This window comes from Nostoc sp. (assembly GCF_036917935.1).
In the GTDB taxonomy this organism is placed as follows: domain Bacteria; phylum Cyanobacteriota; class Cyanobacteriia; order Cyanobacteriales; family Nostocaceae; genus Nostoc.
Genome location: NZ_JBALEL010000002.1, coordinates 1 through 57671 on the forward strand (window position 1 = coordinate 1; position 57671 = coordinate 57671).

60 protein-coding genes and 1 pseudogene (1 of these 61 running past the window's edge) are annotated in these 57671 nt (G+C 41.6%); 32 read left to right on the top strand and 29 right to left on the bottom strand.

Annotated elements, in window-relative coordinates:
• Positions 1–120, top strand: a pseudogene (locus V7K62_RS00225) (photosystem II q(b) protein); the annotation flags it as partial.
• Positions 121–423: 303 nt separating this feature from the next.
• A complete protein-coding gene (aroC, locus tag V7K62_RS00230) occupies positions 424–1512 on the top strand; it encodes a chorismate synthase (RefSeq protein WP_334860556.1) in 1089 nt (362 codons plus the stop codon).
• Positions 1513–1541: 29 nt separating this feature from the next.
• On the opposite strand, the gene V7K62_RS00235 is transcribed toward aroC, so the two are convergent.
• Positions 1542–1736: a hypothetical protein gene (locus tag V7K62_RS00235; RefSeq protein WP_334860558.1), complete on the bottom strand. Its 195-nt coding sequence runs from the start codon at positions 1734–1736 to the stop codon at positions 1542–1544.
• A 446-nt stretch (positions 1737–2182) separates the two neighbouring features.
• Between V7K62_RS00235 and V7K62_RS00240 the strand changes: the two genes are divergently transcribed.
• Complete coding sequence (locus V7K62_RS00240) at positions 2183–2563, top strand: calcium-binding protein (RefSeq protein ID WP_334860560.1); 381 nt, start codon at positions 2183–2185, stop codon at positions 2561–2563.
• A 3-nt stretch (positions 2564–2566) separates the two neighbouring features.
• Here the strand turns inward: V7K62_RS00240 and V7K62_RS00245 are convergent, their stop codons facing one another.
• The 3 genes from V7K62_RS00245 to folB all read right to left on the bottom strand — a co-directional run bounded on the left by V7K62_RS00245 (position 2567) and on the right by folB (position 6179).
• Positions 2567–3127 (bottom strand): sugar O-acetyltransferase, encoded by a 561-nt coding sequence (locus V7K62_RS00245; protein ID WP_334860562.1) that lies wholly within the window; start codon positions 3125–3127, stop codon positions 2567–2569.
• Positions 3128–3419: 292 nt separating this feature from the next.
• Complete coding sequence (locus tag V7K62_RS00250) at positions 3420–4703, bottom strand: GGDEF domain-containing response regulator (protein WP_334860564.1); 1284 nt, start codon at positions 4701–4703, stop codon at positions 3420–3422.
• A gap of 1107 nt (positions 4704–5810) precedes the next feature.
• Positions 5811–6179: a dihydroneopterin aldolase gene (gene folB, locus V7K62_RS00255; RefSeq protein ID WP_334860566.1), complete on the bottom strand. Its 369-nt coding sequence runs from the start codon at positions 6177–6179 to the stop codon at positions 5811–5813.
• Between the two features lie 198 nt (positions 6180–6377).
• Here folB and menD point away from each other — a divergent pair, with 198 nt between their 5' ends.
• Positions 6378–8132: a 2-succinyl-5-enolpyruvyl-6-hydroxy-3-cyclohexene-1-carboxylic-acid synthase gene (menD, locus tag V7K62_RS00260; RefSeq protein ID WP_334860568.1), complete on the top strand. Its 1755-nt coding sequence runs from the start codon at positions 6378–6380 to the stop codon at positions 8130–8132.
• 82 nt (positions 8133–8214) lie between these two features.
• Here the strand turns inward: menD and V7K62_RS00265 are convergent, their stop codons facing one another.
• From V7K62_RS00265 to V7K62_RS00275, 3 genes are all read right to left on the bottom strand, one after another.
• Positions 8215–9435 carry a hypothetical protein gene (locus tag V7K62_RS00265; protein WP_334860570.1) on the bottom strand — a complete coding sequence of 407 codons (1221 nt, stop codon included), beginning with the start codon at positions 9433–9435 and terminating at the stop codon, positions 8215–8217.
• A complete protein-coding gene (locus tag V7K62_RS00270) occupies positions 9432–9935 on the bottom strand; it encodes a DUF4365 domain-containing protein (RefSeq protein WP_334860572.1) in 504 nt (167 codons plus the stop codon). Before V7K62_RS00270 ends, V7K62_RS00265 begins: the two co-directional genes overlap by 4 nt.
• A 492-nt stretch (positions 9936–10427) precedes the next feature.
• Positions 10428–11252: a DUF2887 domain-containing protein gene (locus V7K62_RS00275; RefSeq protein ID WP_334860574.1), complete on the bottom strand. Its 825-nt coding sequence runs from the start codon at positions 11250–11252 to the stop codon at positions 10428–10430.
• Between the two features lie 141 nt (positions 11253–11393).
• On the opposite strand from V7K62_RS00275, the gene menB reads away from it, so the two are divergent.
• Entirely contained in the window at positions 11394–12227 is an 834-nt protein-coding gene (menB, locus tag V7K62_RS00280; protein WP_334860576.1) for a 1,4-dihydroxy-2-naphthoyl-CoA synthase, read from the top strand.
• A gap of 127 nt (positions 12228–12354) precedes the next feature.
• Here menB and V7K62_RS00285 read toward each other — a convergent pair whose 3' ends face one another.
• Both V7K62_RS00285 and V7K62_RS00290 read right to left on the bottom strand, forming a co-directional pair.
• The gene (locus V7K62_RS00285; protein ID WP_292863731.1) at positions 12355–12669 is read right to left on the bottom strand and encodes a hypothetical protein; all 315 of its coding nucleotides are present in this window, start codon (positions 12667–12669) and stop codon (positions 12355–12357) included.
• Between the two features lie 413 nt (positions 12670–13082).
• The gene (locus tag V7K62_RS00290; RefSeq protein WP_334860578.1) at positions 13083–13637 is read right to left on the bottom strand and encodes a DUF721 domain-containing protein; all 555 of its coding nucleotides are present in this window, start codon (positions 13635–13637) and stop codon (positions 13083–13085) included.
• A 165-nt stretch (positions 13638–13802) separates the two neighbouring features.
• Between V7K62_RS00290 and V7K62_RS00295 the strand changes: the two genes are divergently transcribed.
• The 7 genes from V7K62_RS00295 to V7K62_RS00325 all read left to right on the top strand — a co-directional run bounded on the left by V7K62_RS00295 (position 13803) and on the right by V7K62_RS00325 (position 21479).
• On the top strand, positions 13803–15146 hold the full coding sequence (locus V7K62_RS00295) for a hypothetical protein (protein ID WP_334860582.1): 1344 nt from the start codon (positions 13803–13805) through the stop codon (positions 15144–15146).
• A 328-nt stretch (positions 15147–15474) separates the two neighbouring features.
• Positions 15475–16227, top strand: a complete 753-nt coding sequence (locus V7K62_RS00300) for a PspA/IM30 family protein (RefSeq protein WP_334860584.1) — start codon at positions 15475–15477, stop codon at positions 16225–16227.
• Between the two features lie 162 nt (positions 16228–16389).
• Positions 16390–17172, top strand: a complete 783-nt coding sequence (locus V7K62_RS00305) for a PspA/IM30 family protein (RefSeq protein ID WP_334860586.1) — start codon at positions 16390–16392, stop codon at positions 17170–17172.
• 174 nt (positions 17173–17346) lie between these two features.
• The gene (locus tag V7K62_RS00310) at positions 17347–17676 is read left to right on the top strand and encodes a thioredoxin family protein (RefSeq protein ID WP_334861440.1); all 330 of its coding nucleotides are present in this window, start codon (positions 17347–17349) and stop codon (positions 17674–17676) included.
• Positions 17677–17728: 52 nt separating this feature from the next.
• On the top strand, positions 17729–18982 hold the full coding sequence (locus V7K62_RS00315) for an LL-diaminopimelate aminotransferase (protein WP_334860588.1): 1254 nt from the start codon (positions 17729–17731) through the stop codon (positions 18980–18982).
• Positions 18983–19397: 415 nt separating this feature from the next.
• The gene (locus tag V7K62_RS00320) at positions 19398–20519 is read left to right on the top strand and encodes an NF038130 family PEP-CTERM protein (protein WP_334860590.1); all 1122 of its coding nucleotides are present in this window, start codon (positions 19398–19400) and stop codon (positions 20517–20519) included.
• 537 nt (positions 20520–21056) lie between these two features.
• Positions 21057–21479 carry a response regulator gene (locus V7K62_RS00325; RefSeq protein ID WP_334860592.1) on the top strand — a complete coding sequence of 141 codons (423 nt, stop codon included), beginning with the start codon at positions 21057–21059 and terminating at the stop codon, positions 21477–21479.
• A 21-nt stretch (positions 21480–21500) separates the two neighbouring features.
• Here the strand turns inward: V7K62_RS00325 and V7K62_RS00330 are convergent, their stop codons facing one another.
• Positions 21501–21680 carry a hypothetical protein gene (locus V7K62_RS00330; RefSeq protein WP_334860594.1) on the bottom strand — a complete coding sequence of 60 codons (180 nt, stop codon included), beginning with the start codon at positions 21678–21680 and terminating at the stop codon, positions 21501–21503.
• 755 nt (positions 21681–22435) lie between these two features.
• Here V7K62_RS00330 and uvrC point away from each other — a divergent pair.
• Together uvrC and V7K62_RS00340 are read left to right on the top strand one after the other, a co-directional pair.
• Entirely contained in the window at positions 22436–24313 is a 1878-nt protein-coding gene (gene uvrC, locus V7K62_RS00335; RefSeq protein WP_334860596.1) for an excinuclease ABC subunit UvrC, read from the top strand.
• Between the two features lie 711 nt (positions 24314–25024).
• Positions 25025–25204, top strand: a complete 180-nt coding sequence (locus tag V7K62_RS00340; protein ID WP_334860598.1) for a replication restart DNA helicase PriA — start codon at positions 25025–25027, stop codon at positions 25202–25204.
• 77 nt (positions 25205–25281) lie between these two features.
• Here V7K62_RS00340 and V7K62_RS00345 read toward each other — a convergent pair whose 3' ends face one another.
• The 5 genes from V7K62_RS00345 to lgt form a co-directional block, all read right to left on the bottom strand.
• Positions 25282–25815, bottom strand: coding sequence for a hypothetical protein (locus V7K62_RS00345; RefSeq protein WP_334860600.1), 534 nt, complete (start codon positions 25813–25815; stop codon positions 25282–25284).
• A gap of 78 nt (positions 25816–25893) precedes the next feature.
• The gene (rlmN, locus tag V7K62_RS00350) at positions 25894–26985 is read right to left on the bottom strand and encodes a 23S rRNA (adenine(2503)-C(2))-methyltransferase RlmN (protein WP_334860602.1); all 1092 of its coding nucleotides are present in this window, start codon (positions 26983–26985) and stop codon (positions 25894–25896) included.
• Positions 26986–27064: 79 nt separating this feature from the next.
• A complete protein-coding gene (locus tag V7K62_RS00355) occupies positions 27065–27418 on the bottom strand; it encodes a phenylpyruvate tautomerase MIF-related protein (protein WP_334860604.1) in 354 nt (117 codons plus the stop codon).
• A gap of 136 nt (positions 27419–27554) precedes the next feature.
• On the bottom strand, positions 27555–28379 hold the full coding sequence (gene cobM / locus V7K62_RS00360) for a precorrin-4 C(11)-methyltransferase (protein WP_334860606.1): 825 nt from the start codon (positions 28377–28379) through the stop codon (positions 27555–27557).
• 217 nt (positions 28380–28596) lie between these two features.
• Positions 28597–29472, bottom strand: coding sequence for a prolipoprotein diacylglyceryl transferase (lgt, locus tag V7K62_RS00365; protein WP_334860608.1), 876 nt, complete (start codon positions 29470–29472; stop codon positions 28597–28599).
• Between the two features lie 275 nt (positions 29473–29747).
• On the opposite strand from lgt, the gene coaD reads away from it, so the two are divergent.
• The 3 genes from coaD to V7K62_RS00380 all read left to right on the top strand — a co-directional run bounded on the left by coaD (position 29748) and on the right by V7K62_RS00380 (position 31349).
• Positions 29748–30299: a pantetheine-phosphate adenylyltransferase gene (coaD, locus tag V7K62_RS00370; RefSeq protein WP_334860610.1), complete on the top strand. Its 552-nt coding sequence runs from the start codon at positions 29748–29750 to the stop codon at positions 30297–30299.
• Positions 30209–30877, top strand: a complete 669-nt coding sequence (locus tag V7K62_RS00375; RefSeq protein WP_334860612.1) for a DivIVA domain-containing protein — start codon at positions 30209–30211, stop codon at positions 30875–30877. The genes coaD and V7K62_RS00375 overlap by 91 nt, the downstream gene beginning before the upstream one ends.
• Positions 30878–31022: 145 nt before the next feature.
• Positions 31023–31349 carry a Ycf66 family protein gene (locus V7K62_RS00380; RefSeq protein ID WP_334860614.1) on the top strand — a complete coding sequence of 109 codons (327 nt, stop codon included), beginning with the start codon at positions 31023–31025 and terminating at the stop codon, positions 31347–31349.
• 127 nt (positions 31350–31476) lie between these two features.
• Here V7K62_RS00380 and V7K62_RS00385 read toward each other — a convergent pair whose 3' ends face one another.
• From V7K62_RS00385 to cysS, 5 genes are all read right to left on the bottom strand, one after another.
• Entirely contained in the window at positions 31477–31668 is a 192-nt protein-coding gene (locus V7K62_RS00385; protein WP_334860616.1) for a DUF6887 family protein, read from the bottom strand.
• Complete coding sequence (locus V7K62_RS31435; protein WP_442937199.1) at positions 31655–31837, bottom strand: DUF6888 family protein; 183 nt, start codon at positions 31835–31837, stop codon at positions 31655–31657. Before V7K62_RS31435 ends, V7K62_RS00385 begins: the two co-directional genes overlap by 14 nt.
• A gap of 59 nt (positions 31838–31896) precedes the next feature.
• A complete protein-coding gene (locus V7K62_RS00390) occupies positions 31897–33243 on the bottom strand; it encodes a TldD/PmbA family protein (RefSeq protein ID WP_334860618.1) in 1347 nt (448 codons plus the stop codon).
• 125 nt (positions 33244–33368) lie between these two features.
• Entirely contained in the window at positions 33369–34808 is a 1440-nt protein-coding gene (locus tag V7K62_RS00395) for a TldD/PmbA family protein (RefSeq protein ID WP_334860620.1), read from the bottom strand.
• A gap of 80 nt (positions 34809–34888) precedes the next feature.
• A complete protein-coding gene (gene cysS / locus V7K62_RS00400; protein WP_334860622.1) occupies positions 34889–36385 on the bottom strand; it encodes a cysteine--tRNA ligase in 1497 nt (498 codons plus the stop codon).
• Positions 36386–36523: 138 nt separating this feature from the next.
• Between cysS and V7K62_RS00405 the strand changes: the two genes are divergently transcribed.
• The 5 genes from V7K62_RS00405 (at position 36524) to V7K62_RS00425 (ending at position 41311) form a co-directional block, all read left to right on the top strand.
• Positions 36524–37633 (top strand): CobW family GTP-binding protein, encoded by a 1110-nt coding sequence (locus tag V7K62_RS00405; protein ID WP_334860624.1) that lies wholly within the window; start codon positions 36524–36526, stop codon positions 37631–37633.
• A gap of 177 nt (positions 37634–37810) precedes the next feature.
• Entirely contained in the window at positions 37811–38263 is a 453-nt protein-coding gene (gene dtd, locus V7K62_RS00410) for a D-aminoacyl-tRNA deacylase (RefSeq protein ID WP_334860626.1), read from the top strand.
• A 104-nt stretch (positions 38264–38367) separates the two neighbouring features.
• Positions 38368–38709, top strand: a complete 342-nt coding sequence (psb28, locus tag V7K62_RS00415; RefSeq protein WP_334860628.1) for a photosystem II reaction center protein Psb28 — start codon at positions 38368–38370, stop codon at positions 38707–38709.
• Positions 38710–38922: 213 nt separating this feature from the next.
• Positions 38923–39429: a MogA/MoaB family molybdenum cofactor biosynthesis protein gene (locus V7K62_RS00420; RefSeq protein WP_334860630.1), complete on the top strand. Its 507-nt coding sequence runs from the start codon at positions 38923–38925 to the stop codon at positions 39427–39429.
• A 130-nt stretch (positions 39430–39559) separates the two neighbouring features.
• Positions 39560–41311 carry a diguanylate cyclase domain-containing protein gene (locus tag V7K62_RS00425; protein WP_334860632.1) on the top strand — a complete coding sequence of 584 codons (1752 nt, stop codon included), beginning with the start codon at positions 39560–39562 and terminating at the stop codon, positions 41309–41311.
• 131 nt (positions 41312–41442) lie between these two features.
• Here the strand turns inward: V7K62_RS00425 and mraY are convergent, their stop codons facing one another.
• Together mraY and V7K62_RS00435 are read right to left on the bottom strand one after the other, a co-directional pair.
• Positions 41443–42546 carry a phospho-N-acetylmuramoyl-pentapeptide-transferase gene (gene mraY / locus V7K62_RS00430; RefSeq protein WP_334860634.1) on the bottom strand — a complete coding sequence of 368 codons (1104 nt, stop codon included), beginning with the start codon at positions 42544–42546 and terminating at the stop codon, positions 41443–41445.
• 79 nt (positions 42547–42625) lie between these two features.
• Entirely contained in the window at positions 42626–42862 is a 237-nt protein-coding gene (locus tag V7K62_RS00435) for a DUF3134 domain-containing protein (protein ID WP_334860636.1), read from the bottom strand.
• A 243-nt stretch (positions 42863–43105) separates the two neighbouring features.
• On the opposite strand from V7K62_RS00435, the gene V7K62_RS00440 reads away from it, so the two are divergent.
• From V7K62_RS00440 to V7K62_RS00455, 4 genes are all read left to right on the top strand, one after another.
• Entirely contained in the window at positions 43106–43690 is a 585-nt protein-coding gene (locus tag V7K62_RS00440) for a PAP/fibrillin family protein (RefSeq protein ID WP_334860638.1), read from the top strand.
• Positions 43691–44003: 313 nt separating this feature from the next.
• Positions 44004–44219 carry a photosystem I reaction center subunit IV gene (locus tag V7K62_RS00445; RefSeq protein ID WP_094349537.1) on the top strand — a complete coding sequence of 72 codons (216 nt, stop codon included), beginning with the start codon at positions 44004–44006 and terminating at the stop codon, positions 44217–44219.
• A gap of 250 nt (positions 44220–44469) precedes the next feature.
• Positions 44470–45360, top strand: coding sequence for a DNA-formamidopyrimidine glycosylase (locus V7K62_RS00450; protein WP_334860640.1), 891 nt, complete (start codon positions 44470–44472; stop codon positions 45358–45360).
• 126 nt (positions 45361–45486) lie between these two features.
• Complete coding sequence (locus tag V7K62_RS00455) at positions 45487–45702, top strand: NAD(P)H-quinone oxidoreductase subunit O (RefSeq protein WP_229550829.1); 216 nt, start codon at positions 45487–45489, stop codon at positions 45700–45702.
• Positions 45703–46114: 412 nt separating this feature from the next.
• Here V7K62_RS00455 and V7K62_RS00465 read toward each other — a convergent pair whose 3' ends face one another.
• Positions 46115–46447 carry a translation initiation factor gene (locus V7K62_RS00465; RefSeq protein ID WP_334860642.1) on the bottom strand — a complete coding sequence of 111 codons (333 nt, stop codon included), beginning with the start codon at positions 46445–46447 and terminating at the stop codon, positions 46115–46117.
• Positions 46448–46541: 94 nt separating this feature from the next.
• Positions 46542–47030: a hypothetical protein gene (locus tag V7K62_RS00470; RefSeq protein ID WP_334860644.1), complete on the bottom strand. Its 489-nt coding sequence runs from the start codon at positions 47028–47030 to the stop codon at positions 46542–46544.
• Between the two features lie 338 nt (positions 47031–47368).
• On the opposite strand from V7K62_RS00470, the gene V7K62_RS00475 reads away from it, so the two are divergent.
• Genes V7K62_RS00475 through V7K62_RS00485 form a run of 3 tightly spaced genes read left to right on the top strand, consistent with a single transcriptional unit; the run spans position 47369 to position 51584 of the window.
• Positions 47369–48013 (top strand): hypothetical protein, encoded by a 645-nt coding sequence (locus tag V7K62_RS00475; protein ID WP_334860646.1) that lies wholly within the window; start codon positions 47369–47371, stop codon positions 48011–48013.
• A 50-nt stretch (positions 48014–48063) separates the two neighbouring features.
• Entirely contained in the window at positions 48064–50022 is a 1959-nt protein-coding gene (locus V7K62_RS00480; protein ID WP_334860648.1) for a P-loop NTPase fold protein, read from the top strand.
• A 2-nt stretch (positions 50023–50024) separates the two neighbouring features.
• A complete protein-coding gene (locus V7K62_RS00485; RefSeq protein WP_334860650.1) occupies positions 50025–51584 on the top strand; it encodes a DUF1802 family protein in 1560 nt (519 codons plus the stop codon).
• Between the two features lie 201 nt (positions 51585–51785).
• Here V7K62_RS00485 and V7K62_RS00490 read toward each other — a convergent pair whose 3' ends face one another.
• Positions 51786–52088 carry a type II toxin-antitoxin system RelE/ParE family toxin gene (locus V7K62_RS00490; RefSeq protein ID WP_334860652.1) on the bottom strand — a complete coding sequence of 101 codons (303 nt, stop codon included), beginning with the start codon at positions 52086–52088 and terminating at the stop codon, positions 51786–51788.
• Positions 52085–52351: a ribbon-helix-helix domain-containing protein gene (locus V7K62_RS00495; RefSeq protein ID WP_334860654.1), complete on the bottom strand. Its 267-nt coding sequence runs from the start codon at positions 52349–52351 to the stop codon at positions 52085–52087. Before V7K62_RS00495 ends, V7K62_RS00490 begins: the two co-directional genes overlap by 4 nt.
• Positions 52352–52886: 535 nt before the next feature.
• Here V7K62_RS00495 and V7K62_RS00500 point away from each other — a divergent pair.
• Complete coding sequence (locus V7K62_RS00500) at positions 52887–53546, top strand: Nif11-like leader peptide family natural product precursor (protein ID WP_334860656.1); 660 nt, start codon at positions 52887–52889, stop codon at positions 53544–53546.
• Positions 53547–53847: 301 nt separating this feature from the next.
• Here V7K62_RS00500 and V7K62_RS00505 read toward each other — a convergent pair whose 3' ends face one another.
• From V7K62_RS00505 to V7K62_RS00515, 3 genes are all read right to left on the bottom strand, one after another.
• The gene (locus tag V7K62_RS00505) at positions 53848–55434 is read right to left on the bottom strand and encodes a glucose-6-phosphate isomerase (RefSeq protein ID WP_334860658.1); all 1587 of its coding nucleotides are present in this window, start codon (positions 55432–55434) and stop codon (positions 53848–53850) included.
• Positions 55435–55546: 112 nt separating this feature from the next.
• Positions 55547–55804, bottom strand: coding sequence for a cytotoxic translational repressor of toxin-antitoxin stability system (locus tag V7K62_RS00510; RefSeq protein WP_334802240.1), 258 nt, complete (start codon positions 55802–55804; stop codon positions 55547–55549).
• A gap of 51 nt (positions 55805–55855) precedes the next feature.
• Positions 55856–56053, bottom strand: a complete 198-nt coding sequence (locus V7K62_RS00515; RefSeq protein ID WP_229473409.1) for a hypothetical protein — start codon at positions 56051–56053, stop codon at positions 55856–55858.
• 463 nt (positions 56054–56516) lie between these two features.
• Here V7K62_RS00515 and V7K62_RS00520 point away from each other — a divergent pair, with 463 nt between their 5' ends.
• Together V7K62_RS00520 and V7K62_RS00525 are read left to right on the top strand one after the other, a co-directional pair.
• A complete protein-coding gene (locus V7K62_RS00520; RefSeq protein ID WP_334860662.1) occupies positions 56517–57650 on the top strand; it encodes a branched-chain amino acid ABC transporter permease in 1134 nt (377 codons plus the stop codon).
• Positions 57640–57671, top strand: partial view of an ABC transporter ATP-binding protein gene (locus V7K62_RS00525; protein ID WP_334860664.1) — the start only. 751 nt of this gene lie beyond the right edge of the window; only the first 32 of its 783 coding nucleotides appear in the window; the start codon lies at positions 57640–57642; its stop codon lies off the right edge, out of view. The genes V7K62_RS00520 and V7K62_RS00525 overlap by 11 nt, the downstream gene beginning before the upstream one ends.

A 57671-nucleotide genomic window follows, 5' to 3' on the forward strand; every position in this document is an offset into this window, starting at 1 on the left:
AACCGCGCTAACCTGGGTATGGAAGTAATGCACGAGCGTAACGCTCACAACTTCCCCCTAGATTTGGCTGCTGGTGATTTTGCTCCTGTAGCTCTAACCGCTCCTGCTATCAACGGTTAAATAGTCAAGTTTAGCTAAATAAGAGAGCGCCCTCTGGTAACGGAGGGCGCTTTCTCATTTGTATAGGGAAAAGATCGACTATACGTCAAACATTAGACCTCTTGCATAAATCAAAAATAAAGAACCCCACCCCGCATTTGAGTAAAGCAAACGCTCCCCTCCCGAAGAGCGGGGAGGGGTTGGGGGTGGGGTGTTATGGACTTTTGCAAGAGGTCTATTCATTCCGAGTGCCAAAGCATAAAAATTAACTTTTGCACCAACTCTAGGTAAAATACATAAGCCTCATCCTTTTTCCTTAAAATCATGGGCAACACTTTTGGTCATCTATTTCGTATAACTACTTTTGGTGAATCTCACGGCGGCGGTGTGGGGGTTGTGATTGATGGTTGTCCTCCACAACTAGAAATTTCGGCAGAAGAAATTCAAGTAGAATTAGATAGAAGGCGTCCGGGACAAAGTAAAATTACCACACCTCGCAAAGAAGCCGATACTTGCGAGATTTTATCCGGTGTATTTGAAGGCAAAACACTAGGAACGCCTATAGCGATTTTGGTACGGAACAAAGATACTCGTTCGCAAGATTACGACGAGATGGCAGAGAAGTATCGCCCTTCTCATGCGGATGCAACTTATGATGCAAAATATGGCATTCGCAATTGGCAAGGCGGGGGTAGGTCGTCAGCACGTGAGACAATTGGAAGAGTAGCAGCAGGTGCGATCGCTAAAAAAATTCTCCGTCAAATTGCCAATGTTGAAATCATCGGTTATGTCAAGCGTATCAAGGACTTGGAAGGTGTAGTAGATCCAAATACTGTCACCTTAGAACAAGTGGAAAGCAATATCGTTCGCTGTCCTGATGCTGAATGTTGCGATCGCATGATTGAATTAATTGAGCAAGTTGGTAGACTTGGTGATTCTATCGGCGGTGTCGTAGAATGTGTGGCGCGTAATGTGCCCAAAGGTTTGGGCGAACCAGTATTTGATAAATTGGAAGCTGATATCGCTAAAGGTGTGATGTCTCTTCCCGCTAGTAAAGGCTTTGAAATTGGTTCCGGTTTTGGAGGGACGCTGTTAACGGGAATTGAGCATAACGATGAATATTATATTGATGAAAATGGTGAAATTCGCACAGTAACTAACCGTTCTGGTGGGATTCAGGGGGGAATTTCCAACGGGGAAAATATCATTTTACGAGTTGCATTTAAGCCGACGGCGACAATTAGAAAAGAGCAAAAAACAGTAACTCGTGAAGGTGAAGAAACGCTATTAGCAGCAAAAGGACGGCACGATCCTTGTGTGTTACCGCGTGCAGTTCCAATGGTTGAGGCGATGGTGGCGCTAGTATTGTGTGACCATTTGTTACGGCATCATGGGCAGTGTAAGGTATTGTAGGGATTATAGTTATAACTTTCAGAAAATATTTATGCTTCGGGGGTGGGTGTCTGACTCACCCTTTTTATTGGTATTGCTATAGTAGCGGATAACACATTTAACAAAGTGCGATCGCTAGATAGTTTTTGAGCTAATTGAAGACTGTTGTATGTGCGTGGTTCCTTTTTCAGGCATTCTTCCAAATAAACTATGTCTGATATCATGTCCGGCTGATTAGTTGTCATTGCGAACGAAGTGAAGCAATCTCCGAACCCTTGTGATTGCTTCACTTCGTTCGCAACGACTATCGTAAGTTATTAAGCGGACATGATATGACTCCTTGCACTTCGGTTTCCCCCACGAAGAAAGTTTTTCCCAAAGCCCTTGTATACCAAGCTTTTCCCATTTATGCAAAACTTATCTCACTGTTTGTGGAGTCTAGTTAAAATGGCTAGCTATTTTTTCAACGTACCAGCCGTGTGCATTTAACCTGATTATCTCTGCTCGGTCTTTGACTTTCTGTGCTACATTCGCAGTTCTTAGGTTTAATAGAGTTTTATCTTGATCGCAAGTCAAAAACACCCTAAAACGAGCGCCCATACCTCAATCACCTCGGTAGATGCATTCTCCGTATTTACTTATCTTTACATAATTTGGTTTTTTCACGCCGACTTACTTAAAGCGTTATCTTATGCCTAGTGTTGAACCTGAAGAAAAACGAGAGCATCGCATTAAAACAGAGATCATTGTAGATGCTGAAGACAAAGAAGACCGGGCTATGGGCTGGTACTATTACCTCGAAGAGACTCTGAATTTTCCCTTTCTGGCTAAATGGACTAAGAAGGGATGCAAATCAGCTTCTATCGAGGAGAAACAAGTCGAAGTGGTGGGAATGGCACCCGATGAGGAGTGCTTAAAAGATATGTTTGTAGAAGTGGCTTATATTAATGGTAAAGATGAAGATGTATATTCTGCAAAATTATCTGAAATAGCAGCCATTGATGCTGACAGTGAAACTCAAGAAGCGATCGCAGACTGGCTCTATTGGATTGCTAGAGGTTATAAGTTTTAAATTCTAGGATAAATACCGAATGACGCGGCAGGGATTGCCAGCAGCGACAACATTCTCAGGTATATCTTTGACAACTACACTACCAGCACCAATGGTTGTGTTATCACCAATAGTTACACCAGGACAAATAATTGCATTGCCACCAATCCAGACATTATTACCAATGTTAATTGGGGCAGCTAATTCTCTACCAGAAAGACGAATTTCCGGCTCTATAGGGTGATAAGCAGTATAAATTTGCACATAAGGAGCGCAGAAGACATTTTCACCAATGTGAACTGTATTACAGTCTAAAATTACACAGCCATAGTTCATATACAATCTGTCGCCAGCGAAAATATTACTGCCATAGTCACAGTGAAAGGGTGGCACAATTGCTACTTTTTGGCCGATTTTTCCAAATAATTCTTGCAAAATTTGTTGTCGTTGCTCTTGCTGTTCTTCGGTTATAGAATTGTACCTTCGCAACAGACGACTAGCTCGCTTATTCTCGGCAGCCAATTCTGGATCTTCGGCCAGATATAATTCTCCTGCGAGCATTTTCTGTTTTTCGGTTTTTTCCATGACTGACTTATGGAGCTTCTTGGTTGTGTAGAATAACCTTAGAGGATGTCTGAGAAGTATCAAATATTTCTTGATCCCCCCTAACCCACGCCAGTCGCTCCACTTGGGGAGACCCCATCGCGCAGCGTCTCGTAGAGAAGACCGCGCTGGCTCCCCTTAAAAAAGGGGGGAATAAAAGTCTTAAAGTCCCCCAATTTATCGGGGGATTTAGGGGGATCTCCAAGGGTTAGATGTATACAAAAAAACTTTTAAAACAACCTCTTAGTAGCGGCTAGAGTAACATATTTCATCTTTAACTAAATATGGCATAAGTAGCTTTTCCCTGCCGTTTAGCTCGGTACATAGCAATATCAGCATCTCGCAGCAAAGTTGCAGGCTCTTCATAATTACTAATATTCCAAGTAATACCAATGCTCGCTGTAGTAGATAATTCATATCCATTGAGGTTAACTGGCAATCGTAAGGAGTCTTGAATACGTTCGGCTACATTGGTAGCGTCAGTAACGTCTTTAATATCCTCCAAAAGAACAGTAAACTCATCACCACCAAATCGTGCTACACTATCGCCACCACGTAAGCACGACTCTAAACGTCTAGCGATCGCTACTAAAAAATCATCCCCGATTCCATGCCCAAAGCGATCGTTAATCTCTTTGAAGCCATCTAAATCCAAAAATAAAACTGCAAAATAATAATCGCTTCGGCGTTTGCTACGTTCAATAGTTTGTCTGAGCCGATCTAAGAATAAAACACGATTCGGTAATTCTGTCAGCCCATCATAAAAAGCATTGCGAATCAGTTGCGCCTCTGTCTGCTTACGTTTGGTGATGTCTTGAAAAACTATAACCGCCCCAGTAATATTACCATTTTGATCGCGGATAGGTGCAATATTATCCCCAATCGCTATTTCTTTGCCATCTTTGGTAATCAGTGTACAGTTTTCTGGTAAATTGAAAACTTCACCCGCTTCAATTACATAAGTGGCTAAATTTTCAATTGTTTCTCCTACATTTTTATTAACTAAGTTAACGACTTCTACTAAATCTTTACCAAAGGCTTCACTTTCCTTCCAACCAGTGATTAGTTCTGCTATGGGATTCATCATTTGAATACAACCATTTCCATATGTCGCAATCACTGCACAACCCATACTGTTAATAATTGCCGTCAACCTCTGTTTTTCTTCGTATAATATCTTTTTGCTTTGATGTTTGTACAAAGCCATTTCAATCACAAAATGTAAATCTCTTTCAAGAAATGGTTTAACTATGTAAGTAAAAGGCTCATTTAGCTGATTTTTATATAATGTTTTATATTCTGACCACTCTGTTAGATATACTACAGGCACATGGAAGTGATTCTGGATAATATCCGCTACGTGTAGACCGTCAATTTCCCCAGCTAGGCAGATATCAATTAATACTAAATCTGGATGAGTTTCTGCTACCTTTTTTATTGCTTCTTTACCAGACTTAGTTATTTCTGAAACGGAATAGCCTAATTTTTGTAAGCTTTTTCTAATATTTGAGGCGAGAATTTTTTCATCCTCAATAACTAGGATTTTGCGGGCGAACATGTTACAATAACCTGTTTGCTAGTATTCAGATTTTTGTTGTCAGTGTCAACTCAATCGAAAATTTATTATCCTATCATAAACAATCTCTAACTACCCTCTTTTCTTGCTTGATATCAATACTGAACTAATCATCAAATAGCATCATGTTATTAACCTCCGATAATTTATCTGGTTGTCAAAGCTAATTTTGATTATTCCATACAGCTAATATCATGTTATTAACATTAAATTTAAATTGCCATGTAATTATCAGCACTCAAAAACTGATTTTAAAACATCCAGTAGAATTTAGGAGTTAGAATTCAGAAGGAAAACACGCTTTATACCTGGCTTTGAGATTTAGCTTGTGTACTTCACTTTCTTTTAAATCTGTGATATACAATAATTTTTTTGGAGAAGCATAAATGCTAAGTATAGTATTTATGTAAAAATTAATCAAGAATAAAAGTTTATAAAATCACTGTATACTACTTTCATATAAGTTAAAAAATATAGCGGTTACTGTATGTAGTATCATGTTATACATAGATTAAAATAATACTAAAAATTAATTATTATCTGCGATTAAAGAGTTTAAGAAGAAAGAATAAAGGCGTCAGTTGCCAGAGTTAAGAATTAAATTTTGTGCGACGGCTAGACTGAGCTTCACCGAACCTCTGGTAGATGAATAAATAGGAATAAACAGTGAAACACTCGCGCGTAATTTTCTTGTTTTGTGGTCAACAAGACAGTGGCGGATCTGAATCCCCCAGTGATTGATTCTGATTTCTGCATTCTTTTTCAATACTGCTTTATCTACAAATAGTTTTTGTCTCAGTCAGCGTCTAAATTACCGTCTGAAACTGTCTTAAATTTTGAATGGTGAGTAAAATCGTGTTACTGAGATTTATTGCTTCTAGTTAATACTTAATTACAAATCCTGCGATCTGAAAATATGCAAGTTAAATGCTCATCAGCAAATCACAGCATTTTTTAGTTTTTTGAGAATGAGCGGGTGCTGGGGGCAATGGCAGGAAAGATTCTCTTTGTGAAATACTTCCACGCTCCACGTAAACCCCCTTTTTTTGCTAGCTTATAGATATTGAAAAAAACACGTTTTCTGCTTTTTTAGAGATTGGACTTACTTTTAGTCAGTTCAATGCTAATTTTGCCACCAAAGTCTGGAATAGGTGCGGCAGGTTTGCTGAGAGTGACTTGGACTTTTGTTACACGATCGCATTCTTGGAGGATAGAATCTGCGATCGTTGCTACCAATTTCTCCACCAAAGCAAATTTAGACGTTTTGACGAGATGTTGTATCAAGCTAATGACGCTGCGATAATCTAAAGTGTCTTCGATCGCGTCAGTCTTGGCCGCTGTGGAGATATCCAACCATAACCTCACATCCACCTCAAACCATTGTCCTAGCACCTGTTCTTCTCGTAGATACCCAGTGTAGCCATAGCAGCGAATTCCCGTTAAATGAATGCAGTCCATAAGAGTTTGAGAGCAAATTGTGCATTTTGTAGAAAGTTGAGCAAGTTTGCTTGGAGATTTTTTTCCCCGAAACTCACCTAGCGGTGTTGGGTTCCATCACCGCATTTGTCAGGGTTGGCTTGCAACCCAACTTTCCCAGATGGATTTTAAATTGAATTTCCCTAGACAAAATCTAAAATTTAAGATTGTTTTATAGCTATGTTTGATTTAATGCCGATCGCTTATAGAAATGTTAATCAACTTTGGGCTTATATTTTAACAGAGACACTAAAGCAGTTGGGATTGACTTGTGCCATCATTTGCCCCGGTTCGCGCTCTACACCCTTAGCAGTAGCCTTTGCTCAACAAGTACCTGAGATTGAAGCAATTTCCATTCTCGATGAACGTTCCGCCGCCTTTTTTGCTTTGGGACAAGCGAAAGCAAGCGGACGCCCTGTGGTAGTTGTTTGCACCTCTGGTACAGCAGGGGCAAACTTTTATTCAGCAGTAATAGAAGCCTCATATAGTCGCGTACCACTGTTGATATTAACCACCGATAGACCCCCAGAATTGCGAGATTGTCACTCTGGGCAAACTGTAGATCAATTGAGATTATATGGAAACTACCCAAATTGGCAAACAGAGTTAGCCTTACCCTCCGCCGATCTGGGAATGCTAGCTTACCTGCGACAAACGGTAATTCATAGCTGGGAAAGAGCGCAAACTCCTACAAAGGGGCCAGTACATTTGAATATTCCCTTTCGCGATCCCTTAGCACCTGTACCTGATGGAACTGACTTAAGCTATTTGCAATCCCAGTTTCAACCAGAAGACTTCTTCGCAGAAATAGCAAACCCATTCCCCATTCCCCATTCCCCATTTCCCATTCCCCAAGAATGGAAAGAATGCGATCGCGGCATTATTATCGCAGGTGTTGCCGAACCACTGCAACCACAGGAATATTGTAGAGCGATCGCGCAACTTTCCCAAACTCTCCAATGGCCGGTGCTAGCTGAGGGACTTTCCCCAGTCAGAAATTATGCCGAACTCAACCCTTATTTGATTTCCACTTATGACCTGATTTTGCGAAATCAGCAACTAGCAAAGCAGTTAGCGCCCAAAATGGTGATTCAGGTGGGTGAAATGCCTACGAGTAAAGAACTGCGTACCTGGATAGATGCAACGCAACCCCGACGTTGGGTAATTGACAATAGTGATCAAAACTTCGACCCTTTGCATGGGAGAACAACGCATTTACGGATATCTGTAGAAGATATAAAAGCAGAGGAGAGAAATTTATCTTTCTCCTCAGACTATGGAAAGCAATGGTGTGATGCGGAAACTAAGGTGAGGTTAGTTGTTGACCAGACGATGGGGAAAATAGATGAAATCATTGAGAGTAAAGCAGCTTGGTTAATTTCTCAGATTTTACCGCCAGGAACGCCTCTGTTTATTGCCAATAGTATGCCTGTGCGGGATGTGGAATATTTCTGGAAACCGAATAATTTAGGAGTGCGATCGCGCTTTAACCGGGGTGCAAATGGCATTGATGGCACATTATCCACCGCTTTAGGAATTGCCCATCGCCAGCAAAGTAGTGTGATGTTAACGGGAGATTTAGCTCTGTTACATGACACAAATGGTTTTTTAATCCGCAATAAATTTGTCGGACATCTGACAATTGTATTAATCAACAACAATGGCGGTGGTATTTTTGAAATGTTACCCATCGCCAAATTTGACCCACCATTTGAAGAGTTTTTTGGGACTCCCCAAGATATTGATTTTGCTCAGTTATGTGCTACTTATAATGTGCAGCATGAATTGGTTACTTCTTGGCAGCAGTTGCAGCAAAGGTTAAACACGCTCCCAACTAAAGGGATACGGGTTTTAGAGTTGCAGACAAATCGTAAACATGATGCTCAGTGGCGACAGGATAATTTGAGGAGGTTTGCCGCAGATATTGGAATTTAACTATCTTATTAGTTAAAAGTCCTTGCCACAATTTTTATAAGCGCTGACGAAGTAGTTGACAAACTCTTGATGCTTAGTGAATTTAAACATTCTCTCGATATAGAGAAAAATTCTGTACTTCTCTCAAAATTAATAATTCATTCTCTTCAATTAAGTGACCATCGCATATTATTGGTATCTGCTCTAAATTAGCTTGAAATGCAATTAGATATGCGTCACGATTAACTTCAATAATAACTTCTTTCTCTTCATTTTCTATATTTATAGTTATAACAGTAACTTTTGCTTTTTCATTTCCACCAAACCATTCAAGCTTAATTACTAAACCTTTAATTTTCGAGTACAATAGTTCTGGACTAGAAGATGAAGGAAATGCTAGAGTATTTATCAATCCTAATTCTTTAGTATCTATTTGTATAATACTTTTTTGGTTTCTACCCGAAGTATTTTTGCGAGATTTTAGTTTATTCTTAACTTCTGTAATAACAGACAGAACTTGTTTGTTTAACTTTATTTCTAAAGGAATATTAGATGGATGATCTAGTGTTTTTGAACAAGTTAAATTAAAACTCAAGTTTGGATCATTATCATTATTTATCATGTGTGATAGCGCATCACATAGATTAGCACTTACTCCTTCTTTTATAGCTTCATCTAAAACACTTTCTCTTTCAGAAAGTTTTTGCTCGTGAGCTAAACTAATAATATTTAAAGCTTGAAATAGAGTTCTAGTCACCTTTCTTTCAAAGCAATCGTAAGATTGATAATTATCAACTTTTAATGGAGAAATAATAGTTAAAACATAGCTACCTTCTTTGGTATGTCCTAAACGTAAATTTTGCATATAGTCAGTTACTTCACTAAATGAACCCCCTTTAAAGTAAGGTTTAGGTTGTACAGCAGATGAAGCAGCAGACCACATTAGCTTTTTAGCTGATTCAAATAATTGAACTCCTTGAGATATAGGAATGCTCCCATTTATAATTTCTGAATGATTGACTGAAATTTGTACAATTTCCGCTAGTGGAGTCTTAAGATTAGTTATTATTTCTAACTGAGAACGATTTTCTACAATTTCAAGATTTTGTAAAACTTCGCTCATCCGAGCAGAAAAATCTCGAAATTCAGGATTCAGAGGTAATAATATTTCAACATTGTCTGCTTGACCTAGTTCTAATGTCCAAACAGATGCAATATCATTTATTTGGCTTTGTTCCTTCCAACCTTGAGTTTCCAAATAGCTAGCAACTTCTAGTGGATTTATGGATTTGAGAACGTCAATATCTCGTATAGTTGCTTTCATGGATTACCTCCATTTGAGATTATATCCATCATTTGTTTTAAAGTTTCTACATTAAATATTTTATCTCTTGATAAACGTACTGACTTAGTTTCTTGACCACTAGGTAATTCTTTTTCACCTCGCAATGATGTCCAGTAAGCACAATGTTTAATAACTAATTCTTCTTCGCACTGATACAACCAACTATTTAGATCGTCAGCCAAGACAACAACAACTAAAATGCGTGGGACATAGACATTAGTATATCTTAAATCGTCATAGTTTTTTTTCACTAAAGGATAACTCATACTCGTAGCACCAACTACATTCCTCTTAAAAGGGGCTTTTAGCTGTAATTCTAAATGGGGGGAGCGAAAAGTTCCAATAGCTCCTTTGGCTGCAATACCCAAGTCAATGCTGTCATCATCTACGGGTAGTGGATAAAGGGTATAACCTGCTACTGCTGCAACAGCACCAATGTAAGCGTTACCAAATTGCTCTTGACGCTGAGTAATATGCATGGACATTTAACTAAATAATTAAGATTTCGGGCTGTTCAAAAGATAATGACTAAGTTCTGTTTTCAGGAAAATTAGCCTTAATGTAACTTTCTGCACGGTTGCTTATTTTATCCCTAATGGTGATTGTGGTCGAGTGTCAACAGCCAAAATCTAGTTAATTAATAGCAAGCAGCCTTTCAAATAGCATCACTTCCAATTCAAGATCATTTTAGCTGACCTTGTAACCACCCTTCCAAATCAGCGATCGCAATCTCAATTCCAGCAACGCCAAAGCTAACGCTTCCAACGTTCCTCAGCAATTTCACCGAATAGTCATTTTAACAGTCGGAGGATGAGCGATACCTGCGGTGGGCTACGCCTACGCACTATTTCTTCCACCGCTTCTGATATACCCGCGTGTCTGCAAATGCTTCTTCACTTCGGGAAACTTTATTTGTGGCCATAATTATTTTACAGAGTGCGATCGCTCTCCTCTACGTATCTGGGTGAAACTTACCCTCTTACTTCACCTTGTAACCATCCTTCCAAATCAGCAAGAGTAGAAAAATCCAACAAAGCATCACCTAAAGCTTCCAACTGTTCCACCGATAACCCTTGAATCTGTGACACAAGCGCATCAGGAATATTACCCACGCGCCGTTTTAATTGTCGGAAGATGACCTTTCTTTCTCCTTCTTCCTTCGCTTCCCGAATAGCCCGTGGTTCTTCCAAATTCAGTCCCAACATTGCTGCAATCTCCTCTCGACTAAGGTTAGAAAACTTGTAGACAATAATCGTCGTAACTAAATCAATTATCGCTTGCTCCGATTGTTGTCGTGCTTGCTCCAGCAAAAACCGCGCCCCTTCCACTGCTTCGGTTTCAGAAGTAACATTTGTCAGCAACATCAAACCCAATCCCAAAGGTTGTTGTCGCAAATCCCCCAACTCATCTAGATAAACCCGCCTGACTTGGCCACTTTCCAACAAAGCACGGTGAATCGTTGAGTTAGAAGGTTCCAAGCTGCGAGAAGCAAAAATTATGACTCCAAACCAGTCATCGTAACGGATAGAGTGGCGGTAGAGAAACAAAAATAATTCGCTAAAGAAGCGGTGATATAAGTCTTCGTCTTTCTGAAACTGCACTTCTGCAAAAAAGACGGTTTTGGAAACTGCATTAGCCGGAGGTAAAAATACTCCATCAATCCGAAACGCCGTTTCTTTCACCTCAACCGATTCAAACTGGTAGTTTTCCGCTTCTGGCGGTGGTTCATATACTAATTCAAACAGCAAACCAGGAAATTGCTTAAATAATTTGTAGAAGATGGTGTCACGTCGCATTTTTATCCCTCAACACCCAGACAATTACCAGATTGTAAAGGCTTGAGATACCAATTTTAGCGTAGGCGTAGCCCACCGCAGGTATCGCTTGTCCCTACGTCCGCGATAAAATTCTCAAGCACAACAGCACACTCCATACCAATGCAAATTAACTGGCAAACTGCCAAAACCTACGAAGATATTCTGTATCAAAAAACTGATGGCATTGCGAAAATCACCATCAACCGTCCCCATAAACGCAATGCTTTCCGTCCTGAAACAGTCTTTGAACTCTACGACGCTTTCTCTAATGCTCGTGAAGATACTACTATTGGTGTTGTCCTATTTACTGGATATGGCCCCCACACTGATGGGAAATATGCCTTCTGTTCTGGTGGCGATCAAAGCGTGCGGGGACATGGGGGTTATGTGGATGATACTGGCATTCCTCGCTTGAACGTGCTGGACTTACAGCGTTTGATTCGTTCCATGCCGAAAGTTGTGATTGCTTTAGTGGCTGGATATGCGATCGGTGGTGGACACGTCCTACACTTGATTTGTGACCTTACCATCGCTGCCGATAACGCCATTTTCGGGCAGACTGGCCCGAAAGTCGGCAGTTTTGACGGTGGTTTTGGAGCTAGCTATCTTGCCCGCATCGTGGGGCAAAAAAAAGCTAGAGAAATTTGGTTTCTCTGCCGCCAGTATGATGCACAACAAGCGCTAGAAATGGGCTTAATTAATTGCGTCGTCCCAGTGGAACAACTAGAAGCCGAAGGTATTCAATGGGCGCAGGAGATTTTAGAAAAAAGTCCGATCGCAATTCGGTGTCTCAAAGCTGCCTTCAACGCTGATTGTGACGGACAAGCTGGTTTACAAGAACTTGCTGGCAATGCCACCCTACTTTATTACATGACAGAAGAAGGGTCTGAAGGGAAACAAGCCTTTCTCGAAAAGCGTCCACCAGATTTTCGCTCTTTTCCTTGGTTGCCTTAGAATTGCAAAAATCGCACCTCACAAAAGGGTGCGATTTCTCTAGATATCAACTTTTACAGCACTAAAAATCTTAAAAACAAATCTTATTTTAAGTAGACTAAAAACTCAGTCCAGTAATAATGGATGACTAAATAACCACTGCTTTAGTCTTTACCTGTTCAGATATAGAGGCAGTTATTTCCTCTATAGGGGCAAGAGCAGCATTGTCTAAATCTGAGGCTAGAGATTGACAAGATGTTAAAACTGGGGCTGCATCTGGTAAACCCCAAGCATCTTCTAAGGTTTCCCAAGAAGGTGCAAAAGGTGGGAGCGCTAAAGAGCAAGCCTTCCAAGTCGCTTGAACTGGTGCGCCCAACTGCTGGCACGTTCCGCCACGGCGACCTTCTGGCTGGTAATGACGGCAATATTTACAGGCAGATGCTAAAAATTTAATAGGTTTCATTTGGATTCATCTTTAGTGCCGTTTCTGGCTGAGTTTCATCTTTATATTCTGCTTCTATATATAAAGACGGAGAAAAGCCAAAAAGTCATTATTTTCTATAGGTTTCAGCGATCCCAAGGAACAAATAAACTTCAGGATATTTTTATAATCTTGTTATATATTTAAATAATCAGTAGAGCAGTTACATATAGATTTAGTCTAAAACTTATTAGGGATCAAGACTAAAAGTAAAGCTTTTGATTTATCTAGCCTTTTAAATTACTCCTTAAGGATGGTTTAATGTATAGAAATTTAAGATAGATAGTATGCTCTGTGTACCACATTCGGCAGATTTGGGCAGTAAAATATATTTTTTATCAAGAATCAGAAATATTTGATGTAATGGCAGCAAGTTTTTTCAGGATAAATTCTGCTCAACTATTTTGTTTTCCAAACTGTTTAGCAGCACAGATAGAACAGACTTCCCATCGCTGGAGTTCACCGGGTGGGGTGGGAGATTGACACTGGGGACAAAGGGGTAAGCCATGCGATCGCGATCGCATGATCTTCGTCCAATGTCCAAAAGCCGCATTCACATCCTTGGTGGGTGAAGCATCAGGGCAGTTAATCTCATCACCAAGGTAACTGGGATGTTCATGGGGCGAAACCGTTTGTTGCTGTTTTTTCTCCACCGATGGATTCTGCCAGCCAGCAGTAGAGAAGCGAATATCAGTCAAAGGTGTTGGCAGCTTTTTATTCAACTTTAAAAGCAGAGATGTGCGACCAAAAGTCAAGTTTTGCGCCCAAGCAGCACTAGAAGTTGCTACCGACAAAACATCGCGCTGAATCGACAATGGTCGAGTATTTGCGGCAACCACTGGGCCAACAACTTCTGCCCAACACTTGAGCAGAAGTTGAAATGGTTGCTCCTGCCATTTAGTCTGCTTTTCCAGAATCCCTAAAATATCATTAATTGATTTCAACGACATTATTCAAAGTGCTGAGTGAAGAGTGAGGGAGCAGGGGGACATGAGGGAGCAAAATGAGAAAGAATCACTAATACCCAATCTATCTATTTAAATAATTTCCGCTACTATTGTCACAAATATATCTAAAAGTTGATTCCAGTAATCTACATTTGAGGCACAGAGGCAATGACTCAAAACCCCCTGAACGACTCCGGTACTCATCAATCGTCTAAAACACCTGGGTTGAAACCAGTACTAGCAGCAGCACTAGCGAGTTTAGAGGTGCCGCTAGATCAAGAGTTAGCTCGATACCGACGCACGCGAACTAGTTTGGTGTCATCGAACCAGTCCCGTGTTGCGAGTTACATGAGCGCTCAACCCCAACCCTTAACTCCTATTCCTACAAGATTGGGCGCAACTCAGTCATCAGTAACGGAAATTAAAACCAACGTACCGCCTGCATCTGTACCCGTAAATCATCAGGGAACCCCAGCCCCAGCTACGGCAAAAATTGATCTACCACCCGCATCTGTAGCTGTGAATCCTGAGATGAATCCAGCGCCAGCTGCGGCAAAAACTGAGGAACTGAATAATCTTAATGTGCCCTCCACCTCCAATTCTGCTAAAACACAAACTCAACTTCCACCACCCCCACCCAACTTTAGTAGCAGCATCGTACCAGTAATCGTTAAAAATACTAAAAGCGAAAATCTCTTGCAGCCAGATGACACCTCCAAGCACCCAGATGACTATTTAGAATCTAGTGAAGCACTGCTGCGAAGTCTGACAGAAGAACAACCAGAAACCAAGAAACCGAGCAATTCTAGCGACAGCCTCCTATCACCTTTGGGTATCGGCTCCATGTTGTTGCTATTAGTGGCGAGTCTTACCTTGGGTTATGTAGTGTTCAATCCCAAAAGCTTGCCCCAATGGAATTTAGGCAAGTTGTTTAACGGCAACTCGTCTCCGACACCAGAAAATACTGAGGAAGTTGGAAGTAATGTCCAACCTCAAATCCAGCCACCAAGCACATCTATACCTAAGTATCCCAATCTAGCTACTGAAGAGTTTCCGGAAGTGAGAGATCCCAATGATGTCGTTGGCTTAAAACCCAAACTCCAACCAACTCCCGCAGTAGTGCCTAATCCAGTTGTTCGCCAAAACCCCGCAAATCCTCAAGTAGCATTGCCTGTCCCGAACACAGCCCTAAAACCGACAAATCCGATCGCCTTAGCACCAGTACCGACGCTACAATCCTTGCCTCCCCTGAATTTGCCTCCCACTTCACCGCCAAAAACCTCGCCCAAGCCGAATGCAGAAATCAAACCAGGAACAGATGGGTTCTATCATGTAGTGATAGATAATAAAGGCGCGGCTTATGCCTCAGCACGGCAAGTAATTCCTGATGCTTATTTATCGCCCAACAAAGAATTGATTTATCTGGGTGCTTTTAAAACTAAAGAGCAAGTAAAACAACAGATGCAACTGTTACAGGCGAAGGGAATCAAGGCACGGGTTCAGCAGCCATAAATTGCAAAAATCTACGATACCATGAGATAACAGTTCTGAGTCATGAGTGCTGAGTGCTGTTAGCGGATAGCTAGGGTTTAGCCCGTGCTGAGTAGTAGAGACAAAATCTTGTTTGTTGACAACCCGACGACAAAAATTCTTATACTCAAGACTTTAGTTGGGCATTCAGCACTCCATAACGACCCGACGATAAAAATTCTTATACTCAGGACTTTAGCTACACACTCAGCACTCCATAACTAATTCATTACTTAGCACTCAGCACGGGCTAAACACCCCGCTAACAGCACTCAGCATCATTACTGGTTTTCGTGAATGGAGAGCCGATATGGAATTAATCAAGCGTATCCTGCGGGTGATTCGCGCTAATCTCAATAGTTTGATCGGTGGTGCAGAAGATCCAGAAAAAATTTTGGAGCAAGCTGTCTTGGAGATGCAGGAAAATCTGGTGCAGTTGCGGCAGGGTGTAGCACAAGCGATCGCTACCCAGAAACGCACTGAACGACAGGCTCAGGCGGCTCAGTCTCAAATGGAAGAATGGTATCGCCGCGCCCAATTGGCCCTGCAACAAGGCAACGAACCTCTAGCACGCGAAGCTTTGACTAAGCGCCAAGCCTATAAAGAAACCACTACAGCCCTCTTTTCGCAGATAGAGCAGCAAAACGATATAGTCGCTAGGCTAAAAAAGGATATGCGATCGCTAGAGTTAAAAATTGCCGAGGCAAAAACCAAAAAAGATATGTATATTGCTCGCGCCCGTTCTGCCGAAGCGTCTTATCGTCTCCAGGAACTGCTAGGTGGAGTTTCTGCCACCAGCAGTCTGAGTGCCTTTGAGCGTATGGAAGAAAAAGTTTCACAGATAGAAGCTCAATCAGAAGCCATAGCTGAACTTAGTAGCAACGACTTGGAAACACAATTTACTTCTTTGGAATCTAATGATGTAGATACCGAATTGGCAGCGATGAAGGTACAGGTTCTCAACCAGGCAGAAAACACACAGCACAACAGTCTTCTCACCGAGGAGAACCAGAACACAGCGCAGCCTCCCCAACAGCAGTTACCCAAAACTCAAGACTCTTGAAGTTCGGCTAATTACCCCAGTTTCGAGATATCTTAAAAATTAAGAGTTGTTAGAAGGTACTGATTCAAACTAGAAAGATTACATTGAAATAGGTAGCTATTAAAAAGTAAAAAAGCTAACTGTCCAACAAAAAGCGTAAATTACACAAGGAAAAACAAAGTTATGGGATTATTCGATCGCATTAAGCGAGTAGTTAGTTCTAACCTCAACGACCTCGTTAACAAAGCCGAAGACCCCGAAAAAATGCTAGAGCAAGCTATCCTGGAAATGCAGGAAGACTTGGTGCAGTTGCGTCAGGGAGTAGCCCAGACGATCGCCTCCCAAAAACGCAGTGAGAAACAATACAATGATGCCCAAAATGAAATAAATAAGTGGCAACGTAATGCTCAACTGGCGCTGCAAAAAGGTGATGAGAATCTAGCGCGACAAGCTTTAGAGCGGAAAAAGACTTATACGGATACCAGTGGTGCCCTCAAAGCTAGTTTAGATACCCAAAGCACTCAAGTTGAAACCCTCAAGCGCAACTTAATCCAGCTGGAAAGCAAAATTTCTGAAGCTAAGACCAAGAAAGAAATGCTCAGAGCTAGAATCACCACTGCCAAAGCCCAAGAGCAACTCCAAGGCATGGTGCGTGGGATGAATACCAGCAATGCAATGTCTGCCTTCGAGCGCATGGAAGAAAAAGTCTTGATCCAAGAATCCCGGGCCCAGGCACTAGGAGAGTTAGCAGGTGAAAATTTAGAAAGCCAATTTGCTCAGTTGGAAGGTGGTAGCGATGTTGATGATGAGTTAGCAGCTTTGAAAGCGCAAATGTTAGCACCCGCAACTCCCCAAAATCAACCCCAACTGCCACCGCAACAACAAACCACTGCTCCTAATCCCAAGTCTAATGAGGTGGTTGATGCCGAGTTGGATTCCTTACGCAAGCAATTGGATCAACTCTAAAATTGGCAGAAAACTTATTTGAGCTAGTCCCACACCTGTTGGCTGTGGGATTTTACGTCATTAGTCAATAGTTAACATTTTTAATAACGATGAATTATTGACTATGGACTATTGACGACTTTGGGATAAAGTATTGTGTGTGCCAACTTTGATCGCCACCTGATGGAGACTGCAATGAGTAAGGCTGTAATCACCATAACTGATGCTGAGTTTGAAACCGAAGTGTTAAAAGCCGAGCAGCCTGTATTAGTTTATTTTTGGGCTGACTGGTGTGGGCCTTGTCAATTGATGTCGCCCCTAATTAACTCCGCTGCGACCAAATATAGCGATCGCCTCAAAGTCGTGAAAATGGAAATTGACCCCAATCCACTCACTGTTAAGCAGTACCAAGTGGAAGGTGTACCCGCCCTGAGACTATTTCAAGGCCAGGAAGTTTTGATATCGACTGAGGGAGTCATCGGCAAAGATAAATTACTCGAACTCTTAGATACGCACTTAAATTAGTCATTAGTCATTAGTCATTAGCAAATGATCAAAGACAAAGGACAAAGGACAAATGACTAACATACAGTTTGCAAAACGTTTACAACCCCTACAATCGAATGTATTTGCTGATATGGACACAGCCAAGGCAGTCGCTTTGGCCGCTGGACGAGAGGTAATTGATTTGTCGTTGGGGTCTTCTGATTTACCAACCGAGGCACACGTCATCGAGGCGATCGCCCAGTCTCTTGGCGATCGCAGTACCCACGGCTATCTGTTGTTTAACGGTACCCTTGGGTTTCGCGAAGCCGCAGCCAACTGGTACGAACAAAAATTTGGCATCAAAGTCGATCCTCAAACTGAGGTACTACCTCTAATTGGTTCTCAAGAAGGCACAGCCCATTTACCTCTAGCAATACTCAATCCAGGAGATTTTGCCCTGTTGCTCGATCCAGGTTATCCTTCCCATGCCGGGGGAGTCTACCTAGCCAGTGGTCAAATCTACCCGATGCCGCTACTGGCAGAAAACGGTTTTTTACCAGTGTTTACTGATATTCCTGCCCCAGTCTTGGCTCAGTCGCGGATGATGGTATTAAGTTATCCTCATAATCCCACCGCTGCGATCGCGCCTTTATCTTTCTTCCATGAAGCTGTTGCTTTCTGTCAGCAACACAATCTCGCCCTGGTTCACGATTTCCCCTACGTAGATTTGGTATTTGGGGAGAGTGGAGACTGGGGACTGGGGACTGGGAAGCAGGAAAATTTTTCTCTCAATCCAAAATCCAAAATCCAAAATCCAAAATCCCTAGTCCCTTCAATTCTGCAAGCCGATCCAGAGAAAAGCGTCTCAATTGAATTTTTCACCCTTTCCAAGTCCTACAATATGGGCGGCTTCCGCATTGGCTACGCCATCGGTAATGCCCAGTTAATTAACGCCTTACGCCAGGTAAAAGCCGCTGTTGATTTTAATCAGTATCGGGGAATTTTGAATGGTGCGATCGCTGCCTTAACTGGCCCTCAAGCTGGGGTAAAATCTGCTGTCGCTACCTTCCAAGGGCGGCGTGATGCTTTTATCAGTGCTTTACATCGCATTGGCTGGAACGTTCCCACTCCCCAAGCCACAATGTACATCTGGGCAAAATTGCCCTCACCTTGGAGTGAAAACTCCATAGAATTTTGTACCCAGCTAGTCAAACAAACTGGTGTAGCAGCTTCTCCAGGTGCTGGTTTTGGCAAATCTGGAGAAGGGTATGTCCGTTTTGCCTTGGTGCATGAGCCACCTTTGCTAGAAACTGCTGTAGAAAGAATGGCTGAGTTCCTTCATTAAATTTCTTCTCAAACTAAACGCCAAGGATTTTTGGCGGCAAAATGTACGAATGGAACACGCGGTAGGGGCGCACATTTGTGCATCCCTACCAATTACCGTATTGTACTGAACCGTCAAATTATATATTGTATTTTTTATAACTTTAACTTTTCCATATAATATGTAATTAGACTGAGAAAAATGTCGAAACATTCTTCATCTTTTTATCGATAATCAGAAGGAACTTTACCCAATCAGGTCTCTCAGTTTCTTAAACTGGGTTTGTACGCTCAGCTACCAAAGATGGCTAACAATACAGGTCGCGTTTTTAAGTAGATGTATTGCCAAAAGCCTGTAGTCAAGACAGCCCAAGCCTAAAAACGGCAGTAGTTTAAAACTTAACTTCCAAACTGACAGAGACTTGAAAACAATGAAGATGAATTTTCAGAAACTTGTAATTGGTGCCTCAATGGCTATTGGTGTGAGCGCTCTTGCAACTGCTCCAGCACACGCTACATCTTTTAGTTTCAATAATACAGGAGAAATTAACACATATACTGGTGGCTCGAATGGTACCTTCATTAAAGGGAATGCACAAGGTGGTACTAACGCTGCCATCAAAGCTTTGACAGATAACAACTCCAGCTCTAACGTCGAGCTTTGGTATAGTACCGAAAACCCCACTTCTAACGTTGGTTTTACCGCCACACAAGGAAATTACAGTGCTACCGTTAGCAGTGTTACTACTAGTGATTGGAGTAGTTTTGGTTCCCAATGGCTGGGTGATTTGTTGAGTACCTATACTCCATTTAAGTCAGTGTGGAATGGGTTTTCAGCGAGTACCCAATCATTAGTAACGAGTTATTTTCCTTTATTGGGGATGGGAGATCCTAACATTGGTAGCTTCCAATTCGGTCAAGATGGCGGTGTGGAACTGAACTTGGTTGGTCACTTAGATGTCAAGACTAAACTCTCACAGACACTTTCTTATAATCTTACCCAAGCTTGGAATCAAGTCAGCCCGCAGTTTCCCACACAAACAACTTTACCAACCCTTTCACAGGTTAACACTCTGATTCCACAATTGCAGTCACAGCTTACAACAATTTCAGGACAAATTTCGTTGTTGCAAAGTCAGCTTGCAAAAATTCCTAACAGTATTGCCACACAGGCCGCAAGAGCAACACTCAATAGTCAAATTACTCAACTGACAACTCTTCAAAGTCAACTGCCAGGTCAAATCACTCAATTGACATCCTTGAAAGATTTACTTAGCCTGCAAGCGACATTAAACGCCTACCAAGGTGAAATCGGAGCTAGTGAAATTGCCAAGGTAGTTACTGGTGGTAAAACCTCCTACGCTTACAGCTTTAACCCCACTGCGTCTGGAATTACAGCCTCTGATGACGGCATATCCTACAGTGCGTATTACACTTGGCACACACCTGGATACACTACTCCTCCAAAGAGAGTGCCAGAACCATCAATAATACTAGGTCTGCTAGGTGTTGCTGGTGTATTTGCTACGCAACGCAAATTAAAAACAGCATCTATTTAAGATTGCGGGTTCAAAACTACAAATAAAAAAGGGAGCTAACAGCTCCCTTTTTTATGAATACTTCCTTCAAACTACAAGATCATTTAATCTTCTAGGTTATACTATTTGCAACAAATGAATCGTTGGTAAGAGACTACCGACGTATTTATAACAGGGATTTCGTGAAATGGTATTACTTTCCCTCGCATCCAGATGAAAACTGTTCTAGAAAGGGCAATTACCTTACCGTCAGTTCCAGTATTACTTAAGTAGTTTTACTCATAAAACTAAGACAATTCAATTTTTCAAAGCAGCAGTTTCTTTAATACTATTAAATATAAAAAATCTGTAAAGAAAAAATTAATTTTTAATTAAAATATCATTAAAGAGAATATTATTAAGTATCATAGGATAGGTAAATTTAATTAATTTATTAATATCTTTGACTAGATAACATAAGTCAAATTTCTATTCCTTTCACCGTTTGAATGCACTACCGTTTTAGTTTATGGTAATAATTGTTGGCTTTTACTTAAGATAATCAGATAATAGGTAGCAATGACAGTACAATTACTCAATATAGATCAGCCATTGCGGTCACACAAAGTTAGACGAATTTTGCTAGTTGAAGACCATTATCTCAATCGGATGTTACTAAGTGACTATCTAAGTTACTGTGGGTACGATGTCCAAAGCTTATCAGAAGGCTCTGGGTTTTTCTCAACTATAGAGACATTCAAGCCAGACTTAATGTTATTAGACTTGAAATTGCCAGATATTGACGGTTATTCGCTCTTAAAACAAGTCCAGCAAAAACCTGATTTTTCAAAAATACCGATCATTGTAGTTTCAGCCTTTGCTTTTAAAGCAGATCAAGAACTAGCTCTGAGTTTGGGCGCACGTCACTATTTTGTCAAACCTTTAAAACTCAAAGATCTCATTCTTACAATTGAAGAACAGTTTACTTGTTGCCACAGATGAACTTTTCTGCTAGGCGTGTATTTATTCTGCGTTTTGGTTAGCGATGAAATCTTCAACGCGCTCACTAAGAGTTTGTATAGAACTGCCAATATTTGAAATTTTCTGTTGTACTTGCGCTAACAACAAAACTGCTGTTTGCAGTTCATTGAGAGTTTCAGCCATAGCTTCACGATACTGGGCTTCAAATTCTTGCAGATTCATAGTTTGGCTCTTGTGTAAAATTATTATAATACCTATATTCACAATCATAATCCTAAATTTAATTTCCTAAATCCGTTAATTCGCTTAATATTATCAGTTCAATAAAAAAATATAAATATTGTCAATTAATAAAACTTTTATCTGGTATTTACATAAACGATATATAAACACATTCTTTTTTATTAAAAATAAAAACAAACAGCAAATAAAATCAATAAGCAAAATTTTTATCTAACATATAAAATTTTAAATAATCAAGTTAAATCAATTTAAAATCTTAATTATAGATTCAAAAAGCAAAGTTTTTATTTTGACAGTAGTAGCCGATGACTAAGAGGTTGTTTGAAAAGTGGTGACTGAGGTATCCAAAACTTTAGATCCTCCTAAATCCTCCGATAAATTGGAGGACTTTGAGAACGTTATTCCCCCCTTTTTAAGGGGAGCCAGCGCGGTCTTCTCTACGAGACGCTGCGCGATGGGGTCTCCCCAAGTGGAGCGACTGGCGTGGGCTAGGGGGGATCTAGATACAAGCGTAGACTTTTCAAACATCCTCTAAGGTAACAGCTAGACAAACTCTCGTCTGCTTCCAAGTTCTGATGCTTGCAGCAAGTTTTTTGGCAAGCCTCTAGCTTGGAAACCGACGTTCGGGGGATGCTTCTTCGTCGCTAACGCTAAAAGCGTTTCTCCTTCTCCCAAAGGGAGAGGCTAGCGCCAAAATTTTTCTTAAAATAGAGAAAGATTACTTAATTTTGGTTGTGACAATATCTACGCAAATATTACCACTGGTTAAAGAGCCAGAACGACTGGAAAACCGTCTAGCCGAAATTCCACCGGAACCGGGGGTTTATTTCATGCGGGACAGAAGCGATCGCATTATATATATAGGTAAGTCACGTAAGTTGCGATCGCGTGTCCGTTCCTATTTCCGGGATGGCTACAACAAGAGTGAACGCATCGCCACGATGGTCAAGTTGGTGACAGAAATTGAATTCATCGTCACTGATACTGAAGCCGAAGCTTTAGCGCTAGAAGCCAATTTGATCAAGCAGCACCAGCCATACTTTAACGTGCTGCTCAAAGATGATAAAAAATATCCTTATCTCTGCATTACTTGGTCAGAAGATTATCCGCGAATTTTTATTACCCGTAAACGCCAATTCGGTAAAGAAAAGGATAAATTTTACGGCCCTTATACTGATGCTGGTTTATTGCGAGAAATTGTCCGCATCTGTAAGCGTATCTTTCCCCAGCGACAACGACCTCAACCACTTTTTAAAGACCGTCCTTGCTTGAATTATGATTTAGGGCGTTGTCCTGGTGTGTGTCAACAGCTGATTTCACCAGAAGAATATCGCAAAATTGTGCAAAAGGTGGCGATGGTCTTTCAAGGTCGAACCCAGGAACTGATTGATATTTTGACCCAACAGATGAATGCAGCAGCTGAGAACTTGAATTTTGAGTCAGCAGCGCGGATTCGGGATCAAATTTCTGGGTTAAAGTCGCTGACAGCTGACCAAAAAGTTTCCTTACCAGATGATACAGTTTCGCGGGATGCGATCGCACTGGCAGCCGACGAACAGCACGCCTGTATTCAACTATTCCAGATTCGCGCTGGGCAATTGGTAGGACGTTTGGCCTTTGTGGCGGATGCTCATGCAGAACCTGGAGCTATTTTACAACGAGCTTTAGAGGAACATTACCAAACTGCCGACTCCGTGGAAATACCCTTAGAAATTTTGGTACAGCATGATTTACCAGATGGCGAGATATTGGCGGATGTCTTAACTCAACGTAAAGGCAAAAAAGTGACAATTTTGACTCCTTTGCGGCAAACTAAGGCAGAATTAATTGAGATGGTAGAGCGAAATGCTCAGTATGAATTGCAAAGAATGCAAAAACTAGGCGATCGCAATCACCAAGCAATGCAAGATTTAGCTGCCATTCTCGATTTAGCAGATGTACCTCACCGGATCGAAGGTTATGACATTTCCCATATTCAAGGGTCAAATGCTGTAGCTTCGCAAGTCGTATTTATCGACGGATTACCCGCCAAACAGCACTATCGCCACTACAAAATTAAAAATCCCACGGTGACAGCAGGACATTCAGATGATTTTGCTAGTCTTGCTGAAGTCATCCAGCGCCGGTTTCGCAAGTATGGGGAAGATCAGCAATTAACACGTTTGGGTAATCCTGACTGGCCTGATTTAATCATGATTGATGGTGGTAAAGGTCAGTTATCATCAGTTGTCGCCGTTTTGCAAGAGATGAATTTATTAGAAGACTTGCGAGTTGTGAGTTTAGCAAAGCAACGAGAAGAGATTTTTTTACCGGGAGAATCTAAACCCTTGACAACTGATGCAGAACAACCGGGAGTACAGTTATTGCGGCGGCTGCGGGATGAAGCGCATCGGTTTGCAGTGAGTTTCCATCGTCAGCAGCGCAGTGATAAATTGAAGCGATCGCGTTTAGATGAAATTCCTGGCTTGGGACATCATCGACAAAAGCAGCTACTAGGGCATTTTCGTTCAGTTGATTATATTCGGCAAGCCACAACCACACAACTCGCTGAAGTAGCAGGAATTGGGCCGCGTTTGGCTCAAGAAATTTACGATTATTTTCATCCTGCTTGAAGTAACAACTCCTACTCTCACCTTGAAGAGTAGGTGAAAACAGAATTTGGAGAGAACTTTGAGCGGCTTCTGAAGTTCCGAGCAAAGGAAGCCGCTGCTCAGAAGTTTGTTAGTTTTAAGTTTTAATTTAGATTGTCTCACCAAAATTTAATCTCATAAATCTTGTGAGCAAATATTAAAATAATTCGTAATGACGCTCTCTACGAGACGCTGTTCGCGTTCGTAATTTGTAATTAAGTTTTGCAATGGGCATTTTAAGCCCACCGCAAAACTTGCCGAGACTCGACTGAGCGATCGCGGAATGTCTTGTTAGAGACCCCTCAAAAAGGTTAACCAAATCTTAAGATAGAGATTTTGTTACTAAATATACAGTAATTTATCGGTTTTAATTTTTGAATACAAGAACGGCTTTTTTTTAGTCGTCTGAAATGACTATAAACAAGGCTCTCTCAAGGCATTAGTTATAGGGATCAGTAAATCTCTAAACACCATTTAATTAAAAAACAATTTATATATCTAAAGTAGGAGAGTAAAATCACTTAAGTTTTAGGATAATAGACAGAGATAGCTAAAAGTTTTCAAACTTGAAATTTTGTTTAAAATAATCAGTCAATATTACGGCAGTTTGTTAAGTTGGGTCGAACCAGAATTTTTCCTGGTTTAATGTGCAGTTCTACTAAGTAAAAAATAATTACAACCAGAGGTTTTAAAATGCAGACAGTACAAAAGATTTACTGCCCAAATTGTGGTAGTCACGCGGAACGCTATTATATTTTTGAGAGTCAAATAACTCGGACACAATGCCCAAGTTGTGACTACTTGATGATTAGTTGTACTCGCACTGGCAAAGTCATTGAGGCTTATGCCCCAGGAATTCACGCACACCGCTAGATAAAAAAAATTAAAAATTGGAGAAGGTTTTCTCTAATTTTTAATAATAAAGTTATTTATCAGAAATTTTGAATACTTCACAGGTTATTCTTCTGTTGTCTGAGTTCTTGCTGCCGTCTCTGTTCTTGTAATCTAAATTGTTGCTGTTGTCTAATTTGTTGATCTTGTCTGAGTTGTTGATCTTGTATTCTCAATTGTTGCTGTTGTGTAAATTGTTGCTGTTGTAGTCTTGTTTCTTGCTGTTGTAGTCTAAATTGTTGCTGGCGTATTAGTTCTTGCCGTTGTCGTGTAAATTCTTGTTGTTGTATTTTCTGTTGTTGTTGTAGTTGTGGTTGTTGAAGGTTTAGGCGTAGCCATGTTTCCTTCAATTGTTCTTGTGTTTGCTGAGTTCGTTCCTCTTGTTGTTGTCTCATTCTTTCTTGAAAGGACTCAGGTTGCTGAGGAATTGGTTGAATTATTTGCCCATAAGCAGGAGAATTCAGCGGCAAAGCTTTTGCAAGAACAATCACTAGTAGCCATAGTTTAAGCGTCAATGATCGATTCAACATATAGTTATTTGTCATCGGTTGGGTTGAGCGATCGCTTAACCTTAATATAACAATTTCTACCACCGCCTTCTTGCAGCAATTGCGACTAATGTCAAGATATCTGTGAGATTAAAGTAATTAAATTTACTGAGTCCAACAGCTTTAATTCTTACTTGCTCTTAGTTGTCCGCAAGCAGCATCAGCTTCTAAACCACGGGAATAACGGACACTAACAGCAGTATTTTGCTGGTTGAGGACGTTGACAAACGCTTGAATGCGATCGCGGTTGGGGCGTTTGTAGTCTACTTCTTGGATGGGATTGTAGGGAATCAAATTTACATGACTTTGGAATCCTCGCAGGCATTTTGAAAGTTCCAATGCGTGTTGTGGTAAATCGTTAACACCAGCAAGGAGAACATATTCAAAAGTAACCCGGCGGCCAGTGATTTCCACATATTCCCGACATTCAGCCAATAAATCTTCGAGAGGATAGGCGCGGGCGCTGGGAATGAGTTTTTCTCGTAGTGCTTGGTTGGGTGCATGGAGACTCACAGCCAGAGTGACTTGCAAATTGTTTTGCGCGAACTGACGGATGCGATCGCGAATACCCACTGTAGAAACTGTAAGCGATCGCTGCCCAATACCGACATCTTGATTCAGGCATTTCAGGGCTGCTAGGACATTCTCCGTATTTAACAATGGTTCACCCAGTCCCATAAACACCACATTGCTAACCCGTTGCTGAAAATCTTCTTGCACAGTCAACACCTGATCGATAATTTCGTGCCGTGCTAGGTTACGTTTGTAGCCTCCTTTACCAGTAGCGCAGAAATCACACGCCATTGGGCAACCCACCTGAGTAGAGACGCAAACTGTCAAACGGGCTTTTGGGCCTTCTCCCCTTTCTGCGAAGGTGGGGATGCCTACAGTTTCAATAATTTGCCCGTCTGTTAATCGTAAAAGATATTTGACTGTAGCATCGGGAGCCTCAGAGCGGTAATGTAAAATTGAGCGCCCAATGGGGATTTCTGCTACTTCTTTCCGCCATTGCTTGGAGAAGACAGAAATATCAGCTAGCGATCGCACCCCTTTGTCATAGATCCATTCATGCAGTTGCTTTCCTCTGTAAGCAGGTTGTCCTTGTTGCTGCACCCAAGTAGTTAACTCCGCCAGAGAAGCACCTAGAAGGGGAGGGATTAATTCTGATTTTTCTGAGTTGAAGTCAACCTGAGATACAAGAGGCGTAGCAGACATAAAAAAATCACGAGTTGATGTTGGATCTCTATACTACACCTGCTAGATCGAGTTAGTCTTGACCAAAGAATATGGTTAATTAACCAAAGGTTGTACCGTTCCAGCCCCACATTGCACCCTTTGCGTCTGCAAACTCTATATAAATGCGATTTTTCGCCACGCCTAGAGTTTGGTTAATCTGCTGGCAAAAGTCTTGACTCATTGCTGCGGTTTGATCTGGCTTCATCGTACCAACGCTCTTAATTTCAATGTAGCAAACTGGGTCTGTATTCCCGGCAAAAGTCATGGGAATTCCTGGTTCAAAAGCAGTCATTACATAAGATTCTGGTTTTCCCAAATGTTGCGCTAACTTGGCTGATAAGTTTAAAAGCATGGACTCAATTTCAGCTTTTTGAGGAGCAGATGCAGAAGTTTGCACTTTAATTAATGGCATAGTAATGAATTGGAATTTGGAATTTTATTGACATTGTTAAGTTTATCGAAATGCAGAGGTATAGAGTACAAAGATTAGGGAGTGGGGAGAAGAGGGGGATAAGGAGAATAAATAACCAATGCCCAATGCCTAGCAATTAGTTATGAGATGAGCGAAATAGGTGATTATGTTCGGGATGATATAAACGCGATCGCCCTGTTGTTGTCGAGAGGGCTGGACTGATTATATAAAGTGTAGTGCGAATTAGTTTTTCTTGATGAGTGCAGTCTGCCATTTGATTTAGAGGGACAACCCTGATTTTTTCATCGGGCCAGCCGATGCGAAAGCAAATCGCAATCAGGGTTTCGGCTGGATAGTGTTCGAGTAGTTTAGCTTGAGCATTTTCGACGTGACGCGCACTGAGATATAGGCAGAGACTAGCCTGATGTGCCGCCAGAGAGGCTAATTCTTCTGTGGCGGGGACTTCTGTACGTCCACTAATGCGTGTCAAAATAATGGTTTGGACTAAACCAGGAACAGTTAGTTCGATTTTAAGTTTGGCAGCAGCGGCTTGAAAGGCGCTGATACCGGGTATGACTTCAAAAGGAATATTTGCCTCTCTTAGGAGGTGCATTTGCTCGTGGATGGCGCTGTAGAGACTAGGATCGCCAGAATGGAGACGGACTAGAGATTTGTGCTGCGATCGCACCCTATCGATCATAATCAGCAAAATCTCTTCTAAAGTTTGATTCGCAGTTCTAATTATCTCCGCATCATTTCGACAAAGTTCTAAAATCTCTTCGGGTACTAAAGAATCAGCATATAAAATTACATCAGCAACAGCCAGTAGTTTCTGCGCCTTCACCGTTAATAAATCAGGATCTCCAGGGCCTGCTCCCACAATATACACAGATGGTTCTACAGCATATAGTGTTTTTTTATCCTTCAGGTTCTCTGTATATTCACCTTTAAAAGAACACACGGCAATCCCTCAAAAAATTTTTTGGCAAATTCTTCAGTATCTTTCCGGATTCACCCTCTTTCCCTAGTAGAGAGTAATGGTAGATGCACCCTGGTTAAGCCCTAGAGAATACTCTGGGGCATTTTTTATTTTTGGGCATTGGGTATGGGGCATTGACCATTGAATATTTAATTATGCTCTCCTCCACATCCCCCTTATCCCCCTCATCCCTACTCCCTCATCTGCCACTCTCCCCATTTCCCTTAGGAGTTGGAACTACATCGGGTAAAGGGCGTTTGAGTAAGTAAAGCCAAGCTAATCCGACTAATCCCAATAAAATTCCTAGACTACTTACTACTTGTGCCATTTTTAACGGCCCCAGCATTAAGCTATCAGTGCGAAAGCCTTCGATCCATAAGCGTCCTAAGCTGTAGGCTGGCCAGTAAACTAGAAACAGTGTGCCTACCTTCAGGCGTGGCTTACCGGATAAAGACCGGAAAAACAATGTTATTAGTAGCGTAAACACCATTAAATCCCACAGAGATTCGTAGAGAAAGGTGGGATGAAAGTAATCGAAACTAACATAGTCTAGAGGACGATGGTCTGGTGGAATATAAAGTTTCCAGGGTAAATCAGTGGGATCGCCAAAAGCTTCCGAATTAAAGAAATTGCCCCAACGTCCGATCGCCTGCCCTAAAATCAGCGAAGGTGCAACTAAATCTGCCAGTTGCCAGAAAGAAACTTGCTTGATTTTGGCAAAGATTAACGCAGCCAAAACGCCACCAAGAATTGCGCCGTGAATGGCAATACCTCCTTCCCAGATCGCAAAGATTTTTCCTGGAGTTGGGGCATATTTTGGCCATTCAAAGAAAACGTAATATAGTCGTGCGCCAGGAATTGCCCCAATCAACAACCAAAAAAACAAATCCCCTAGCAACTCAGGATTAACATTACGGCGCTTTGCCAAATGCTGGGAAAGGATGACGCCAATTAACACTGCTGTGGCAATCAACAAGCCATACCAACGGATACTTAGTGGCCCTATTTTCACCAGAATCGGTCCTGGAGAAGTAAATTGAAATGCCAAGGGCAAGGTGGAAAAATCCAGTGCCATGAAAAATTACCTAGAAAAGTTCGTTAACTACTCGCGCACTTTGCTAAGTACGGAGTTTCTTGTGTCTTGAATACTATAACTACACTTGAATCTTCCACAACATTGTGGGGACATAGGTAAAAATCCAGTATTCATACGCCTAGTTGAGCATAACTTGTGCCACTAAAACAATTGAGTTTACCATCCTTACCCAGAGCGCAAGATGGTAGATTTGAGTAGGTTACACAAAACGGTTTCGATATAATCACCTAAACAACTTTGATATATTTAAAATTGTGATTGCTATTTATCCTGGTAGCTTCGACCCCATCACCTTGGGACACCTTGATCTCATCGGGCGCGGTAGTCGGCTGTTTGAGCGGGTGATTGTCGCTGTACTGCGGAACCCTAACAAAATGCCACTTTTTAGTGTAGAGCAACGGCTAGATCAGATCAGTCATTCTACACAACATCTACCTAATGTAGAAGTAGACAGCTTTGATGGTCTTACCGTCAACTATGCCCAAATGCGACAAGCACAAGTTTTGATCCGGGGTTTACGGGCTGTGTCAGATTTTGAAGTGGAACTGCAAATGGCTCACACCAACAAAACTCTTTCTACTCAAATAGAAACAGTTTTTCTCGCAACCTCAAATGAGTATAGTTTTTTAAGTAGTAGTGTGGTAAAAGAGATTGCAAGGTTTGGTGGCTCTATCGATCATCTCGTTCCTCCACACATTGCTCTAGATATATACCAATGCTACAATCAGAAATCTCCAATGTTGAATCCAATCTCAACGGAAGCAATTCCCCCCCTGAAGAGTATCTCGGTGGAGAGGGAAGCATAGATATTCAGCAGGAACTCAACCGCCTAGAGGAAATGGTTCTCTCTAGTCTCAGGATTCCGCTGACGGGACGCACGCTCATAGATGAAGAAAAGCTGCTGGATCAGCTTGATTACATCCGGCTAGCTTTACCATCGCTTTTTCAAGAAGCAGCAGCAGTTCTCGACCAAAAGGACGAAATTCTGCTGGAAGCCGAAGAGTATGGGCAGCAGGTTGTTGAGGCTGCACAAGCAAAAAGAGCGCAAATTTTAGCTGAAAGCGATATTATTCACCAGGCAGAACAAGAAGCTGAACAACTGCGGCGACAAGTGCAACAAGAGTGTGAGGGAATAATGCAAGAAACCCTCGCCGATATTGACCGCAAGCGGTATGCTTGTCAGCAAGAGTTAGAGCTGATGCGACAAACTGCGATCGCTCACGCTCAAGAAATTGAAGATGGTGCTGATGCTTATGCTGATGGCATCCTAGAAAATATTGAGCAGGATCTCAAAGAGATGTTGCGAATTATCACCAACGGACGCCAACAATTGCAAATTGATAACCTCACTCAGCGCAATTCACCTCCTGGCAAAAAAAGATAGAGGTTCTAACGAGAGATGAGGAAAAATTATCGGTTGGGTTTCGCTATTGCTTAACCCAACAATTTTCATTAAGGAAGAATTTTAGGGAATCTACCTACTAATAGATTTAAAATTTTAGCTTGTAATTAAGCAGGATTTTTAATAAATGCTCACTTTTGCTCAAGTTAACTTTGGATTAAATATACCTGGTTTAATTGGAATTATTTATTTGCTTTGGGCAATTATTTACTTAATTTTAACAGTAGCTTGGCTATCCCAACGTGGAACCAGGCTTAGAGGTTGGGCTTTATCGCTTTACATTATCCAACTTATATTTACGCCAATTATAATGTTGTTAAGTGGAGCAATCTTGTATTATCAAGGTTGGCGTTTAGATCCAGTTCTTCAATTTGAGCAATTTTTATTGTTGCTATTAATTCTTTACCTGAGCATCAAAGGTGTTGTAATTAATGCAGTTTACAGAGATAGGTGATTTTAGTATGGGATAATTTGATTAAAAATAATAATATTTGTGTTTAAAACTCATAAAAATGGGTACTGGGAAAAGTACATAATCCCTAATAAATCCCTAGTCCCCAGTCAATAATCTCCAGTATCCTTCACTGCGATCGCGATTGGTTAATTCGCTTTTTTAATTCGGCTTCAATTTCTTCATCTGTGGTAAAAATCACTTTTGGACGTTGCTCTAATCTATCCATTAGAATGTGGAAAGCTTCTACATCTTTGGGATAGTAGCGAACGCAGTCTCGCAACTCTTCATTAGTCATCGCTTGGTAGTTAGAATCTGTCATGGAAACCTTTAGGGTAGATTTCTATTTGTATTGTGTCTCTAACTAGCATATATATGCGCTTTGTCCTCTCATCTAGGCGCACTACGTTTATCGATTGAAGCAGATTGCTTGCTCTTACTGATATCCGATAATACGCTTCCAGATGCTCTGATGTCGGTTCCAATTCCACCTTCTTATTTCATTTTCAAGGTTTTAATGGCTGGCTTTTGATTTCCTCTCAGCAGATAATTACAAAGTATATGTAAAATCATTTACCAACATACCGGGAACTAAACTACCTCCTAGTTGGCGACTTTCATAAGTTCCGACTTCGGGAATGAATTCCTGAAAAGTCGTTAAATCTACTAGGTTTTCTCCCCAGAAGCGATAAAGACTTTCATCAAAACGTAAGTTTTCAATCGGGGCAATAATTTCTCCATTTTCTACCCAAAAACAAGCATAGCGGGTCATACCTGTGATTCTACCAGTGTGGCGATCGCTCCAATTCAAGTAATGCAAATTTGATACATATAATCCTATATCTAAACTCGGAAGAATCTGCTCAAATACTAAATTTCCCGGACTCACTTCTGGCGCTCGTAAAGTTTCTGAACCATTAGCACCGTTGGCAATTTTTTGATATTCCTTAGCAGTCCGAGAATTCACCAAAGTATTTATCAAATGTCCTTTTTCTATTATAGGTAACTCTGGTGCTGCTATTTCTCCCAATTCATTAAATCGTGGTACTAATCCCCGTTGAAAGTTTTCTTTTAAACTAAATGCAGTCGAAAGTTGTTTTTCTTGACGCCATAGAGATGCTAAAGAACTGTTTCCTTGCTGAATATCAGCTTCACTCACAGCTCCCCAAGAAAGCATTACTAATAAATCTGCAACAGCAGCAGGTGCAAAATAAGTTTTGTATTGTCCCCGTGGCAGTTCTTTAGTTGGGTGAGCAAGCAATTCTAGTTGTTTTTTGGCGTCGCTAATTTTGGCTATATATGTAGATTCATCCCAATTACTCCCAGCAAATGTACCCTTAACAGCTTGCCCAGATGTGGAAAATAGAGAATAATCTAATGTAAAAGAATCAGTCGCAAACCAGTGTTTTTGACCACTAGAATCCCCATAAGCTTTAATTACTACTCCCCCTGCATATATCCCTGTAAAATCCAATTCAGCAACTAGTTCTAGCACAGTTGGTACTACTGCCTCAGCCGCCAATAAATTCCCAGAATGTATCTCTCTACTGGTATTATTTCCTGATGGCAGAACTAGATATGGATCGATGGGTAGTAGAAGAAGTTCGTCACGTAGTTCCTGTAAAAAAGTATATGTTAACTGCCAGTCTACCTGCCAATTTCCAGTAAAGGGAAACTGCCGAACACTGGTGCGCTGCTCTTTCATCAAAGTTAGTTCTATCCAACCATCAGCGACACAACCAGTTTGTCGCACTTTAGCATGATTAAAACGAGTAAATTGACTTATTTCACTGCTGAGTCTCACAGTGAATTGTTCATCTTCTGCTTTTTTGATCAGCAGACTTTCAATCAGTCGATTAAAGCTGACTTCTAACGCAGATAATTCCTCAATTTTCATGGATATTAAATATTAATAGGGAGTAGGGAGTGGGGAGTGGGGTAAATGTGGGGAGGGTAAGACGCAGGGACACGGAGAATGAAAATGTCTCCGCGTCCCCATATCCTTGCGTCCCCGTGTCCTCTTCAAGTTCCTCCACCAAAAACTTCGACATTAGCAAATACACAAACAGGTGAACCATGTCCTACCCAAATGGCCTGATTTGGTTCTCCTTTGCCACAATAAGGAGTACCATACATTTGCCAGTTTGTGGCATCTCCGACTTTAATTAAACTATGCCAAAATTCTGGTGTTGTGGCGCGATAGTTAGGATTGCGGAGGGTTTTGGTGAATTTACCATTTTCAATTAATTTAGCGTACTCACAACCAAATTGGAATTTGTAGCGGCGATCGTCAATTGACCAAGAACGGTTAGATTCCATGTAAACGCCGTGTTCTATGCCGCTAATAATGTCTTCAAAAGTGCCGTTTAGAGGTTCTAAATTCAAGTTACCCATGCGATCGATCGCTGGTCGATTCCATGAGGAAGCACGGGCACAGGCAACTCCTGCTACACCTGCTCTTGCTTGACTCTCCAGACTGCCTAAACCCCGTTGGAGTACACCTTCTTTAACCAAATACTCCCGTGTTGCTACAGCTCCCGTATCATCAAAACCATAACTAGCAAATTCACCAGGTACGGTAGGATCAAAGGTAATGTTCATCAGTGGCGAACCATAAGCTAGGTTGCCAAAATCACTTTTATTAACGAAACTGCCCCCAGCATAGTTACGCTCATCTCCCAAAATTCGGTCAATTTCTAGGGGATGCCCGACACTTTCATGGATTTGCAGCATCATTTGATCTGGGGCTAAAACTAAATTGGTACGGGTGGTTGGGCATTCCTCTGCTGTCAAGAGTTCTATTGCTTGTTCGCCTATTTGCCGTACCCGATGCCATAAGTCTTCTTGTTTTAAGAGTTCGAGTCCGCCTTGATAACAGTTTGCTTGCGAGCCGTTGTCGCTGCGCTGCTGTACAACCGCTCCATCTTGGGCAGTGACTCCGTAATTAGTGCCTATAGATAGTATTTTTTGATAGACTTCTGAGCCGTTGCTGCTAACAAACCAAGACTCTCTCTCAGTGGTGCTGGCACTGGCTATAGTTTGCACAATTTTGTCGTTAACTTTGAGCCTTTGGCAAATGTGAACCAGTAAATCGTTGATTTCTCCTGGACTCAGAGCATCCAATGGCTCAATAAATGGAGATTTATATTCACCGACGACTTTAGGGCGCTCACTTTCACGGAAGGGATGTATCCACCATTCACTGGCTGCTAGTGCCTGTTTATAGGCTGTTTGGGCAGCGGTTTGAAGGGAAGACAGTTCTAGAGAGTTAGTAGCTGCATAACCCAGACAGCCATTGACCAAAACTTCCAGCATGGCTCCGACAGTGAAGGATTTGCCGTTTAGTTGGGGTAAGGCATCACGAACTGAACGGATAGTAGAAGTCTCCTTTACGGCTCTAATACCAATCCAATCAGCGGGAATATCGAAACTAGCGATCGCTTTTTTAAGTTCAGACCACATAATTTAAGAAATTGGGAATTGGGCATTGGGCATTGGGCATTGGGCATTGGGAAGAATTCAATCTTAGTCCCCAGTCCCCTCTAATTCCGATGCCAGCGCGTGCCATCACGGCTATCAATTAGCGTAATACCTTCTGCTTGAAGTTCGTCACGAATGCGATCGCTTTCGGCAAAATTCTTGGCTTTACGTGCTTCTTGCCTTTGCTGAATTTTAGCCTCAATTTCCGCATCGCTTAAAGCATTACTCGTATGAGTTTCAGCTTCTATCTCCGCTTCTAAACCTAAAACTCCCGCCAATGTGACGAGAGTTTGCCATTGACGCTGTAACTCCTCTGGTGATGTTTGTGTTTTCCCTTCATGCACAAGAATGTTTCCCTCACGGCGCAGTTCTTTGGCTAATTCAAACAGCACTGTTAATCCACCGGGAAAATTAAAGTCGTTATTTACACTTTCTTGGAAGCGTTCAACATCTGAATTTTGGATTTTAAATTTTGGATTTTGGATTAGGGAATTTTCCGCCTCTTCTACTTCCCAGCCTAGTTTTTTGCCGTATTGGTAGCCAAAAAGTAAACCTTCTTTAATGGTATGCCAACCATTAGTAGCTGCGGCGATCGCTTCATCGGTAAAATCTATGGGTGTACGATATTGAGCGGTCAATACAAACAACCGCACTGCCATCGGGTCAACTCCTCGATCCAGCAATTCTCGAATAGTGGTAAAGTTGCCCAAAGATTTGGACATTTTTTCACCATCTACCTTCACCATGCCGTTATGCAACCAGTAACGCGCTAAGGGTTTTCCTGTCACAGCCTCAGATTGGGCAATTTCGTTTTCGTGATGGGGAAAAATTAAGTCAGCACCACCAGCATGAATATCTATGGTATCACCCAAGCGATCGCGCACCATTGCCGAGCATTCAATGTGCCACCCCGGACGACCTGCGCCCCAAGGTGATTCCCAAGAGGGTTCTCCCGGTTTTGCTGCCTTCCATAAAGCAAAATCAGAAGGATCTTTCTTTTTTTGGTACTCTGGATCTTCTACGTTGACGCCGCAGCTACGCCCGTCGTAGACATCGCTTTTCCCAGCTTGCATATCTTCTAACTTGCGTCCCGAAAGCTTGCCATACTCAGCAAACTGCCGTACTGCATAATACACATCGCCGTCAGCAGGATAAGCAAAACCTTTATTTTCCAACTCATGAATTAACCGCTGAATGCCATTCATCGTGTGGGTAGCGCGGGGATACTCATCAGCTTCTTTGATCCCCAATCGTGCCATATCCTCAAAATATGCTTTGATAAAGCGATCGGCTACAGCTTCCATTGATGAATGTTCAACACAAGCTCGATTCAGAATCTTGTCATCAATATCGGTAAAATTTTGGATATATCGCACTTCATAGCCGATAAACTGGAGGTATCGGCGTACTACGTCCCAAACGATGCAAGCTCTAGCATGACCCAAATGGCAGTAGTCGTACACCGTCACGCCGCAGTAATACATCTTAACCTTGCCTGCTTCGACTGTTTCAAACGGTTCTTGACGACGGGTGAGAGTATTGTAAAGGGTTAGGGTCATAACAGAAGTAATGCTGAAATAAGGAGATACGTAATAATAGGGTAAAGCAGCTGGGATGACAGTCCAGCATCCCTATGCTAGTGTTTTCTGGACTATCTGCGCTACATTACTATTTTTTGACTATTTGATAACAGCGCTATGCAATCAGCAGTTACACCCGAATCTTCCGCAATGGATACGCCCAAACAAGGAATGCCAGTAACAATTATTACGGGTTTCCTCGGTAGTGGCAAGACGACTTTACTCAATCATATCCTCAACAACCAACAGGGTTTGAAAACGGCTGTTCTCGTGAATGAATTTGGCGAAATTGGCATCGACAACGAGCTAATTGTTTCCACTGGTGAGAACATGGTGGAGCTAAATAATGGTTGTATTTGCTGCACTATTAATAATGATTTAGTAGATGCAGTTTACAAGGTTTTAGAACGCCAAGAAAATCTAGATTATCTAGTAGTGGAAACAACAGGATTGGCAGATCCGCTACCAGTAGCTTTAACATTCTTGGGCACAGAGTTGCGAGATTTAACCCGCTTGGATTCGATTATTACCGTGGTAGACGCGGCGAATTACAGCCTAGATTTATTTAACTCTGAGGCAGCATACAGCCAGATTGCTTATGGTGATGTAATTGTGCTGAACAAAGCAGATTTGGTTGATGAAGCCACTTTGAATGAGTTAGAAAGAAAAATTAACGAAGTTAAGGAAGGAGCAAGAATTATTCGCGCTACGCGATCGCAAGTGCCACTACCGTTAATTCTCAGTGTTGGTCTGTTTGAGTCTGATAAATATTTTGACACAGTGGTGGATGAACACGACCATCACGATCACGATCATCATGATGATCATGATCACTCAACCTGCGGTCACGATCATCACGACCATGACCACGATCACCACGAGCATCACCATCATTCTGACCATTTAGAAAATGATGGTTTTACTTCCATCTCTTTCCAAAGTGACAAGCCTTTTTCTATTAGGAAGTTTCAGTATTTCTTAGATAACCAGTTACCCTCAAATATCTTCCGAGCGAAGGGTATTATGTGGTTTGATGAAAGTCCAAAGCGTCATATTTTCCACCTTTGCGGTAAACGCTTTACCTTGGATGATGATGAATGGCAAGGTCAATTGAAAAACCAGCTAGTGCTGATTGGTCAAAATTTAGATCGTGAGGCTTTAATTACTCAACTCGAAAACTGTATTTGTCTACCTTCAACCTCTCGCGGTAAAGGTTTTGGGAAATAAAAGTTAGGAGTTACTCATTCCCAGGTAGAACCTGGGAATGCATTCCCAATGGCTCCGCCATCGATTTTGAGCAATGGAAATGAGATAATAGCGTAGGCGTAGCCCGTCGTAATTTAGTTTGCGGTTTAAGAATGCGATCGCTCTAAAATTGAAACGTTGATGAACCTTTAGATTAAAATGCGCGTTGTTATCCAGCGAGTCAAATCATCTCAAGTTACAGTTAACGGTGAAATTGTCGGCAAAGTTGGGCGGGGGCTAAATTTGCTCGTGGGTATTGCTAATACCGACACTGATGCTGAAATCGACTGGATGGTGCGTAAGTGCTTAGAATTGCGGCTGTTTCCTGACGAGAAAGGAAACGACCGTTGGCAAAAATCTGTACAAGAAATTGGCGGTGAGTTGTTGGTAGTCAGTCAGTTTACGCTTTACGGTGACTGTCGCAAAGGTCGCCGTCCTTCTTTTGACCGTTCAGCCACTCCGCAGTCAGCAGCAGATTTGTATAATCGTTTTGTTACCAAATTAAGAGCTAGCGGGTTGCAAGTGGAAACAGGTCAATTTGGTGCAATAATGCAAGTTACAATTGAAAACGATGGCCCTGTAACTTTGTTACTTGAAAAAGAAGCAATTTAAGTATATACACTAAAAAGATGAATAACAGTAGCCTCTAGACCGTGGTGTTCTAATTGATGAGAGAATATTAAATTAACCATCACAAAAGTTTAAATTCATTCATCATGACGAAAATTCAGTTTTCTAAAGGTCTTGACGAAGAAGTCACTCCAGAGGTACGCTTGACGCGATCGCGCAGTGGTGACAGTGGCACAGCGACATTTATTTTTACGAATCCGAAAATTTTAGATCAAGGTAGCACCGAAGATATTACCGGGATGTACCTGATTGACGAAGAAGGAGAGATAATTACCCGTGAAGTTAAGGCTAAATTTGTCAACGGGAAACCGGAAGCATTAGAAGCACTTTACGTAATGAAATCTGTCCAAGAATGGGAGCGCTTTATGCGCTTCATGGAACGGTATGCAGAAGAAAACGATTTGGGACTGAGCAAAAATGAGGCATAGGGCATAGGGTATGGGGCATGGGGCAAAACAGTTCCGAGTTCTGAGTAAATAAGTAAGATTCCCCACTCAGTACGGGCTAAACCCTAGCTATCCGCTAACAGTACTCAGCACTTCTGAAGGGCATGGGGCATTGGGCATAAGTAATTGTTTTCATGTCCAATGTACTATTTCCCATGACAAATGAGTCGTTATCAAAAGTTGAAAGCTTAAGCTATGATACAACAACCCCACCCAGACTCGCCTAGAATTACGGTAACTTGTGCTGTGGTTACTGTCAGCGATACACGCACTTTTGAAACAGACAAAAGTGGGCAGCTAATTCAGCAGTTACTCCTTGCTGCTAACCATGCTATAGGAGTGTACAGAATTATTAAAGATGAACCAACACAAATTCAAGGGCAGATAGAAAATCTGGGTAAAAGCTCAAATTTGGATGCTGTAATTTTCAGTGGTGGTACAGGTATTGCACCAAGAGATACCACCTATGATGCTATTGAGAAGTTACTGGAGAAAACCTTACCGGGATTTGGTGAGTTATTTCGTTTTTTAAGTTATCAAGAGATTGGTTCGCGGGCGATCGCTTCTCGCGCTGTTGCTGGTGTTTATCAAGATAAATTAATCTTCTCGCTTCCTGGTTCCAGTAATGCTGTGCGACTAGCGATGGAAAAATTGATCTTACCCGAACTCACTCACTTAGTAAGTCAGGTTTGTAAGGGGTGAAATAAGCAGCTGTTCAGACAGTTCCCATAAGAACTTTTATGAGGCACTGAAATCATCCCTTCTGTTCTTACATCTTGAAGCTATCTAGAATTATAGTCAAACGGATAAAATTGTTAATATCAGGTCAGCAATGGAGCCTATTTACTGGAATTGCATGATTGCTCACGGCATCACTGCATTTTCATACTTTGGTATCCCCATAGTAATAGGGGTTATCTTTGCCAAAACTAAGGCAACTATCCCTTCTCAGTTTTGGCTAACCTTTTTCTTATCAGGTGGGTTCGTACTATTTTGCGGATTTCATCATTTTCTGGTGATCTTTGAGCCATATATGGCAGTATCTCTGCTGCACTTAGGCGTACTCGACATAATGGCATTTATTTCCTTGTCTGCTTTACTCTACATGATGCCAACCGCTGATCAAATTGTAGAGGCGATCGCTAGATATGAAGAAGATACCCGCGAACTTCAACGCAGCCAGCAGATACAACAGCTGTTCCTAGATCAGGGCCCCTTTGGAGCCTATATCAAAGATGAGCAATCTAGAATGCTCTACTACAACCAGGAGTTACAGTCTAGATTTTCGGTAAATCCACAAGAATGGTTGGGAAAAACAGATAGTGAATTCTTGCCAGATCCAGAAGAGGGGCGGCGGGTAATGGAAAACGATCAAGTCGTTTTGAAAACTCTACGCCCCTTAAAGCTGATTGAAGAGGCAAAAAGACCTGGTAACGATCAGCCGTCCTACTGGCTATCGTTTAAGTTTCCGTTTAGCGATTACGCAACGGGTGCTAACCGCATCGGTGGGATCAGTATCGAGATTACAGAATCCATAGAAGCACAGCGATCGCTCACTGAGCTAAATCGGCAACTACAAGAAAAAACGCTGCAATTAGAGGCAAAAACACAGGAACTTATATATCTCTCAGATATGGCGGATATGCTTTATTCCTGCGAGTCTGAAGATGAGGTGTATCAAGTCGTCGCTTTCACCTGTTCCAAGCTGTTTCCTAATATGAGTGGTTGTATCTATATAATTGCTAATTCCAAGAATTATGTTCAGATGAATAGTTTTTGGGGAGGTGAAAGAAACAGTAAAGAAATATTTTCGCAATCTGAGTGTTGGGCATTGCGGAGAGGGAAATTAAACCTTTTATCGCCTGGTGACTCAGGACTGATGTGTAGCCACTTAATACAGCCTGTTAGGGGCACACATTTGTGTGTTCCATTCTTTGGACAAGGCGAAGTAGTTGGGGTTTTACACATCTATGCGCTTGCAGAAATCAGTCCAGAAGATCAACAAATTACTGAGATTATTGCTAGAACATTAGGCATTGCACTGAATAATCTATCGATAAAACAACGTCTAACCTATGATAATTTGCGCGATGGGATGACCCAACTATTCAATCAAAACTATATGCAAAGCATAACGGAACAGAGGTTAGCGGAAGCTGAACGGTCGGGACAACCTCTTAGTGTTATTTTCCTTGATATCGATAACTTCAAATCTTACAACTCGCGTTATGGGCATCTGACTGCCAATATTGTTCTCCAGGCATTAGCAAAGCTGCTGTTAAAATCTGTTCGCTCTTTTGACATTGCTTGCAGATGGGGTGGTGAAGAATTTGTGATTGTGATGCCTAATATGACACTGGAAACGCTCAGAAAGCGAGTAGAACAACTAAGAATAGATATTGAACAAATGCAATTGAAGGACGGCGATCAGATCATCGAAAGCATCACCGCTTCTTTTGGAATAGCTGTATCAGAACCAGGTATTACGGTTAAGGATTTGCTGAATCGGGCAAATCAAGCAATGCTTGAGGCAAAGCGAAAAGGGAAGAATCGGGTTATGGAGTATGTAAATACCTATAATTAATTTAGGAGGCGGGAGGCAGGAGTAACCCACGTTTAAAAGTGTGGGATTAAAGCAAGGACACTTCAAATAAAAAAACAACTCCCTGAAGATGTGGGAGTTGTCATTTTGTATTCGAGTAGTTTTTAAAAGATTCAGAATGGAGCGATTGCTAGACAAATAGTAGCCAAAATAGCAGCGATTATATAAAACACTCCAACCACTTGCAATTCTGACCAGCCAGTAAGTTCCAAATGATGGTGTAAAGGTGCCATTTTAAAGAGGCGCTTGCCTTTGCCATCAGGGCCCTTTGTGGCTTTGTAATAACTTACCTGTGCCATCACCGAAAGGGTTTCTACGAAGAAGATACCACTGAGAATAAACAGACCTACTAAGGTGTTTGTCAATAGTGCTACAGCAGCTAAAGCTCCTCCCAGGGCTAAAGAACCAGTATCTCCCATGAAAACGCGGGCTGGGTTACGGTTATGGGCTAAGAAACCTAAGCACCCGCCACTTAAAGCAGCACAGAAAACCATCAACCCTGGTGCTGTAGGTGCGACTAAAGCACCTAATGCCAAAAGTGCGATCGCTACTGTTCCTGCTGCCAAGCCATCAATACCATCTGTTAAATTAGTCGCATTACTTTCTGCAACTAGTACAAAACCTGCTAACGGCCAAAAGAGAAATCCTAAGGGTAGTGTGAAGCTAACCCAAGGTAAAGCAATATTTGTAATATTAGAAGGTTGATTAAACATCAGCCATAGACAAAACACAGCCGCAAAACTTACCTGCAAAGCTAGTTTTGTTCGGGGAGATATACCTTTATTTGATTTACGGCGCAGAATTTGCCAATCGTCGAGCCAGCCAATCAATCCATAGCTGATTGTCAATGCCGAAACCGCAAGCACCTCTTTCGCAAAGCCAGACAATATACAGGCAATTATCACACCTACAGGTATAAAAAATACACCGCCCATTGTGGGAGTGCCTGCCTTTTTTAGATGAGCTTGGGGCCCATCTTCGCGAATTATTTGTCCAGTTTTAAGTGCTTGAAGTAAAGGTATTACCCAATAGCCCACCGCACCTGAACCCAACGCACACAACAGTAGTGGCAGGGTTAACGACATACTTTGCCACGGTAGCCGATTGGCCATCGAATCCAAGAAAAATGCTGTTGTACCTAGCCCTACGGCTAATAAAGAGGCTAGAGCGATTCCAGAAATGTTTAATCCTTGCTCAGGAGATAATTTAGCGTCCACAGAAGTTTCCCTTCACTCCACACTTATAAAACTGAATACCAGGAACTACGGATACCACCAAGTCCCTAACCTGAAAAGGCTAATTCTCAGCGATTCCCATACCGTCATCATCATCGAGGTCGTAGCCAATGCCATCTTCTACACCCATTAAGGAGTCTATTCCTTCTTCGTCATCTTGAAAATCCGATTCGTGAACGTCACGCACAATGATCCGGCCATTGGTTTGTATCCAATCCCACAAAGAAGACTCTGGCTTTAAGGGGATGACATCGGCTCGTTGGTTATGGGGTTCTTCACGTAATGGAGAGTTCAACATATCGAGTCAGGACAAGAAAAGGTTTACGTAAGTTGACATTTAGAGTCTATCACCTGACACGGATTAATTTAGTTATCTTTTCAACCCTTTAGTTGATAAATCCGCATTCCGATGGAAATTTTTTATTTAATAAGCATAAGGCTTAAGTCAAGTGATTCTTAGTAATTTTTGTGGCTCTACATATATGTCATGAATATCTTGTTTATGCTGATGGAAAGTGAGTGATTTTTGAGGTGACAGGCGATGATGGGAAAAGCGGCTCTTATCGATGCGATCGCACTTACTAATCGCGGTCTACTGGCGACCCCAGCACAGAAACAGTCTATCTTAGCAGCGATCGCCAATTTAGAAGACTTTAATCCTACACCCCGTCCGGTGGAAGCTACTAATTTGCTAGATGGCAATTGGCGATTACTATACACCACTAGCAAGGCTCTTTTAAACTTAGATCGTCTACCTTTTTGCAAACTGGGTCAAATCTATCAGTGTATCCGGGTAGAGACTACAAGTGTTTACAACATAGCTGAGATTTATGGCTTACCTTATTTGTCAGGATTAGTCAGCATTGCTGCTAAATTTGAGCCAGTTTCAGATCGGCGTGTCCAAGTGAAATTCGAGCGTTCTATTATCGGCTTACAACGTTTAATAGAATACAATTCTCCGGTAACTTTTATCCAACAAATTGAAGCAGGTAGAAAATTTCCCGGAATTGATATTGCAGTAAACAGTGATAAACAGCAAGGCTGGTTAGATATCACTTATATAGATAACGATCTGCGGATAGGCAGAGGTAACGAGGGTAGTGTGTTCATATTGAGTAAAACATAAGTTGGTGCAAAAATACTATTTGCGAACGAAGGTACGCTATAACGTGTGCCTTGTCAAGTAGGGTCTAATACAGTTTTAAATTTGGGATGTGATATGGGCTGAGGAGTGAGGAGATGAGAGGATACGAATAAATAATATTCAATCCCCAATGCCCATTACCCCTTATCCCCAGAGGGGGCCCCACCTTCCCCAATGCCCAATCCCCAATTCAGACAAATAACTTAACAAAGACTCTGACTGCGACCTTCAGGTTGTAGAGTGAAATCAATTAGCCCTCTAGATTGGCGATTGATAACTAAAAGGGAAAATAATCATGGTTCAACGTGGTTCTAAAGTACGTATTCTCCGCCCTGAATCCTACTGGTTTCAGGATCTTGGAACTGTGGCTTCCATTGACCAAAGCGGCATCAAATACCCTGTAATTGTCCGCTTTGAAAAGGTCAATTACTCTGGTATAAATACCAACAACTTCGCCCAGGATGAATTAGTCGAGGTTGAAGCACCAAAGGCTAAAGCACCGAAAAAATAGCAGCAAAGCTATAAGGGGGTTGTTTGATGCGATGATGAAGGGTAGTCTTAAGTCTGAAGTATGAAATCTGAAACTTTCAGTTTATTCATGCTTCGTCCTAGCCTACCCTAATCTACGAGAAGCCGCCCTGCGGGTATTTACGGGTTCTTTTGGGTAGTAATACGAGCCACCTACGGCTATGTAAGTTACTATCCGATCTTTTCTTTATTTAACCCCCAAGTACATCAAAATTGTCTGCTTAATCATCTGAATGCCTGAACTGCCTGAAGTTGAAACAGTCCGAAAGGGTCTAAATCAATTGACTCTTAACCAAGAAATTACGGGTGGAGATGTGTTGCTCGATCGCACCATCGCCTACCCGTTTTCTGTAGGTGAGTTTGTTGATGGAATTGAAAAAAGTGCGTACCCCGGAGGGGTTGGCGCAACCATCGCTACTTGGCATCGTCGCGGTAAATATCTCCTCGCTGAATTCTCCTCATCTTCCCCTTCATCAACCGGCTGGCTAGGGGTTCATCTGCGAATGACCGGTCAGCTGCTATGGCTGCATCGAGATGAACCATTACACAAGCACACACGGGTTAGATTATTCTTTGGGGATCAGCAGGAATTACGCTTTGTGGATCAGCGTACCTTCGGTAAAATATGGTGGGTTCCGCCTGGTGTTGCTGTAGAAAGTATTATGACTGGTTTGGCAAAACTGGCAGTAGACCCATTTTCACCGGAATTCACTGTTGAGTATCTAGCAAGCAAACTCCAAAACCGCCGCCGTCCGATTAAAACTGCGCTACTAGATCAATCGGTGGTGGCAGGATTAGGTAACATTTATGCCGATGAAGCATTGTTTAAGAGTGGAATTTTACCTGAAACCCTGTGCATAGATTTGCAGCTAAAGCAAATTGAACGTTTACGAACAGCCATAATTCAAGTGTTAGAAACCAGCATTGAGGCTGGTGGTACGACATTTAGTAATTTCCTAAATGTCAAAGGTACTAACGGCAATTATGGTGGTGTAGCCTGGGTTTATAACCGCGCTGGAGAACCCTGTCGAGTTTGTGGTACAGCAATTCAACGGATTAGGTTAGCTGGGCGATCAAGTCATTTTTGTTCCCAGTGTCAAACGTTACGGGGAGTTAGGAGTTAGTGTCGGGTGTGTTACAGCAGTTTTTTGTTTAATTTAACCCACCTACTTAGGAGTTTTTACTTCTAACTCGGAACTCTCTTAAAATGCAGATAGATAAAACAAGTTACAAATTTGAGAGAGGAATTCATGGCAGTCAAGAAAGGAGATATGGTTCGCGCTGTGCGCGAGAAACTAGAAAATAGTCTGGAGGCAAAAGCCAGTGATACTCGCTTTCCTTCTTATTTGTTTGAAACCAAGGGCGAAATTGTAGATGTCAAAGGTGATTACGCCCTGATTAAGTTTGGGAAAGTGCCAACACCTAATATTTGGTTACGTGTGGATCAACTCGAAGAGTTTAAATAATAAATTCTGAATTCAGGAGTCAGATTTCAGAATTTATTCTGATTCCTGAATTCTTGTTGATAAAAATCGCATCTTAAATTGAAGTTGTCTGTCGGTTGGGATGCAGTGGAATTGAGAGTGTTTTGGAATTGACACTCAGTGATGAAAAAAGAAAGACTTTGCATCCTTCGGCTCAATCTGTGCGTCAAAATATTGAGCGATCGCAGGAAATTTTGGGTAACAAAATAATTTGTAATTTGTAAAAATAGCAGCAAAAGTAAAAGGCAGTAGGTTTTAATCCCGCTGCCTTATTTGTTATTCCGAAATTTATTACCCTATAAATCAAATCGGCAAAACCTCTCTCCAAACCTCTCCCCTAGAAGGGAAAGGCTTGGAATTTTCCTAGGAGGCGGCTGGGGGGTTGAGTTCCGCGTTAGCGGCGAGAATCCTGATCTGCGGGGTCGCCGTAGGGGTCTTCGCTGGCTGGGCGGACGTCACCAAACTCCCCTGTGTCTGCGGGGTCGCCGTAAGGGTCTTCACTAGCTGGGCGAACGTTGCCGTAAGACGCGATATCTGCGGGGTCGCCATAAGGGTCTTCACTGGCTGGGCTGACGTTGCCGTAAGATGCCGGGTCTGCGGGATCGCCGTAGGGATCTTCGCTGGCTGGACGGACATTGCGATCGCGCAATTTGGCATCTTCTTCAGCTTGCTCGCTGTTCGACCCCAAAAGCAAATCTTTCGCCTTTCGGAAAAATTCATCTACCATAATCTGTCTCCTGATTTAAGTTCGTGTTTCCGACGTGCGCGATCGGCGTTATCCTCCGGGAAACCCGCTTTAGATTTACACACGCTTCGCTGCTCTAGAGTGCCGGAGCTGCGGATGAAGTTATACCAGTGAGATCGCGACCTGTGGCACTCCGGTTATAGCCTTGGAATTCCCGATACTTTTGTGCTTCAGATTCTGGTACTCGAATTCCTTCTGCTGGTGCTGTTACCCAGTGAGCGCGATGTTCAGCATCACGGTAGTATACACGCCCGTTCTTAGAAAGATAGTATTTACCTTGCGCTCCTTCTTGCGAAGCATTTTTATGCTGGTTGTAGAGATAATAAAGTCCAGCGGCTCCCGCCAAAAGCGCTACTTTTTGCCCTGTACCCAATCCTTTCTTAGCTTCGGGTTGGTTTGTGCGATCGCTCACTGTTCTACCAGCGGTATCATCCACTGGTGGTGGCACATTAGCTTTTTGAGAACCGCCTCCGCAGCTACTCAGCAAGGGCACCATTAGCAATGCCGAAAGCAGCACTGCAAATAGACGCGAAACTATTTTACGTTCTTTATATATTGTATTCATTGGATTTCGTTCTCACCTGTATTTGCTAAAAGCCTTACTGTTGCAAAAACAAAGTTGGAATTCCTGTTATTTCGCTGGGAATTGAAAAAACATTTACCACTCAATTTACAACTGCACAGCTACAGCGTTTCTCTGTCATCATCGTCGATTTTCTCAAGCATTCCATCCCGCCTTTGAGAGAAACCGCATTCATCCCAAGGAAATATATTGTTGATTTTTGATGAGTCTATTTAGCTGAAACGCCGAAATCTTCAGCAATTTCTCGGTTATTTTTTCTGCGTAAATAACTTAGAAAGATACAGTTACTATGATGCTTTTAGTCAAAAAGTACACTCAATATGACATCAAAAAATACTAGCACTCGTCTTCTTTTGGCTTTATGGGATTTGGGAGGAACGGAGCAAGAAGTTAAAAAGGGTCAACTGACTAAGCGAATTGTATCCAAAAGCCAGAAAGTAGCAGATTATCAGGGCATATTCGAGGAATTACAGAAGCAGGGTGCGATCGCAATCTCCAAAAAAGGATATTCTCTGACATCTGGCAAGGGTTTAGAGGTATTGGGTGAAGGTTTGAGAAGTGGCGATTTTAAGTTTGAAGGGACGATTGTCGGTACTTGGGCAGCGAATGCGTTGTTGCGGTGGATTAGTCAGATTGATGTGGCGGTGGCTGGTTCGGATGTACTAGTTAATGGGAAGAGTGCGATCGTATCTTACGACGATTTTAAATCAGTGACGTTGGAAGTTTACGACAAGTTGAACCAAAACTACAACTTAGACGATCTTGTGCCAATTTATCGGCTCAGGAGAGAAATAGGGGATCGGGTAAGTCGTGAAGATTTCAACGAGTGGCTACTGGAAATGCAAGCTAACGATATTTTTCAGCTGATGACTGGAGAGATACTAGACTTTAATTCTGATAAACGTGACGACTCAATCACCATACCTGGAGTAGGATTGCGCTCTTACGCCAAGCGTTTGAATTAATCAGATTCCCCCTAATCCCCGTGCATTAACTCACACCTTACAGAATCACTATGACGAATAACCCTACGTCTCCCATAGAAGCCATCAATGCTGCCATCCAAAGCGATAATCCATTTATAAACGCTGGCATTGTCAAAGAGCAGGATATTTGGAAGAAGAAATCGCCAGACGTACCTAGCTTAAATGCCCATGCTTCTGATGCAATTTTTCGAGCAATTGAATTAGTACGAACAAGTCAATCTAGTCAAGACAAAGTGACTTCGATTGCTATAACTGCACAGCAGGGAGTTGGTAAAACCCACCTTCTCAGTCGCATTCGTCATCATCTCGAAAAAGAAGGTGGTGCTTTATTCGTCTATGCGGGTGGTAATAACTATACAGACTTAAATTTGGTTAAGTACCAATTCCAGCAAACCCTAGCCGATAGTCTGAGCAAAACTGGTAGTCAGTGGGTTATGCAGTGGCAGGAAGTTGCAGCAGCTATAGCAAACGAAGGTAGAAGTGAAAATGCTCCCACTCCAGCAGAGTTAGTCAAAAAATTTGATCAAGCCTATGCACAGAGTTTGGCTAAAAATAAAAACTTAATGAATGCTCTGCAAAAACAAGTCCTCAAAAATAAGCCAAATGCAGATCCCTATATTCTTCGGGCTATTTTGTGGACGCTTTCAGAAACTCAAGCAGCTTTTGCAATCAAATGGTTATCTGGTGAAGAGTTAGCTCAAGTTAATGCTGATGAGTTGGGACTACCTAATCCTAGCAAAACAAATCAAGATAGAGAAGCTGAAGCTCTCAAAAATATTCAGCAAATTTTGAATTTGGTTAGTTTCTATAACCCAGTCGTTATTTGTTTCGATGAAATAGATGTTAGAAACAACTCTACTGATGATGGGTTGCCAACAGAAGGTGTAATCGCTAATTTGGTCAAAATTCTCCATGATACTCTCGAAAATTCTGAAGTTAGTCAAGGTGTTGTTATTCTAACAGTAATGTTACCTGAAACATGGAGAGACAAAGTAAATTCTATGCCAGGTGGTACGCCTGATAGAATTTCAAAATATACACAACGAAAACCACTAGAATTAAAACACGTTAGTGGCGACTCAATGGTTGAATTAGTCACTGTTTGGTTGAAAGAATTTTACAGTGAAAAAAATTTAATTCCTCCTCATTCACTTTACCCATTTGAAGAAAGTAAGCTAAGAGAATACGGCAAAGTAAGTAAACCAAGTGTAAGGGAAGCTCTGCGATGGTGTGCAGATAACTTTAAGATTTATGAAGAGCCGCTTCCATCTGATCCATTTGAGAGGTTTGAACTGGCATTCAAAAAGGAAAGCGAGGCAGATATTGGAGATTATATAGAGGATAGTTCCTTAATTGCTGAAGCTCTCTATTTTGGATTTGTAACTTTAAAATTTCAGACTCTAGAAGGAGTAATGATTGAAGAGGTTACAAATGATATAAAGCCTAAAGCATACCATATAAATTATATAGATTTCAAAATAATTGGTAATGAGAGAGGGAAAGAAGTAAAAATAGGTGTGGCTGTAATACAGTCTTCTCAAGCTACATTAACAGCAGGATTAAAATGGTTAATAGATTACGAAAAATATGACCTTACTCGCGGGTGTCTAGTTCGTTCCGAATACAAGATAAAACAAGTTAAAAATAACTCATCTGCATATAAATTGCTGAACGAACTTATATCTTTAAGAGGTGGAGAACACGTCGATTTGATAGGAGAGCAGATTCGCCCACTTATAGCAACTTTAGCAGTTTATCAAAAGCGCTTAAATTATCAATTAAAAGAGGAAGAGATTTTTGATATAATTTCCAAAAATAAGATTACGTTTGATAATCTTTTACTTCGAGAAATTTTAAGTAACCCATCGGGTAGTATGCCTACTATTGATGAAGAAGAAGATATCCAACTAATAGATAACTTCCTCAATTCTTCTTCAAATATTAGTGAAACAGATGACTCAGATGAATTGAACGAGTTATTTAGTTAAAGATGAGTGAATCAATTTTAATTTACAACGCACTGTGTCTACCTGCTCCCGACATTGAAGCTTTAACACAAGGGCGAACAATTGCAGCTATGTCTCGTAAATTGCTTAATACGGGGCAAAAATTCGCTCTTTACCCCCTTGATTATTCAGCAACTATACTTTCAATTGAGCAATACTACCACGCAAGTTTTTTACCCATTGCTCAAAGTGCATTAACACAGTTTAATAGTCAGGGTATTTTGTTACAGCCTAAGCAAATCAGCTTACTGAAAAATGATGAACAGTTACAATTACCCCTCTTATCCTATGAGACGGTTTCAATTAAAACTTGGGCTAAATGTGAGCGTTGCCAAATACTAGATCCAACTGAAAACTTAGATATTTTATCTCAGCTAACTATATGGAAAACAGAAGTATTTGAGGCAGTATTACAGAAAAAACCGCATATTTTTTTGGCTTACTTGCGAGTTTATCATTTACCTCAATTATGTGAAGTTGTAGCTAATCCTAACATTCAGGAAAAACTAGGAAAATTTGTTAGTTTACCTAATTCTCTAACAGTTTCTGAAACAAGGCCAGTATTAAACGATCGCACTTTCGCCCAACGCAAACACCAGTTAGAAAAGCTAGAACCCTCGCTGCATCCTGAATTGGAAGAATTGCAGAGTGCGATCGCATCCCTAACAATTAGCCAACCAGCAGCGAAACAATTAGACGACGATATCAAAGTATTTTTGGGTTGGAGTAGTGACAAGCTAATTAAGCAACCCGATCCAAATTTAGCTTGGATAAATGATATTGCAAAATTGGGCGATCGCAGCATCGAACAAGACGAGGGTAAAAGCAACTATCAAGCTGGTACAGATTTTGAAATCATCGCACGCCGTAGCCTTGATTTTTTAGGATTCAAAGTTGAAGAAAACTACAAAGGCGGTGCAGGTGGCTTAGACTTATTTTGCTCACAACCTTATCCTCTTGTTTGCGAATGTAAAGCAGGTAAAAGCATTCCTGATCGTGCAGTAGAAGAATTAGATAGGATTGGTAAAAGGCATCTTAAAGAAAATTATCTTCAAGCTATGCGGTTAATTATTGGCCCAGGTCAACCAACTAAAAATCTGAAAGAATCTGCTCAGATATCTAAAATCAGTATTATAAATGTAATGACTCTACAAAAACTCGTTGAATTCAAAGCAAAATATCCAGGGGCTATTAATTTAGTCGAATTACAGCAATATCTAGAACCTGGGCAAATTGACTATAGAATTAATGAATATATTGATAAAGCTGAGAGAGACATTAAGTTGCGATCGCAGATTATCACAGCAGTCAAAGAACTCTCTGAACAAGACAACGAAAATGCAAAAGCTACACATCCGAGTTTCACAGTTACAGAAATTCGTGTTCATTACAATGCTACTCATAATCCCCGGCTAAATGATGAAGTAGTTCACGATTTACTGATAGAACTTTCTTCACCATTAACAGGATATTTAGGGCGAATTAAAGGTAGTAATTGGAATAGCGATCGCTTTTACTTTCTCCGCGATTTACCGATTAACTAAAGATAGTATAATATATCTCTTTTCTTACCTTCGCGCTCTTTGCATCCTTCTCTGCGAGACGCTGCGCGAATGCGGTTCGTTTAAAAGCAACTGAAATGCGTAGGCGTAGCTAGCCGTAGGTATCGCTTTTACTTTCTGTGTGATTGATTAATGAATCTAAAATAAGCCAAAAGATAATTAGAATTAAACTAAAACACCAACTTACTCATCTGATTCTGCAAATAAAGATTCCAAATTTTGATAACCACTAACTAAACGGACAATTTCAATTCCACTATTTATAACTCGATAAAGAATAATGTAATTATCCAAAGGGACACCCCGCAAGTCGGGCTTGATATTTCCATAGCTGCGTCCCATATTAGGGAAACTAGCTAAATATCTACACTTTTTATCAAACTTGTCAACAAAATCCTCCCCAGCATCAATATTTACCCTGACAAAATAATCAATAATTTCTGATAAATCCTGACTAGCTCCTGGAGAGATAAGATGTTGCTTCATCCTTGCAATTCTCGCGCTTTACGCAGTTTTTCCCGCAATTGTTCCACTACAACTTCCCCATTAATACCTTCTCCTCTATCCAATTGTTCAATAGCAACTTCAACTTTCTCTCGTGTTTGTTCAACCCACTGCTGATAACCTTTTTCCCACTCTAATAGCAACTTCAATGCTTTACTAATAACTTCTTCGGGATTCGCATATCTACCTGTAGCAATTTGAGCTTGGATAATTTGCTCTAGTTCAGGTTTAATTTGGATATTCATGATTTATAATTCTAGTTTATTGAGAGCTTTAACCTTGTTATAACAAAATTTAAAGTAAGTTAATTTGAATAGCGTAGGCGTAGCCAGCCGTAGACATCGCTTTTACTTTCTCCGCGATTTACTTATTAACTAAAAATAATACAATATATCTCTTTTGTCACCTTCGCGCTGTTTGCGTCCTTCTTTACGAGACGCTGCGCCTCAGCGGTTCCTTTAAAAATAACTGAAGTGCAGATTGTTTTACAGTTAATTCATTCATGAATAATTAATACTATCTATTGACTTAATTTTATTTTATGAGATGCAATAACGAGCGTAGGCGCAGCTCGCCCCAGGTATCGCAATCCTTCATTTTATCTAAGTATATGTCATTTGTAGTGACAAACTTTACAAAAAAATCATACTTAACCACTGTGTAACCTGATTTACATTAGATGGGAGGTTTCGTACTGTCGAAGAAACACATTATACTTACTACACTGGTGTTCATTAATAACCAACCTGTACTAATTTCAAAACTTAGGTGAGATGACCCATGTATTATCAAATTTGGAATTTCTTTCTTAAAGAAGATAAATACATTTACTGGAAAGAAAAAATAAAAGTTAACAAAAGTTTTGACAAAGTTACATGGCAAAAGATTATTGATTTTTTATCACTAGTAGAGCAAACTTTCCAGTTAAAAAGTCAACTAGCAGAAACCGATAGCCTTGAGCCGTTTCTCAAGTTAGCAATAGAAAATGGTTACAATTTGACCGCAGAAGAACTTGCTTGGTTTCTAATTACGAGAAGACAGATTTGGGATCTTTTTGATTTTGCCCAAAAAACGCCATCTCTCAAAGAGGAATTACTAATAGCGAAAGAGCCGCAGCAGTTCGTCAATATAGCTGCCGATAATGGCTATTACTTTTCTGTAGATGAGTTAGCTTGGCTGTTAATTGAAATCAAATCATCTTCAGAATTAGTATCTATTAACAACAGTGTTGGAGAGATTCTCACGGTATCAAGCTACGGCAGAATTGAAACAGGATACTGGATTTGGCTGGCAGAACACTGGGGAATTGTGCCACCATTTTGTCATCGGGATAAGCCGAGTACTTTCTTATCTCAAAATGTCAACAATCCTTTTTTACCCGATCGCTGTTTTTTACCCAAGAGTTACTTTAATCAACGCCTCATGGTAATTCATAATTAAAATAATTCGTAATTAGGCAAAGGAAGAGAAGAAAGCAATACTTAACGAAACGGTATTGAGTTATAAAACTTAATTACGAATTCTAGCGGTTCTCGCTTGAGTGAGATACAAGAACCCCACCCCCAACCCCCTAAGAGCAAGCGATGAGGGGACTATAATGTACCTTATTATGATTAGGAAACGCTATATACGGTGAAGCATCCTAGATGGAAGATATATCTTCTATTTAGGATGCTTCACAATAAAAAATTGTTGCTGAGACAACAATTCTGGACAAAATGTGATATTTAGACTAGAGCTATCAGCTAGCAGAAACGGTCAAACTACCGGGTTTCTGAAGATCACCTTGCAAAACCACACCTCGCTGATTGGCATGGATATGACGCAAAATTTTGTAAATTGCCTCAACTTGCTCTGATGCGCCTGCTTTCTCGGCAAGTTCGTCAAGAGAAAGGGGAGTTTTTTCTTTTTGTAACACTGCTATCACTCGTGTTTGCAAATCGAGAATGGTGGCGGCAGCTTTTTTGCCAGCTTCTACACCTGGTTGATGGTAGGCGTTGACGTTGACTAAACTAGCGTATAAACCAACAGCGCGTTCATACAAAGCAATTAATGCCCCTACAGTTCGAGGGTTAACTTGGGGAATCGTGACTGTAATCGAATCGCGGTGATTTTCATAAAGCGCTTGTCGGGTTCCTTGAAGAAAACCGGAAAGATAATCGCCTGATGTAACTCCCGGATCTATTTCAGTGGATGGCCCCTGGCGGTCTTCTAACACTTCGATAAAGGTAGCAAAGAAATTTGCTACACCCTCGCGTAATTGCTGGACGTAAGCGTGTTGATCTGTTGAGCCTTTGTTACCGTAAACGGCGATACCTTGATGAACAACGTTGCCGTCTAAGTCTTTTTCCTTGCCCAAGGATTCCATCACCAGCTGTTGCAAATAGCGACTGAATAAAAATAAGCTGTCCTTGTAAGGTAGGACAACCATATCTTTTTCGCCCTTTCCATTGCCTGCAAAGTACCAAGATAAAGCAAGCAAGGCTGCTGGGTTGTTTTTCACATCTGGGATGCGGGTAGCGTCATCCATCTCTTTTGCGCCATCTAGCATAGCGCGAACATCAATGCCCTGTAATGCCGCTGGTACTAGCCCTACAGCAGACATTTCTGAGGTGCGTCCTCCTACCCAGTCATACATCGGAAATCTCGCCAGCCAGCCTTCATCTTTGGCCAATTTATCGAGGTTGCTATCAACACTGGTAATAGCTACCGCATATTGGGCAAATTCCAAATTGTGTCCGGCGTAGGCTTTTTTAACTTCAATCATGCCGTTGCGAGGTTCCGGCGTTCCTCCAGATTTGGAGATCACCAATACCAAAGTGCTGGCGAGGCTATTTCGGAGATGATTGAGAACGCGATCGATACCTGCGGGATCGTTGTTATCGATAAAGTGAAGTTTCAGGGGCGGGAAATCAGGAGCGAGAGCTTCCGCGACGAATTGGGGGCCGAGGGCGGAACCACCAATGCCAATAGAGATAATATCTGTGAAGCGGCTTGCTCTGGGAGGATGAATAGCACCTGTTTGGACTTTTTCCGCAAAGGCTTCGATTTGTTCTAGGGTTTGGACTATTTCTTGTGTAAGTTCTGGAGCTGGCGCTAAATCAGGATTTCGCAGCCAGTAGTGTCCAACCATGCGCCTCTCGTCAGGATTTGCGATCGCACCCTTCTCTAGTTGAGCCATATCCGCAAACGCCTTGTCAAACTTCGGCTGCAACGACTCCAGGAAGGCATCATCGAACCGCATCCGACTTATGTCTAAGTACAGCCCCAATCCCTCGTGGAAATACAACCAGTTTTGGTATCGTTGCCAAAGTGCCCTAGCATCCATAGGGAAATCTCAAATAAAGTGTTTTTCAAAAACCAGTTTAATGTAAGGTTATAGCGATCCCTGCCTAGCCTTATACAGTTTACAGTTTTCAGTGTTCCCTTAACTCCTCTCCTTAAACATCTGGCATAGGGATGACACGTAGAAATTTCACAATTTCACCCCTAATTTCTATACCAATCAGATAATTATCTAGGGTAAAGCGGTGAAAAATGCCCTCACTATCAAGCTGTCGCAGTTCTTTTAAATCAGTCAGTTGCCACTTTTGGGCTAATTCAATAAAGACAAAATCATACACCCGCTCGTAGGCGGCAGGTTCTAAATTCTTCAGGTCTAGCAAAAAAGACCTTGCATAGCGCATTTCCAGACTCACTAGGCGTTACCTTAACCAAAACTTGAGGGACACCAAAAGAGTGCTGCTGAATCAGAAAAACATCAACAGTCTTACCGCTTCTTCATGGGTTAAGATATCCCACGGTTGCTGCGATCGCTTAACTTGTTGTATGGCTTTAAGCATATAAAAGTCACAATGTAAAGCTTCCAGAACATCCCAAATGTTTTGCAAATCGTCATCGGCTAACTGCTCGATTAAGTGATGCATTCTCAGTCGCAGCAAATTCATACGTCAATTATTCCCTACCAACAAACACCAACAATAAATAGTATTCCCATAAAATTAGCTACGCTCAAGCTACGCTAAAATTTATTCGCCCCGCAAAGAGGGCAGAGGGGCAGGGCTGACTTTTCACCGGATCTCGAAAACCTCACTTCTATTTCTCTCTCCTTTTTGGAGAGAGACTTGGAATTTTCACCCTTAGAGCGTCGGGAAGGGGGTTACGGGGTTAGGTTTTTCCATAGGTGACATCTGGGGGAGCAGGGGGAGAGAAGGGGGACAAGGAAGAAGCAGGACAGTAGGGAGTAGGGAGCAGAGAGCGGAGGGGAAAGACGGTAATTCATTTTCTCCCTTGCACCCTGCCCCAATCCCCAATGCCCAATCTCTAATGCCCAATGCCCAATGCCCAATCCCCAATCCCCAATCCCCAATGCCCAATGCCCAATCCCCAATCCCCAAATAACTATTTAATATGGTTGACTATCTAATTTTCTTGGCAATTTCTACAGCACTTTTTGCTCTATTCGCACTAGGACTCAATTTACAGTGGGGCTTTACGGGGTTAATTAACTTTGGTCATATTGCTTTCATGACCATCGGAGCATATACAACTGTATTGTTAAGCTTAAAGGGCGTTCCCCTACTGATATCAGCAGGGGCTGGGGCAATTGTCGCCGCCTTGTTGGGTTTGATAATTGGTTTTGCGACTCTACGCTTACGGGAAGATTATCTGGGAATTGTCACCATTGGTACGGGGGAATTAATTCGTTTGGTGGTCAATAATCAGGAATTACCTGTGGGTGACACCTGGATTTCTGGGGCGTTTGGTGTGCAAAGTTATCCCATACCCCTATCCACCGAGCCGAATTTGTTTGTCAGATTTGTGATGATTGGGTTGTTAACGCTGTTAGCTGGCGTAACTTTTTTTACGTTGTGGCGATGGATTCGCACTACCCAAATATCTCGGACTACTGATTTAGGTAAAAGGACAACTAGCAAGCAAGAATTTATATCCCGCTTGGGTGTGGGAATTGTGTTAGCAGTTTTGGCGGCAGCGATTTATATTTCTGGGGTGATCGGACTGTATAATTACAACCCAAAAGCGGGTTTGATGCTGGTGTTGCTGCTGGTTTTAGCATTTGTATACTGGCGCTTAGAAATTTTGGTGCGATCGCCTTGGGGTAGAATTCTCAAAGCCATCCGCGAAGATGAAGAAATTCCCAAGGCGCTGGGAAAAAATGTCTTTTGGTATAAATTACAATCTCTCATGCTTGGAGGTGCGATCGCCGGGATTGCTGGTGCTTTCTTCGCTTGGCAACTGAGCGCCATTTACCCTGATAATTTCCAACCGCAGATCACTTTTGACACTTGGATTATGGTGATTTTAGGTGGTTCTGGGAATAATGTTGGCACAATCTTAGGTGCGGTAATTTTCTTTGCTTACGATGCGCTGACGCGGGAAGTCTTACCTAGAATTGTTCCCCTTGATGAAGCACGTTTAGGTGCATTTCGGATCATGGTAATCGGACTAATTTTGATGGTACTGATGATTTGGCGTCCTCAAGGTATCTTAGGGAAAAAGGAGGAACTCACTCTTGGTAAATAACTATTCATCGCCACTTCCTCT

Coding starts and splice junctions, on each gene's coding strand:
- V7K62_RS00240 (WP_334860560.1), top strand. CDS start 2,183: ATGCCTAGTGTTGAACCTGAAGAAAAACGAGAGCATCGCATTAAAACA.
- V7K62_RS00475 (WP_334860646.1), top strand. CDS start 47,369: ATGACATCAAAAAATACTAGCACTCGTCTTCTTTTGGCTTTATGGGAT.
- lgt (WP_334860608.1), bottom strand. CDS start 29,472: ATGGCACTGGATTTTTCCACCTTGCCCTTGGCATTTCAATTTACTTCT.
- menB (WP_334860576.1), top strand. CDS start 11,394: ATGCAAATTAACTGGCAAACTGCCAAAACCTACGAAGATATTCTGTAT.
- V7K62_RS00245 (WP_334860562.1), bottom strand. CDS start 3,127: ATGGAAAAAACCGAAAAACAGAAAATGCTCGCAGGAGAATTATATCTG.
- psb28 (WP_334860628.1), top strand. CDS start 38,368: ATGACGAAAATTCAGTTTTCTAAAGGTCTTGACGAAGAAGTCACTCCA.
- V7K62_RS00395 (WP_334860620.1), bottom strand. CDS start 34,808: ATGTGGTCTGAACTTAAAAAAGCGATCGCTAGTTTCGATATTCCCGCT.
- aroC (WP_334860556.1), top strand. CDS start 424: ATGGGCAACACTTTTGGTCATCTATTTCGTATAACTACTTTTGGTGAA.
- V7K62_RS00485 (WP_334860650.1), top strand. CDS start 50,025: ATGAGTGAATCAATTTTAATTTACAACGCACTGTGTCTACCTGCTCCC.
- V7K62_RS00490 (WP_334860652.1), bottom strand. CDS start 52,088: ATGAAGCAACATCTTATCTCTCCAGGAGCTAGTCAGGATTTATCAGAA.
- V7K62_RS00290 (WP_334860578.1), bottom strand. CDS start 13,637: ATGTCGTTGAAATCAATTAATGATATTTTAGGGATTCTGGAAAAGCAG.
- V7K62_RS00325 (WP_334860592.1), top strand. CDS start 21,057: ATGACAGTACAATTACTCAATATAGATCAGCCATTGCGGTCACACAAA.
- V7K62_RS00295 (WP_334860582.1), top strand. CDS start 13,803: ATGACTCAAAACCCCCTGAACGACTCCGGTACTCATCAATCGTCTAAA.
- V7K62_RS00250 (WP_334860564.1), bottom strand. CDS start 4,703: ATGTTCGCCCGCAAAATCCTAGTTATTGAGGATGAAAAAATTCTCGCC.
- V7K62_RS00385 (WP_334860616.1), bottom strand. CDS start 31,668: ATGACAGATTCTAACTACCAAGCGATGACTAATGAAGAGTTGCGAGAC.
- V7K62_RS00235 (WP_334860558.1), bottom strand. CDS start 1,736: ATGACAACTAATCAGCCGGACATGATATCAGACATAGTTTATTTGGAA.
- V7K62_RS00300 (WP_334860584.1), top strand. CDS start 15,475: ATGGAATTAATCAAGCGTATCCTGCGGGTGATTCGCGCTAATCTCAAT.
- V7K62_RS00315 (WP_334860588.1), top strand. CDS start 17,729: ATGACTAACATACAGTTTGCAAAACGTTTACAACCCCTACAATCGAAT.
- V7K62_RS00470 (WP_334860644.1), bottom strand. CDS start 47,030: ATGAATACAATATATAAAGAACGTAAAATAGTTTCGCGTCTATTTGCA.
- V7K62_RS00340 (WP_334860598.1), top strand. CDS start 25,025: ATGCAGACAGTACAAAAGATTTACTGCCCAAATTGTGGTAGTCACGCG.
- V7K62_RS00515 (WP_229473409.1), bottom strand. CDS start 56,053: ATGAATTTGCTGCGACTGAGAATGCATCACTTAATCGAGCAGTTAGCC.
- V7K62_RS00500 (WP_334860656.1), top strand. CDS start 52,887: ATGTATTATCAAATTTGGAATTTCTTTCTTAAAGAAGATAAATACATT.
- V7K62_RS00450 (WP_334860640.1), top strand. CDS start 44,470: ATGCCTGAACTGCCTGAAGTTGAAACAGTCCGAAAGGGTCTAAATCAA.
- V7K62_RS00505 (WP_334860658.1), bottom strand. CDS start 55,434: ATGGATGCTAGGGCACTTTGGCAACGATACCAAAACTGGTTGTATTTC.
- dtd (WP_334860626.1), top strand. CDS start 37,811: ATGCGCGTTGTTATCCAGCGAGTCAAATCATCTCAAGTTACAGTTAAC.
- V7K62_RS00265 (WP_334860570.1), bottom strand. CDS start 9,435: ATGAAAGCAACTATACGAGATATTGACGTTCTCAAATCCATAAATCCA.
- V7K62_RS00275 (WP_334860574.1), bottom strand. CDS start 11,252: ATGCGACGTGACACCATCTTCTACAAATTATTTAAGCAATTTCCTGGT.
- V7K62_RS00380 (WP_334860614.1), top strand. CDS start 31,023: ATGCTCACTTTTGCTCAAGTTAACTTTGGATTAAATATACCTGGTTTA.
- V7K62_RS00285 (WP_292863731.1), bottom strand. CDS start 12,669: ATGAAACCTATTAAATTTTTAGCATCTGCCTGTAAATATTGCCGTCAT.
- cysS (WP_334860622.1), bottom strand. CDS start 36,385: ATGACCCTAACCCTTTACAATACTCTCACCCGTCGTCAAGAACCGTTT.
- V7K62_RS00310 (WP_334861440.1), top strand. CDS start 17,347: ATGAGTAAGGCTGTAATCACCATAACTGATGCTGAGTTTGAAACCGAA.
- V7K62_RS00375 (WP_334860612.1), top strand. CDS start 30,209: ATGCTACAATCAGAAATCTCCAATGTTGAATCCAATCTCAACGGAAGC.
- V7K62_RS00305 (WP_334860586.1), top strand. CDS start 16,390: ATGGGATTATTCGATCGCATTAAGCGAGTAGTTAGTTCTAACCTCAAC.
- V7K62_RS00495 (WP_334860654.1), bottom strand. CDS start 52,351: ATGAATATCCAAATTAAACCTGAACTAGAGCAAATTATCCAAGCTCAA.
- folB (WP_334860566.1), bottom strand. CDS start 6,179: ATGGACTGCATTCATTTAACGGGAATTCGCTGCTATGGCTACACTGGG.
- V7K62_RS00390 (WP_334860618.1), bottom strand. CDS start 33,243: ATGAAAATTGAGGAATTATCTGCGTTAGAAGTCAGCTTTAATCGACTG.
- menD (WP_334860568.1), top strand. CDS start 6,378: ATGTTTGATTTAATGCCGATCGCTTATAGAAATGTTAATCAACTTTGG.
- V7K62_RS00440 (WP_334860638.1), top strand. CDS start 43,106: ATGATGGGAAAAGCGGCTCTTATCGATGCGATCGCACTTACTAATCGC.
- V7K62_RS00405 (WP_334860624.1), top strand. CDS start 36,524: ATGCAATCAGCAGTTACACCCGAATCTTCCGCAATGGATACGCCCAAA.
- V7K62_RS00435 (WP_334860636.1), bottom strand. CDS start 42,862: ATGTTGAACTCTCCATTACGTGAAGAACCCCATAACCAACGAGCCGAT.
- V7K62_RS00465 (WP_334860642.1), bottom strand. CDS start 46,447: ATGGTAGATGAATTTTTCCGAAAGGCGAAAGATTTGCTTTTGGGGTCG.
- V7K62_RS00425 (WP_334860632.1), top strand. CDS start 39,560: ATGGAGCCTATTTACTGGAATTGCATGATTGCTCACGGCATCACTGCA.
- V7K62_RS00455 (WP_229550829.1), top strand. CDS start 45,487: ATGGCAGTCAAGAAAGGAGATATGGTTCGCGCTGTGCGCGAGAAACTA.
- V7K62_RS00520 (WP_334860662.1), top strand. CDS start 56,517: ATGGTTGACTATCTAATTTTCTTGGCAATTTCTACAGCACTTTTTGCT.
- V7K62_RS00480 (WP_334860648.1), top strand. CDS start 48,064: ATGACGAATAACCCTACGTCTCCCATAGAAGCCATCAATGCTGCCATC.
- V7K62_RS00420 (WP_334860630.1), top strand. CDS start 38,923: ATGATACAACAACCCCACCCAGACTCGCCTAGAATTACGGTAACTTGT.
- V7K62_RS00445 (WP_094349537.1), top strand. CDS start 44,004: ATGGTTCAACGTGGTTCTAAAGTACGTATTCTCCGCCCTGAATCCTAC.
- V7K62_RS00270 (WP_334860572.1), bottom strand. CDS start 9,935: ATGCATATTACTCAGCGTCAAGAGCAATTTGGTAACGCTTACATTGGT.
- rlmN (WP_334860602.1), bottom strand. CDS start 26,985: ATGTCTGCTACGCCTCTTGTATCTCAGGTTGACTTCAACTCAGAAAAA.
- V7K62_RS00355 (WP_334860604.1), bottom strand. CDS start 27,418: ATGCCATTAATTAAAGTGCAAACTTCTGCATCTGCTCCTCAAAAAGCT.
- V7K62_RS00330 (WP_334860594.1), bottom strand. CDS start 21,680: ATGAATCTGCAAGAATTTGAAGCCCAGTATCGTGAAGCTATGGCTGAA.
- V7K62_RS00320 (WP_334860590.1), top strand. CDS start 19,398: ATGAATTTTCAGAAACTTGTAATTGGTGCCTCAATGGCTATTGGTGTG.